51 protein-coding genes and 1 riboswitch (2 of these 52 running past the window's edge) are annotated in these 56,671 nt (G+C 62.1%); of the genes, 30 read left to right on the forward strand and 21 right to left on the reverse strand.

Annotation, left to right across the window (positions count from 1 at the left end):
• The 6 genes from hydA to QZW03_RS10540 form a co-directional block, all read right to left on the reverse strand.
• On the reverse strand, positions 1-3 hold the 5' portion of the coding sequence (gene hydA, locus QZW03_RS10515) for a dihydropyrimidinase (RefSeq protein WP_296509951.1). It extends 1,440 nt beyond the left edge of the window; only the first 3 of its 1,443 coding nucleotides appear in the window; it begins with the start codon at positions 1-3; the stop codon falls past the left edge of the window.
• A gap of 89 nt (positions 4-92) precedes the next feature.
• Positions 93-1,400 (reverse strand): NAD-dependent dihydropyrimidine dehydrogenase subunit PreA, encoded by a 1,308-nt coding sequence (gene preA / locus QZW03_RS10520; protein ID WP_296509952.1) that lies wholly within the window; start codon positions 1,398-1,400, stop codon positions 93-95.
• Between the two features lie 49 nt (positions 1,401-1,449).
• The gene (locus QZW03_RS10525; protein ID WP_296509953.1) at positions 1,450-2,802 is read right to left on the reverse strand and encodes an NAD(P)-dependent oxidoreductase; all 1,353 of its coding nucleotides are present in this window, start codon (positions 2,800-2,802) and stop codon (positions 1,450-1,452) included.
• A gap of 184 nt (positions 2,803-2,986) precedes the next feature.
• Positions 2,987-3,910 carry a LysR family transcriptional regulator gene (locus QZW03_RS10530; RefSeq protein WP_296509954.1) on the reverse strand — a complete coding sequence of 308 codons (924 nt, stop codon included), beginning with the start codon at positions 3,908-3,910 and terminating at the stop codon, positions 2,987-2,989.
• 6 nt (positions 3,911-3,916) lie between these two features.
• Positions 3,917-4,720, reverse strand: coding sequence for a carbon-nitrogen hydrolase family protein (locus QZW03_RS10535; protein ID WP_296509955.1), 804 nt, complete (start codon positions 4,718-4,720; stop codon positions 3,917-3,919).
• Positions 4,721-4,725: 5 nt separating this feature from the next.
• Positions 4,726-6,411 carry an NAD(P)/FAD-dependent oxidoreductase gene (locus QZW03_RS10540; protein WP_296509956.1) on the reverse strand — a complete coding sequence of 562 codons (1,686 nt, stop codon included), beginning with the start codon at positions 6,409-6,411 and terminating at the stop codon, positions 4,726-4,728.
• Positions 6,412-6,609: 198 nt separating this feature from the next.
• On the opposite strand from QZW03_RS10540, the gene QZW03_RS10545 reads away from it, so the two are divergent.
• Together QZW03_RS10545 and QZW03_RS10550 are read left to right on the forward strand one after the other, a co-directional pair.
• Entirely contained in the window at positions 6,610-7,806 is a 1,197-nt protein-coding gene (locus QZW03_RS10545) for an acyl-CoA dehydrogenase (RefSeq protein ID WP_296509957.1), read from the forward strand.
• A gap of 75 nt (positions 7,807-7,881) precedes the next feature.
• On the forward strand, positions 7,882-8,913 hold the full coding sequence (locus QZW03_RS10550; protein ID WP_296509958.1) for a LacI family DNA-binding transcriptional regulator: 1,032 nt from the start codon (positions 7,882-7,884) through the stop codon (positions 8,911-8,913).
• On the opposite strand, the gene QZW03_RS10555 is transcribed toward QZW03_RS10550, so the two are convergent.
• Positions 8,910-10,256, reverse strand: coding sequence for a GH1 family beta-glucosidase (locus QZW03_RS10555; RefSeq protein ID WP_296509959.1), 1,347 nt, complete (start codon positions 10,254-10,256; stop codon positions 8,910-8,912). The genes QZW03_RS10550 and QZW03_RS10555 overlap by 4 nt on opposite strands.
• Positions 10,257-10,362: 106 nt before the next feature.
• Between QZW03_RS10555 and QZW03_RS10560 the strand changes: the two genes are divergently transcribed.
• Positions 10,363-11,655 (forward strand): CaiB/BaiF CoA-transferase family protein, encoded by a 1,293-nt coding sequence (locus QZW03_RS10560; protein ID WP_296509960.1) that lies wholly within the window; start codon positions 10,363-10,365, stop codon positions 11,653-11,655.
• A gap of 12 nt (positions 11,656-11,667) precedes the next feature.
• Here the strand turns inward: QZW03_RS10560 and QZW03_RS10565 are convergent, their stop codons facing one another.
• Together QZW03_RS10565 and QZW03_RS10570 are read right to left on the reverse strand one after the other, a co-directional pair.
• A complete protein-coding gene (locus QZW03_RS10565) occupies positions 11,668-13,647 on the reverse strand; it encodes an ATP-binding cassette domain-containing protein (RefSeq protein ID WP_296509961.1) in 1,980 nt (659 codons plus the stop codon).
• A gap of 70 nt (positions 13,648-13,717) precedes the next feature.
• A complete protein-coding gene (locus tag QZW03_RS10570) occupies positions 13,718-14,893 on the reverse strand; it encodes a GGDEF domain-containing protein (protein ID WP_296509962.1) in 1,176 nt (391 codons plus the stop codon).
• Between the two features lie 80 nt (positions 14,894-14,973).
• Here QZW03_RS10570 and QZW03_RS10575 point away from each other — a divergent pair, with 80 nt between their 5' ends.
• Positions 14,974-15,840, forward strand: a complete 867-nt coding sequence (locus QZW03_RS10575; protein ID WP_296509963.1) for a pirin family protein — start codon at positions 14,974-14,976, stop codon at positions 15,838-15,840.
• On the opposite strand, the gene QZW03_RS10580 is transcribed toward QZW03_RS10575, so the two are convergent.
• Complete coding sequence (locus QZW03_RS10580; protein WP_296509964.1) at positions 15,812-16,861, reverse strand: LLM class flavin-dependent oxidoreductase; 1,050 nt, start codon at positions 16,859-16,861, stop codon at positions 15,812-15,814. The genes QZW03_RS10575 and QZW03_RS10580 overlap by 29 nt on opposite strands.
• Positions 16,862-16,976: 115 nt before the next feature.
• Between QZW03_RS10580 and QZW03_RS10585 the strand changes: the two genes are divergently transcribed.
• The 3 genes from QZW03_RS10585 to QZW03_RS10595 all read left to right on the forward strand — a co-directional run bounded on the left by QZW03_RS10585 (position 16,977) and on the right by QZW03_RS10595 (position 18,288).
• The gene (locus QZW03_RS10585; RefSeq protein WP_296509965.1) at positions 16,977-17,474 is read left to right on the forward strand and encodes an FxDxF family PEP-CTERM protein; all 498 of its coding nucleotides are present in this window, start codon (positions 16,977-16,979) and stop codon (positions 17,472-17,474) included.
• A gap of 13 nt (positions 17,475-17,487) precedes the next feature.
• Complete coding sequence (locus tag QZW03_RS10590; protein WP_296509966.1) at positions 17,488-17,985, forward strand: FxDxF family PEP-CTERM protein; 498 nt, start codon at positions 17,488-17,490, stop codon at positions 17,983-17,985.
• 132 nt (positions 17,986-18,117) lie between these two features.
• On the forward strand, positions 18,118-18,288 hold the full coding sequence (locus QZW03_RS10595) for a hypothetical protein (RefSeq protein WP_296509967.1): 171 nt from the start codon (positions 18,118-18,120) through the stop codon (positions 18,286-18,288).
• Between the two features lie 136 nt (positions 18,289-18,424).
• Here QZW03_RS10595 and QZW03_RS10600 read toward each other — a convergent pair whose 3' ends face one another.
• Both QZW03_RS10600 and QZW03_RS10605 read right to left on the reverse strand, forming a co-directional pair.
• Positions 18,425-19,930, reverse strand: coding sequence for a CoA-acylating methylmalonate-semialdehyde dehydrogenase (locus tag QZW03_RS10600; protein ID WP_296509968.1), 1,506 nt, complete (start codon positions 19,928-19,930; stop codon positions 18,425-18,427).
• 103 nt (positions 19,931-20,033) lie between these two features.
• Positions 20,034-21,344 (reverse strand): aspartate aminotransferase family protein, encoded by a 1,311-nt coding sequence (locus QZW03_RS10605; protein ID WP_296510081.1) that lies wholly within the window; start codon positions 21,342-21,344, stop codon positions 20,034-20,036.
• 174 nt (positions 21,345-21,518) lie between these two features.
• On the opposite strand from QZW03_RS10605, the gene QZW03_RS10610 reads away from it, so the two are divergent.
• Entirely contained in the window at positions 21,519-22,445 is a 927-nt protein-coding gene (locus QZW03_RS10610) for a LysR family transcriptional regulator (protein ID WP_296509969.1), read from the forward strand.
• A gap of 153 nt (positions 22,446-22,598) precedes the next feature.
• On the opposite strand, the gene QZW03_RS10615 is transcribed toward QZW03_RS10610, so the two are convergent.
• Positions 22,599-23,930, reverse strand: coding sequence for a D-amino acid dehydrogenase (locus tag QZW03_RS10615; protein WP_296509970.1), 1,332 nt, complete (start codon positions 23,928-23,930; stop codon positions 22,599-22,601).
• A gap of 85 nt (positions 23,931-24,015) precedes the next feature.
• On the opposite strand from QZW03_RS10615, the gene QZW03_RS10620 reads away from it, so the two are divergent.
• The 3 genes from QZW03_RS10620 (at position 24,016) to QZW03_RS10630 (ending at position 25,917) form a co-directional block, all read left to right on the forward strand.
• A complete protein-coding gene (locus QZW03_RS10620; protein ID WP_296509971.1) occupies positions 24,016-24,933 on the forward strand; it encodes a LysR family transcriptional regulator ArgP in 918 nt (305 codons plus the stop codon).
• A 54-nt stretch (positions 24,934-24,987) separates the two neighbouring features.
• A complete protein-coding gene (locus tag QZW03_RS10625) occupies positions 24,988-25,620 on the forward strand; it encodes a TetR/AcrR family transcriptional regulator (protein ID WP_296509972.1) in 633 nt (210 codons plus the stop codon).
• Between the two features lie 156 nt (positions 25,621-25,776).
• The gene (locus QZW03_RS10630) at positions 25,777-25,917 is read left to right on the forward strand and encodes a hypothetical protein (protein WP_296509973.1); all 141 of its coding nucleotides are present in this window, start codon (positions 25,777-25,779) and stop codon (positions 25,915-25,917) included.
• A gap of 5 nt (positions 25,918-25,922) precedes the next feature.
• Here the strand turns inward: QZW03_RS10630 and QZW03_RS10635 are convergent, their stop codons facing one another.
• A complete protein-coding gene (locus QZW03_RS10635) occupies positions 25,923-26,345 on the reverse strand; it encodes a universal stress protein (RefSeq protein WP_296509974.1) in 423 nt (140 codons plus the stop codon).
• Between the two features lie 89 nt (positions 26,346-26,434).
• Between QZW03_RS10635 and QZW03_RS10640 the strand changes: the two genes are divergently transcribed.
• The gene (locus QZW03_RS10640; RefSeq protein ID WP_296509975.1) at positions 26,435-27,328 is read left to right on the forward strand and encodes a DNA ligase; all 894 of its coding nucleotides are present in this window, start codon (positions 26,435-26,437) and stop codon (positions 27,326-27,328) included.
• 44 nt (positions 27,329-27,372) lie between these two features.
• Here QZW03_RS10640 and QZW03_RS10645 read toward each other — a convergent pair whose 3' ends face one another.
• Positions 27,373-28,179, reverse strand: a complete 807-nt coding sequence (locus QZW03_RS10645) for a metallophosphoesterase (RefSeq protein WP_296509976.1) — start codon at positions 28,177-28,179, stop codon at positions 27,373-27,375.
• Positions 28,176-29,138, reverse strand: coding sequence for a LysR family transcriptional regulator (locus QZW03_RS10650; RefSeq protein ID WP_296509977.1), 963 nt, complete (start codon positions 29,136-29,138; stop codon positions 28,176-28,178). The genes QZW03_RS10645 and QZW03_RS10650 overlap by 4 nt, the downstream gene beginning before the upstream one ends.
• Positions 29,139-29,269: 131 nt before the next feature.
• Here QZW03_RS10650 and QZW03_RS10655 point away from each other — a divergent pair, with 131 nt between their 5' ends.
• Entirely contained in the window at positions 29,270-29,677 is a 408-nt protein-coding gene (locus tag QZW03_RS10655) for a hypothetical protein (RefSeq protein WP_296509978.1), read from the forward strand.
• Positions 29,678-29,838: 161 nt separating this feature from the next.
• Here the strand turns inward: QZW03_RS10655 and QZW03_RS10660 are convergent, their stop codons facing one another.
• The 3 genes from QZW03_RS10660 to QZW03_RS10670 form a co-directional block, all read right to left on the reverse strand.
• Positions 29,839-31,725, reverse strand: a complete 1,887-nt coding sequence (locus QZW03_RS10660) for a phosphoenolpyruvate carboxykinase (GTP) (RefSeq protein WP_296509979.1) — start codon at positions 31,723-31,725, stop codon at positions 29,839-29,841.
• A gap of 262 nt (positions 31,726-31,987) precedes the next feature.
• Entirely contained in the window at positions 31,988-32,569 is a 582-nt protein-coding gene (locus tag QZW03_RS10665; RefSeq protein WP_296509980.1) for a glutathione peroxidase, read from the reverse strand.
• A 14-nt stretch (positions 32,570-32,583) separates the two neighbouring features.
• Positions 32,584-32,724 (reverse strand): hypothetical protein, encoded by a 141-nt coding sequence (locus QZW03_RS10670; RefSeq protein ID WP_296509981.1) that lies wholly within the window; start codon positions 32,722-32,724, stop codon positions 32,584-32,586.
• 157 nt (positions 32,725-32,881) lie between these two features.
• Here QZW03_RS10670 and QZW03_RS10675 point away from each other — a divergent pair, with 157 nt between their 5' ends.
• Together QZW03_RS10675 and QZW03_RS10680 are read left to right on the forward strand one after the other, a co-directional pair.
• A complete protein-coding gene (locus QZW03_RS10675; protein WP_296509982.1) occupies positions 32,882-35,209 on the forward strand; it encodes an ATP-binding protein in 2,328 nt (775 codons plus the stop codon).
• Positions 35,210-35,398: 189 nt separating this feature from the next.
• Positions 35,399-35,692: a hypothetical protein gene (locus QZW03_RS10680; RefSeq protein WP_296509983.1), complete on the forward strand. Its 294-nt coding sequence runs from the start codon at positions 35,399-35,401 to the stop codon at positions 35,690-35,692.
• An 11-nt stretch (positions 35,693-35,703) separates the two neighbouring features.
• Here the strand turns inward: QZW03_RS10680 and QZW03_RS10685 are convergent, their stop codons facing one another.
• Complete coding sequence (locus QZW03_RS10685; RefSeq protein ID WP_296509984.1) at positions 35,704-37,701, reverse strand: RecQ family ATP-dependent DNA helicase; 1,998 nt, start codon at positions 37,699-37,701, stop codon at positions 35,704-35,706.
• Positions 37,702-37,816: 115 nt separating this feature from the next.
• Positions 37,817-37,898, forward strand: a riboswitch (S-adenosyl-L-homocysteine riboswitch).
• Between the two features lie 24 nt (positions 37,899-37,922).
• On the opposite strand from QZW03_RS10685, the gene QZW03_RS10690 reads away from it, so the two are divergent.
• From QZW03_RS10690 to QZW03_RS10730, 9 genes are all read left to right on the forward strand, one after another.
• Entirely contained in the window at positions 37,923-38,999 is a 1,077-nt protein-coding gene (locus QZW03_RS10690) for a homocysteine S-methyltransferase family protein (RefSeq protein ID WP_296509985.1), read from the forward strand.
• The gene (locus QZW03_RS10695; protein ID WP_296509986.1) at positions 38,996-40,012 is read left to right on the forward strand and encodes a Gfo/Idh/MocA family oxidoreductase; all 1,017 of its coding nucleotides are present in this window, start codon (positions 38,996-38,998) and stop codon (positions 40,010-40,012) included. Before QZW03_RS10690 ends, QZW03_RS10695 begins: the two co-directional genes overlap by 4 nt.
• Positions 40,013-40,041: 29 nt before the next feature.
• Positions 40,042-42,807, forward strand: a complete 2,766-nt coding sequence (gene metH, locus QZW03_RS10700) for a methionine synthase (protein ID WP_296509987.1) — start codon at positions 40,042-40,044, stop codon at positions 42,805-42,807.
• Between the two features lie 106 nt (positions 42,808-42,913).
• Positions 42,914-43,396, forward strand: coding sequence for a glycine zipper 2TM domain-containing protein (locus QZW03_RS10705; protein WP_296509988.1), 483 nt, complete (start codon positions 42,914-42,916; stop codon positions 43,394-43,396).
• A gap of 161 nt (positions 43,397-43,557) precedes the next feature.
• Positions 43,558-44,340, forward strand: a complete 783-nt coding sequence (locus QZW03_RS10710; RefSeq protein ID WP_296509989.1) for a glycine zipper 2TM domain-containing protein — start codon at positions 43,558-43,560, stop codon at positions 44,338-44,340.
• Positions 44,341-44,386: 46 nt separating this feature from the next.
• Positions 44,387-46,153, forward strand: coding sequence for a GspE/PulE family protein (locus QZW03_RS10715; RefSeq protein ID WP_296509990.1), 1,767 nt, complete (start codon positions 44,387-44,389; stop codon positions 46,151-46,153).
• A gap of 2 nt (positions 46,154-46,155) precedes the next feature.
• Complete coding sequence (locus QZW03_RS10720) at positions 46,156-47,394, forward strand: type II secretion system F family protein (RefSeq protein WP_296509991.1); 1,239 nt, start codon at positions 46,156-46,158, stop codon at positions 47,392-47,394.
• Between the two features lie 3 nt (positions 47,395-47,397).
• Positions 47,398-47,916, forward strand: a complete 519-nt coding sequence (locus tag QZW03_RS10725; RefSeq protein ID WP_296509992.1) for a hypothetical protein — start codon at positions 47,398-47,400, stop codon at positions 47,914-47,916.
• 151 nt (positions 47,917-48,067) lie between these two features.
• A complete protein-coding gene (locus QZW03_RS10730) occupies positions 48,068-48,466 on the forward strand; it encodes a type II secretion system protein (protein WP_296509993.1) in 399 nt (132 codons plus the stop codon).
• A 64-nt stretch (positions 48,467-48,530) separates the two neighbouring features.
• On the opposite strand, the gene QZW03_RS10735 is transcribed toward QZW03_RS10730, so the two are convergent.
• Entirely contained in the window at positions 48,531-50,636 is a 2,106-nt protein-coding gene (locus QZW03_RS10735) for an O-antigen ligase family protein (RefSeq protein WP_296509994.1), read from the reverse strand.
• A gap of 129 nt (positions 50,637-50,765) precedes the next feature.
• Here QZW03_RS10735 and QZW03_RS10740 point away from each other — a divergent pair, with 129 nt between their 5' ends.
• The 6 genes from QZW03_RS10740 to QZW03_RS10765 all read left to right on the forward strand — a co-directional run.
• Positions 50,766-51,287: a Tfp pilus assembly protein FimT/FimU gene (locus QZW03_RS10740; RefSeq protein ID WP_296509995.1), complete on the forward strand. Its 522-nt coding sequence runs from the start codon at positions 50,766-50,768 to the stop codon at positions 51,285-51,287.
• Entirely contained in the window at positions 51,274-51,726 is a 453-nt protein-coding gene (locus tag QZW03_RS10745; protein ID WP_296509996.1) for a prepilin-type N-terminal cleavage/methylation domain-containing protein, read from the forward strand. The genes QZW03_RS10740 and QZW03_RS10745 overlap by 14 nt, the downstream gene beginning before the upstream one ends.
• A gap of 13 nt (positions 51,727-51,739) precedes the next feature.
• Positions 51,740-52,642 carry a prepilin-type N-terminal cleavage/methylation domain-containing protein gene (locus tag QZW03_RS10750; protein ID WP_296509997.1) on the forward strand — a complete coding sequence of 301 codons (903 nt, stop codon included), beginning with the start codon at positions 51,740-51,742 and terminating at the stop codon, positions 52,640-52,642.
• Complete coding sequence (locus tag QZW03_RS10755) at positions 52,639-53,049, forward strand: hypothetical protein (protein WP_296509998.1); 411 nt, start codon at positions 52,639-52,641, stop codon at positions 53,047-53,049. Before QZW03_RS10750 ends, QZW03_RS10755 begins: the two co-directional genes overlap by 4 nt.
• Positions 53,049-56,030, forward strand: coding sequence for a DUF6701 domain-containing protein (locus QZW03_RS10760; protein WP_296509999.1), 2,982 nt, complete (start codon positions 53,049-53,051; stop codon positions 56,028-56,030). Before QZW03_RS10755 ends, QZW03_RS10760 begins: the two co-directional genes overlap by 1 nt.
• A gap of 162 nt (positions 56,031-56,192) precedes the next feature.
• Positions 56,193-56,671 carry the beginning of a hypothetical protein gene (locus QZW03_RS10765; protein ID WP_296510000.1) on the forward strand. 568 nt of this gene lie beyond the right edge of the window, so only the first 479 of its 1,047 coding nucleotides appear in the window; the start codon lies at positions 56,193-56,195; its stop codon lies beyond the right edge, outside the window.

Here is a 56,671-nt window from a genome sequence, read left to right on the forward strand (position 1 = left end):
CATGAAATGCTCCTAAAACGATAGCTGCTTGCGCAATAAGTACGAGGGCTGGAGGCCATTTTGATGCCTAAATGGCGCTCTATCAAGTCCGTTCAGGCACCTACCCGCATGGGGTTGTTGGGGTGCGTGGTCCAGTCGGCGTGCACGCCACTCACCGGCTTGCCGGTGCGCAGGTCCATCTCACCCACCGGCACATCGCGCAGGCTGATGGTGTCGGGCACCGGGCACACGGTCACGCACAGGTTGCAGCCCACGCATTCGTCTTCCTTCACCTCGAAGTGGCGCTTGCCATCTTTCTCGAAGGTGATGGCCTGGTGGCTGGTGTCTTCGCAGGCAATGTGGCAACGGCCGCATTGGATACAGCTGTCCTGGTTGATGACGGCCTTGCTCACATGGTTCAGGTTCAGGTAGCGCCAGTCGCTCACGGTAGGCACGGCTTTGCCCACGATCTCGCCCACGCTCTTGAAGCCCATTTCGTCCATGTAGTTCGAGAGACCGCTTTCCATCTCCTGCACGATCTTGAAGCCGTACACCATGGCCGCAGTGCACACCTGCACCGTGCCGGAGCCCAGGGCGATAAAGTCCAGCGCGTCCCGCCAGGTGCCGATGCCGCCAATGCCGGAAATCGGCAGGCCCGCAGTCTCGGGGTCACGCGCAATCTCGGCCACCATGTTCAGCGCAATCGGCTTCACGGCCGGGCCGCAGTAGCCGCCGTGGCTGCCCTTGCCGCCGGTGCTAGGCGACATGGTCAGGGTGTAGGGGTCCACACCCATGATGGAGTTGATTGTGTTGATCAGGCTCACAGCGTCGGCACCACCGCGCTTGGCCGCGCGGGCGGGGTTGCGGATGTCGGTGATGTTGGGGGTGAGCTTCACGATGACGGGCAGCTTGCTGTACTGCTTGCACCACTCGGTCACCATCTGAATGTACTCAGGCACCTGGCCCACGGCGGCACCCATGCCGCGTTCGCTCATGCCGTGCGGGCAGCCGAAGTTGAGCTCAATGGCGTCGGCACCGGTGTCTTCCACGCGGGGCAAGATGGCTTTCCAGCTTTCTTCCTGGCAGGGCACCATGAGCGACACCACCATGGCGCGGTCGGCCCAGTTGCGCTTCACTTCGGTGATTTCGCGCAGGTTGAGTTCCAGGTCGCGGTCGGTGATCAGTTCGATGTTGTTAAAGCCGTTCAAGCGGCGGTCAGCGGATAGCAACGCGCCGTAGCGCGGGCCATTGACGTTGACGACCGGAGGGCCGGCTTCTCCCAATGTCTTCCAGACCACGCCGCCCCAGCCGGCTTCGAAGGCGCGGTTGACGTTGTAGGCCTTGTCGGTAGGCGGTGCAGAGGCGAGCCAGAAGGGGTTGGGGCTTTTGACGCCGGCAAAGGTGGTTTCTAAATTGGCCATGGTGTTTCTCCGGAATGCGTGGGTTCAGGTGGAAGAGCGCGCAGGCCCCTCAAGCGGACATGAAAGCGTGAATGGCGTGGGCGGCTTGTTTGCCGTGCTCCACAGCTTCCACCGTCAGGTCCAGCCCGCCGGCACGGCAGTCGCCGCCGGCCCACACGCCCTTCAGGTTGGTGGTGCCGGCTGCATCGGTGGCGATGCGGCCGTCCTTCAGGGTCAGGCCGGCCTCGGCCAGCACCGGGTTGCCCAGCTTCTGGCCGATGGCCTTGAGCACCGTGTCGGCCTCCCAGGTGATCTCGCGGCCAGTGGGGGTGAGCTTGCCGTCCACCAAGGCCTGCTCGGCAAAGCGCACTGCGCTGGCATGGCCGTCCGTGCCGAGGATCTCGACCGGCGCGAGCCAGTTGTGGAGCACCACGCCATTGGTTTGAGCCCACTCCTGCTCCGCTTTGGAGGCCCCCATGCTGTCCACGCCCCGGCGGTACACCATGTGCACCACCTTGGCACCCAGCAGCTTGCTTTGCACGGCAGCGTCTACTGCCGTCATGCCGCCACCGATCACCACCACGCGGCGGCCTACCGGCAGGGTAGAGAGGTCTTTGGTCTGGCGCAGGGTGGCGATGAAGTCCACCGCGTCTTGCACACCGCCGAGGCTGTCGCCGGGCACGCCCAGTTGCTGCGTGGTGAACAGGCCCATGCCGAGGAACACGGCTGCGTAGTCTTTGCGTAAGGCTTCGAGTTGCGCCACGGTTTCGAGCTTCCAGTTCGGGGTGATGGTGATGCCGCCGATCTCCAGCAGCCAGGCGATTTCGCGCTGGGCAAAGTCGTCCGGGGTTTTGTAGCTGGCCAGGCCGTATTCGTTCAAGCCGCCCGCTTTGGGCTTGGCGTCAAACACTTCCACGTCGTGGCCTTGGCGGGCCAGGGTGTAGGCACAGGCCAAGCCTGCAGGCCCTGCGCCCACCACCGCTACCTTTTTGCCGGTGGCGGGCGCGCGGGTAAAGACCTGGGGTTTGGCGCTCTCCATGAGTGCGTCCACCGCGTGGCGCTGCAGTCGGCCGATGGCCACGGGCCGGTCCTCTTGCGTGTTGCGCACGCAGACGGCTTCGCACAAGTTTTCGGTGGGGCACACGCGGGCGCACATGCCGCCCAAGGGGTTGCTGTCCAGAATGGTCTGGGCGGAGCCGCGCAGGTTGCCATCAGCAATGCGCTTGATGAAAGACGGTACATCAATGCTGGTGGGGCAGGCGGTAGCGCAAGGGGCGTCAAAGCAATACAAGCAGCGTTCGGCTTCCAGCAAAGCTTGCGACGCGGTAAAGCGCGGGGTGGCGTCGGCAAAGCGTTGGGCGTATTCCTCGGTGGCGAGGCGGCCTGCACGAACGTCGGCAGTAGAAGAAGAGGGGGTGGACACGCTGGCAACTCCTTAAAAAACTGACCGTTTGGTCAAGTCATGGTGTGCATGCTAGCAATCCACGTGCCATGCTGTAACTAGGGGTTTGCACCATAAAACCGCCTGCAAACAGGCAACCTGCACCGCCATGAGGTGCAGGAAAAGTGCAGGGCCCCTGTTTTGGGGCGCGGGTTTCGGGGCGTGGCTAGCGCGCTGTGTCGCTAGCGGTGTCAGGCCTGGACACTGTCTGGAGCCACGTGCTGAAAAGCTCCACCGCCGGACCTGCGTCGGTGCTTTCCGGTAGCACCAGGTAATAGCGCCGTTCACCGGCCAAGGGGGCGGGGTGGGCCAGCACCAGTTCTCCCCGTGCCAGCTCTGCTTCGATGAGCAGCCGGGGGATGAGCGCCACGCCCATGCCGCACGCCGCGGCCGATGAAGCCATGGAGAACTGCTCGTAGCGCGGCCCGGCAATGGCGTTGGGCGCTTCGAAGCCTTGCGCGGAAAACCAGTTCTGCCAACTGTCAGGGCGGGTGCTTTGCTGTAGTAGGGGCAGCTGGGCCACCTCTGCAACGCTTAAGGCCTTGCGCCCCCGCAGCAAGGCGGGGCTGCACACCGCCACCACCTGCTCTTGCAGGAGCGGGTAGCTGCGGGTCCCCGCCCAGTGCCGGATTTGCAGCTCGGTGCAAGCGAAGATGGCCGCATCGAACGGGGTGTCGTTGAACAGAAACGGGCGCGTCCGGGTATCTATGTGCACCACCGTATTCGGATACCTGGCATGAAAGTCCGGCAGACGCGGCAAGAGCCAGCGCGCCGCAAAGGTGGGCACACTCGCCAGGTGCACCGCACCGCCGTGGCCGCGGGTGGACATGAGGTCCAGGGTGTCTTGCTCCAGCCCGCGCAGCCGCGCGGCAACCTGGGTGGCGTAGCGGGTGCCGGCACCGGTGAGTGCCACGCCGTGCCGGGTGCGGCGGAACAGGGCCATGCCTACCAACTCTTCGAGCGCGGTGATCTGACGCGAAATAGCACTCTGGGTCAGCGACAGCTCTTGTGCCGCCCGGGTGAAGCTCTCATGGCGGGCCGCCGCCTCAAAGCACAGCAGGGCCTGAGTGGCAGGGATTTTTCGTCGCATCGTGGGTCAGGGCTGGGTGTTTTGGAGGGCCAGTAAATCACGCACATGCTGTGCGCGTTGCCGGGCCTGCGTGAGTTGGTCGGGGTGCAGGGTGGCAATGAGCAGGGTTTCTTCGCGCCCGGCCTGTGCGAGCGCGCTGCCGTCCGGCCCGGCCACCACGCTCAAGCCGCCGTAGTGCAGCGGTTCCTCGGTGCCGGTGAAGTTGGCGTAAGCCACCGCGAGCTGGTTTTCATACGCGCGCACCGGCACCAATGAGCGGGCTACAAAGTCATAGTCCGACATGTTGGCGGTGGGCACGGCCACCAGGTCGGCACCGGCCAACGCCAAGGCGCGGACGGCTTCCGGAAACTCCACGTCGTAGCAAATCAGCAAGCCGACTTTCCAGCCGCTCAGCTCGACCAACCGGGCGCTGGGGGGCGCGGCCGCGAACTGGCTGCGGTCCAGCTCGCCAAACAAGTGGGCTTTGCGGTAGTTCAGGCGGGGCAGGCCGGTGGCATCTATCCACTGAGCGGCGTTGTACACACGCCCCTCTGTATCCCGCTCGGGGTAGCCGTACACCACCGCGAGTTGGTGGCGCCGGGCCATAGCGGCCACCGCAGCGGCCCAAGCACCATCAGCCGCTTGGGCCAGGGTCTGCACCGCCGGGGCGCCAATAGCGTAGCCGGTGAGACACATTTCGGGGCACACCAGGAGCGTGGCTCCGGCGCGGGAGGCTTCGCGCGCCGCCGTTTCGAGGCGCGCCAGATTGCCCGGCACATCTAGCGGAGCCGGCGCACACTGCCACAGTGCGAGAGTGAGGGGCGTGCGCATGGGCGTCAGTCCGGCAGCGCCATGGGGCCCAGCGTGTCGAGCACGTCGCCGGGGCCGGGGTTGTCGGGGTGGCTGCGCCCGCCCAGGTGCTGCACGATGCCCCACACCGCATTCAGCGATGTCTGCACCGCGCCCTCCGCCCAAGCCGGGGTCCAGGACACATCGTCACCGGCAATGAAAATGCCGCGCTGCGCCACGGGCAGCTGGTCTTGTTTGAAGTGCGCATACATGCGCTGGTTGTAGCGGTAGTGGCCCGGCAGGGCCCCCTTAAAGGCGCCTAAAAAATAGGGGTCCGCTTCCCACGACACACAAATCGGGTCGCCAATGATGTGGCTCGCAATATCCACCTTGGGGTAGATTTTTTTGAGCGCCTGCAGCGCCAGCTTCACCCGCTTTTCGGGGGATTGCGGCAGCATTTTGAGGGCATCGCCCATCCAGGCGTACGACAGGCAGATCACGGCAGGCTGGTCGGGCCCGTTGTCAAACAGGTAGGTGCCGCGGGTGAGCCGGTCGGTGAGCGTCATGCTCATGAGGTCGCGGCCGGTCTCGGGGTCTTTGTCTTTCCAGAACGGGCGGTCCACCATCACAAAGGTCTTGCTGGACTGCATGTAGCGGGTGCGGTCCAGCGCCATCCACATCTTGTGTGAGAACAGGGACTCTTCGACCGCAATCTGGGTGGTCAGCAGCCAGCTCTGGCAGGTGGTCAGCACTGCGCGGTAGTGGCGCGTGTCGCCCCAGCAGTCGGTCACGGCCAGCCGTCCATCCGGGGCGCGGGCAATGGCGGCGACCCCGGCACGGGTGGCGCCTGAGTGCAGGCTTTGCAGGGTGGTGCCGGCCGGCCAGTGGACCGGCGCTGCCGGAGCGTGGCGCCACAAGCCGTGCGGAACCTGGTCGGCGCCGCCCACAATCAAGCGCTGGTTTTCGTCGCACTGGGTGAGCACGACCCGCAGGATTTCGAGCATGGAGTTGGGAAAGTCGGAGTCCCAGCCTCCGGTGCCGAAGCCGACCTGCCCGAACACCTCGCGGTGCCGGAAGGACAGCGCCGAGAAGGCTTTGGAGTTGGCAATGAAATCGTAGAAGGTGCGGTCGTCCCAAAGCGGCACCAAGGTATTCCACAGGCGCTTGAGGGCGGGAACATCCCGCCGCCGGATGGCGTCTTGCAGGTCCGAGAAGCGTGCATCGTCTTCCAGGGCCTGAGCCCAAGCGGCTGCCACTTCCTGAAAAATGGCGGGAAGGTCGCTCAGGGCGGCTGCGTAGTGGGTTTCGCCTTCGAGGTCGATCACCGTGCTGCCGGAGGCGGGGGTGAGCGGGTTGGGGAAGTCGCGGGTTTGCAGACCGAGTTGATTCACATAGTGATAGAACGCGGTGCCGGAGACCGGAAAACGCATGCCGCCCAGCTCGGCCACGGTGTTGCGGGTGCCTTCAAACACCTGCGAACGCAGGCGGCCGCCCATTTTGGAGGCTTCGTAGATCACCGGCTTGAGGCCGAGTTTCATCAACTCGTAGGCGGCCACCATGCCGGCCATGCCGGCACCCACAATGGCGACCTCTTCCCCCAGGCAGTGGGGCGGCAATTGCCCTAAGCCGGCGGGGTGCGCGATCCAGTCGTCAAAAGCGAAGGGAAAGTCGGGTCCGAAGATGGTGACCGGAGGCCGCTGCCCGGTTGCGTGGTGTGTGCTGTGCTCGCCCATGGCCAAAGCCCCTCCAAGAAAACCGGCACTATGGCATAGCTATGCGCGAATCGCAACAGTGGACGCAAATTTCGCTGATATATAGCGAAATTTAGATTAAAGTATTTCTAAAACTCATAACTGTGTGCGTAAGCCTTGATTGCGGGATGCTGTGCCCGCGGCTACCATCGGCACTCCCTATTTCGCTTTGGAGCTCCCATGTCGCACGCCGCCTTCAACTGGCAAGACCCGTTTTTGCTGGACAGCCAACTCTCGGACGATGAGCGCATGGTGCGCGACGCCGCAGCGGCTTATTGCCAGGACAAGTTGCTCCCCCGCGTGACCCAAGCCTTCCGGGACGGCAGCACCGACCCGGCCATCTTCCGGGAAATGGGAGCCTTAGGGCTGCTCGGCCCCACCATCCCCGAGCAATACGGCGGCCCCGGCTTGAACTACGTGGCCTACGGTTTGATTGCCCGCGAGGTGGAGCGGGTCGACAGCGGCTACCGCAGCATGATGAGCGTGCAGAGCAGCTTGGTGATGGTGCCTATCTTCGAGTTCGGCACCGAGGCCCAGCGCCAGAAGTACCTGCCCAAACTGGCCACCGGCGAGTGGATTGGTTGTTTCGGCCTGACCGAGCCGGACCACGGCTCCGACCCCCAGAGCATGGCCACCCGCGCCCACAAGGTAGCGGGCGGCTACAAGCTCAGTGGCAGCAAGATGTGGATCAGCAACAGCCCCATTGCCGATGTGTTTGTGGTGTGGGCCAAAGAGGTCAGCGAGTCCGGTGCCGTGGGGCCTATCCGAGGCTTCGTGCTGGAGAAGGGCATGCCGGGCCTGAGTGCGCCGGCAATTCACGGCAAGGTGGGCTTGCGCGCCAGCATCACCGGCGAGATCGTCATGGATGGTGTGTTTTGCCCCGAAGAAAACGCCTTCCCCGAGATCCGTGGCCTCAAAGGGCCGTTCACCTGCCTCAACAGCGCGCGCTATGGCATTGCCTGGGGTGCACTGGGCGCGGCCGAGGACTGCTGGCTGCGCTCCCGCCAGTACACGCTGGATCGCAAGCAGTTCGGCCGCCCGCTCGCGGCCAACCAGCTGATTCAAAAGAAGCTGGCCGACATGCAGACCGAAATCGCGCTGGGCCTGCAAGGCTGCCTGCGCCTGGGTCGCATGAAAGACGAGGGCACGGCGGCGGTAGAAATTACCTCCATCCTCAAGCGCAACTCCTGCGGCAAGGCCCTGGACATTGCCCGCCTGGCCCGCGACATGATGGGCGGCAACGGCATCAGCGACGAGTTTGGTGTGGCGCGTCACCTCGTCAATTTGGAGGTGGTCAACACCTATGAAGGCACGCACGACATTCACGCCCTGATCCTGGGGCGTGCGCAAACCGGTATTGCGGCGTTTGCCAACTGAAGCGGGTTCAACCCCATGCCCCGGCGGTGGGGCATGGCATAAACTCCGGCGCAACTTGTTCGTGTCTGAGACTGCATGCCCGCCACCCCTGATTCCGCCGCTACCTTGAGCCAAGAGCCCGTGACCCTGCTGGAGGTCGCGAAGGTGGCCGGCGTGTCGCCGAGCACGGTGTCCCGCATTTTGAACGGCACTGCCAAAGTGGCGCCTGCCAAGCGGGAAGCGGTGGAGGCCGCGATTGCACAGCTCAAATTCCGCCCCAACATTTTTGCCCGCAGCCTGAAAACCGGCATCACCATGACGGTGGGGGTGCTCACCCAGTCGATCGAGAGCCAGTTTTACTCGCGCGCACTCAAGGGCATTGAAGTGGGGCTGGAGGCCAGCGGACACTCCCCCATCATTGTGAGCGGCCACTGGAATGCGGCGACCGATGTCGCCAGCCTCAAGCTGCTCACCTCGCGGCGGGTGGACGGGGTGATTATTTTGACCAGTGACATCGCAGATTCCGATGTGCTGCAGGTGGCGACCCAGCAGCCTGTCGTCATAACCGAGCGCGACCTCGAAGGCCCGAACCTGCGCTCTATCCATGTCGACCAGAAATTCGGCGGCTATCTCGCTACCCGCCATTTGCTGTCTTTAGGGCACACCCGTATCGCCCACATCGCAGGCGTGGAGAACCGGGCTGACGCGCAGGGCCGCTACCTTGGCTATCTGGAGGCCCATGCCGAGGCAGGTGTGGAGCCGGACCCGCGCCTCCTGGTGCGTGGCAATTTCACCGACAAGGGCGGTCACTTGGCCGCGCAGCGTCTGATCGGTAGCGGCGTCCCGTTCTCTGCCATTTTTTGCGCTAACGACGACACCGCGCTCGGCGCACGCCTAGCGCTCTATCAGCGGGGCCTGCGGGTGCCGGAAGATGTGTCGCTGGTGGGGTTTGACGACATGCCCACTTCCAGCTTCATGACGCCGCCGCTGACCAGCGTGCGCCAGCCGGTGTACGAGGTGGGCCTGTATGCCGCCCGCATGCTGCTGGACATGATGGGCTACCCCGCAGAGGCCGTGCAACTGCCCCCGCTGGAGCTCATGGTGCGCGAGACCACGCGCCAGGTTTAGCGGGCGCGCTGGCTGGCAATGAATTCGCGGTAGCGCAGGGCACTGTCTTTCAGGGTGCGCGCTTGGGTGGCGTAGTCCACATGCACCAGGCCGAAGCGTTTGTCATAGCCGCTGGCCCATTCGAAGTTGTCCATCAGGCTCCAGTAGAAGAAGCCGCGCACATCCACGCCCGCGGCCATGGCCTCGTGCAGGGCTTGCAGGTGGGTTTGCATGTAGGCCTGACGGCCGGGGTCGCTCACCCGGCAATCGACCACGGTGTCGGCCTCGGCAAAGCCGTTTTCGGTGATGAAGATGGGGGGCAGGGTGTAGTCGCGGTGGATGCCTTGCAGCAAGTCGTTCAGGCCGCGGGCGTAGTTTTCCCAGCCCATGTCTGACACGCCGTCCACGTTGGGCGCGGGCACGGGCGGTGTGCTGGTGCTGGCCCAGATGCGGGTGTAGTAGTTGATGCCCAGAAAGTCGAGCGGCTGGGCAATGATGTCGAAGTCACCGGCCTCCATGTTGTCGGGCTGCGCCAGCTCCGGCCCCTGGGGGTAGGCCTTCTTGAAAATAGGGTCCATGTACCAGCGTACAAAGCGGTCGTACTCGCGCTGCGCACGCACTTGGTCGGCAGGGCTGTCGGTGGCGGCGGTGGTAGGGGACTGGTTCAGCACAATGCCCAGCGGTGCTTTGACACCCGCTGCGCGCATGGATTGCAAGGCCAGCCCGTGCGAGAGCAGCAGGTTGTGCGACACCCGCAGCATGGCGGGCACGTCTTTTTTGCCGGGAGCAAAGATGCCCATGTCGTAGCCCAGTGTGGCGGTGCACCAGGGCTCGTTGTGGGTGGCAATACTGGCCACCCGGCTGCCCAGCAGGCGGCCCATGCGCTCGGCATAGTCGGCAAAGCGGTAGGCGGTATCGCGGGCTTCCCAGCCTTGCTGCAGGTCTTGCAGGCCTTGCGGAAGGTCCCAGTGGTAGAGGGTGGCGTAGGGCGCAATGCCGCGCTTGAGCAAACCGTCGACCAGACGCTCGTAAAAGTCCAGGCCTGCGGTGTTCCAGCCACCGTAGCCGAGCGGCTGCACGCGGGACCAGGCGATGGAGAAGCGGTAGCTGTCCACGCCCAGACTCTGAATCATGTCGAGGTCGGACTCCAGCCGGTTGTAGTGGTCGCAGGCTACATCGCCGGTGTCGCCGTGCACCACTTTGCCGGGGGTGTGCGAGAAAGTGTCCCAGATGGAGGGGGCCCGCCCGTCCTGCGCGGCGGCGCCTTCGATCTGGTAGGCGCTGGTGGCAACGCCCCAACGGAAATCGGAGGGAAAAGGGGGCAGGGGGAATGTCTCGGGAGAGGTCACGGGGTGTCCTTGCATTATTCTCATTTGAAATCGTTTTCAGGTGCGGATTTTACGGGCGAAACACCGCCTGTCAAACCCACTGCAGAAGCTACTATGGAAGCCCCCCTGCACGGAAGCCGGTATGACCCTCCCCACCCCTCGCCAAGGCGCCTTGTCGCACCTCAAAGTTCTGGACTTGTCCCGCGTATTGGCCGGCCCATGGTGCACCCAGATGCTGGCCGACCTGGGGGCCGATGTGGTCAAGGTGGAGCGCCCCATAGCGGGCGATGACACCCGCCACTGGGGCCCGCCCTTCATGCCCGACACCGACGGTCAGCCCACACCGCACGCCACCTATTTCACCGCGTGCAACCGGAACAAACGCTCGGTCACTATCGATATGTCCACGCTGGAAGGGCAGGGCCTGATCCAGCAGATGGCGTTGCAAAGCGACATTCTGGTAGAGAACTTCAAGGTCGGCGGGTTGGCCCACTACGGGCTGGACTACGCCAGCCTGAAGGCCCTGAACCCGCGGCTGATCTATTGCTCCATCACCGGCTTCGGCCAGACCGGCCCGTACGCCGAGCGGGCGGGCTACGACCTGATGATCCAGGCCATGAGCGGCATGATGAGCATCACCGGCCGGGCCGACGGTGCGCCCGGCGGCGGGCCCCAACGGGCGGGAGTGGCGATTACCGATGTGTTTACCGGCATTTACGCCACCAGCGCCATCTTGGCGGCGGTGGAAATGCGGCACCGCACCGGCGAGGGACAGCACATTGATATGGCGCTGCTGGACGTGGGCATGGCCATTCTGGCCAACCAGGCCGCGGGCTTTATCAACACCGGAGCCGAGCCGCAGCGCATGGGCAACGCCCACCCCAGCCTCGTGCCCTACCAGGACTTTCCCACGCTGGACGGCGCCATGTTGCTGGCGATAGGTAACGATGGCCAGTTCGCCCGCTTTTGCGCCGCAGCCGGCCGGCCGGAGTGGGCGCAAGACGCGCGCTTCACCACCAACACGCTGCGGGTGGAGCACCGTGCCACCCTCGTGCCCCTCATGAGCGAGACCACCCGAACCCGCACCACGGCCGACTGGATCGCGCTGCTCGAAGACAAAGCCGTGCCTTGCGGCCCCATCAACACCCTGGCCAGTGCCTTTGCAGACCCGCAGGTCCAAGCCCGTGGTTTGGTGCTAAAACAGCCTTTGGCCAAGACAAATAGTGCGCCTGATGCTCCTGAAAGCATAGCAAATGACATGAAAAAGGGGGCTGCAGAAATCCGCACCGTGGCAAGCCCTATGCGCTTGTCCGCCGCACCGGTGCAGCTGCGTTATGCGCCGCCTGCGCTAGGCGAGCACACCACCGAGGTGCTGCAGGAACTGGGTCTGGACGCTGCGCGCATCCAGTCCCTGCAGCAACAGGGCGTTGTCTAAGTCAGTGGGCCTTTAGGCCGGCTTGCCCAGGGTTTCCCAGCGCTCCAGCGCTTCCATCAAGGCCTCGTCAATCGCGGCGTTGCGCTCACTCAGGGCAATCGCACGCGCGTTATCGCTGGCGTAGAGGCTGCCGTCGGCCAAAGCTTCGGTGATGTCCTTTTGCTCGGCTTCCAGCGCGGCAATCTGGTCGGGCAGGGCGTCGAGCTCGCGCTGCTCTTTGAAGCTGAGCTTTTTGGCCTTGGTGGGGGCCGGTGCCACAGGGGCAGTGGCATTCACCTTGGCGCTGGCTTGCTCCTGTTTTTGTAGCTGCTCGCGCTCGTAGTTAAAGGGCTTAGCCGTGGTTTTACCAAGAGCAGCATTGATTTCGTTGGCACGCTTGGTCTGGATCAGCCAGTCGCTCACGCCGCCTTCGTACTCGCGCCACCTCGCATCACCCTCGTAGGCAATGGTGCTGGTGACCACGTTGTCGAGGAAGGTCCGGTCGTGACTGACCAAAAACACCGTGCCGTCGTAGCTTTGCAGCAGGTCTTCTAGCAGTTCCAGGGTGTCGATGTCCAGGTCGTTGGTCGGCTCGTCCAGCACCAGCACGTTGGCGGGGCGGGCAAACAGGCGGGCCAGCAGCAAGCGGTTGCGCTCACCACCACTCAAGGAGCGCACCGGCGAGGTAGCACGCGCGGGGGAGAACAAAAAGTCGCCCAGGTAGCTTTTGCGGTGCTTCTTCTGGTTGCCGATTTCAATCCACTCTGAGCCGGGGCTGATGAAGTCTTCCAGCGTGGCGTCCATGTCCAGCGCGTTGCGCATCTGGTCGAAGTACGCCACGGTCACGTTCGAGCCCAGGCGCACCGTGCCCCAGGGGCTGTGGCCCGGCTCGGGTTTGGGCGCGTTGGCGGGCGCCGGGTCGGGCTGGTGCTCGCCCAAGATGAGCTTGAGCAGCGTGGTTTTGCCCGCGCCGTTGGGGCCCAGGAGGCCGATTTTGTCGCCGCGCAGAATGGTGGCGGTGAAGTCGCGCACGATCTGGCGCTCTTGCTCGGTGCCCACGCCAAAGGTCTTGCTCACATGCACCATCTCGGAGACCAGCTTGCCGCTCTTGTCGCCGCTGTTCACGTCCATGTTCACGCTGCCCACGACGTCGCGGCGGGCTTCACGGTTGGCGCGCAGTTCGCCAAGGCGGTTGATCCGCGCGGTGGCGCGGGTGCGGCGGGCTTCTACGCCCTTGCGGATCCACACCTCTTCTTGCGCCAGCAGCTTGTCGGCCTTGGCGTTGATGATGGCTTCTTGCGCCAACTGCTCTTCTTTTTGCAGCAGGTAGGCGGCAAAGTTTCCGGGGTAGCTCATCAGCTTGCCGCGGTCGAGTTCCACGATACGGGTCGCCACATTGTCGAGGAACGAGCGGTCGTGGGTGATGGTGATGATGGAGCCCTTGAATTCCTTGAGCAGGCCTTCGAGCCACTCAATCGAGTCCAGGTCCAGGTGGTTGGTCGGCTCGTCGAGCAGCAACACGTCGGGCTGGGCCACCAGTGCCTGGGCCAGGGCCACGCGCTTCTTGGTCCCGCCGGAGAGGGTGTTGACCACCGCATCGGGGTTCAGGTGCAGGCGCTGCAGCGTCTCATTCACGCGCTGCTCCCAGTTCCAACCGTCCAGGGTTTCGATCTCACTTTGCATGGCGTCAAGGTCGCCCTCGCCCGCGCAATACAGCTCAATCAGGCCGATCACCCTCTCCAAGCCTGCGCGTACAGCTACAAAAATTGTAGCGTCTGCGTCGAGCACGGGCTCTTGCGCCACGTAGGCGATGCGGGTGCCGCCCTGCACTTGCAGGGTGCCGTCGTCGGGCTTTTCCATGCCGCCCAGAATTTTGAGCATGGAGGATTTGCCGGCGCCGTTGCGGCCGATCAGGCCGACGCGCTCCTGCGTTTCAAGGGAAAAATCAGCGTGGTCGAGGAGGGGGACGTGCCCGAATGCCAGCTGGGCGTCAAGAAGGGTAATAAGTGCCATGTGGCGGCGATTATCCCAGCACCGGCAAAAGCCCCGCAGACCGGCGTCCGGCCGCGGTGGGCAGGGCAAGTCAAATCACCCGGTTACGCCCGCGCTGCTTGGCAAGGTAGAGGGCTTTGTCGGCTTCGTTGTACAGGTAGTCGAAGGTCCGCCCCTCTTCGGCGGTGGCGCTGGTCAAGCCGATGCTGGCGGTGACCTGAATGCGGGTGCCTTGCCATTCAATATGGCTGACTTCCAGTCGCTGCCGGATTTTTTCTGCAATCCGGCGTCCCGCGTCTGCGGAGGTGTGGGGCAAGAGCACGATGAACTCCTCTCCGCCCAGTCGACCCACCAAGTCGGTGCTCCGCACGGATTGCACCATGGTCTGGGACACGTGGCGCAACACCGCGTCGCCGGCCGGATGGCCCCAGGTGTCGTTGATGCGCTTGAAGTGGTCCAGGTCCAACAATAGGATCGTGGTGGCGCTGCCCTGGCGTTGTGCGCGCTTGAGTTCATTGGTACTCAGTTCCACAAACGTGTTGCGGTTGAAGAGGCCGGTCAAGCCGTCCTGGCGGGTCAGGCGCTCCAGCTCGCGCTGCTTGACCATGAGTTCGCTGTGGGCCTTGTCCAGTTGCTGTTTTTGGTAGGCGATGGTGCTGAACTTGCGCCACAGCAGCACCGATATGCACCAGGCAATGATGCAGACCGCCAGCGCATTGATACGGTTGTGCAGCAGCCAATCTGCGTTGTGCTGGGTGTGACGCAGTAGCAGGGCAAGGGCAATCCAAGCGCCGCCATACAGCACCGCTGCGACCTGGGGGCGCATAAACACGGCCAGCGCGGTGACCGTGCAAGTAATGAAGAAGGGGGTGATATTGGGCGTGACCGACTGGTCGATGACCACAATGGCAACCGAGAACCCGATCCCGATCGTGAGGGTGAAAATCGGCAGCCACCGTCCGGGCCACGAGCGGTAGCGATGCTCCAGAGCCCGCGCCGCTAGCCCGCAAAGAAACAACGATATCCCCATGGCGACATGCACCAGACACTGCCAAAGTTTCCAGCGGTAGGTAGAGTCCGCGTCGGGCGCAGTGAGCGCCAACCAAAGAAAAATCAGGGCAAAAACACCGTTCATGCCGGCGACGACAGGTGCGAACAGGCGGGTGTTGTGCAAATTGTTCGCGTGAACCTGATCCAGTACCAGGCTGTACTCGGAGTTCCAACGCTCTAAGGTGCGTCGCAGATCGCGGACGGGAGTGGTATTCATGCGGATTCGTCCCACTGTAGCAGAGCGCAAGCCTTGCGGTGGCACGGTGCGCAGGGGCGGTGATCGGGCAGAATGGGTCTATGCCCATCACCATCCAACCCCGTGCCCATGATCTGGGCGGTGGCTTCACCGTGCGTCGCGTGTTGCCGGCTGTGCAGCGCCAGGCCATAGGCCCGTTTGTGTTTTTTGACCACTTCGGCCCGGTGACGGCCCACCCCGGTGACAACCACGACGTGCGCCCGCATCCGCACATCGGGCTGGCCACGGTGACCTACCTCCTGGAGGGCGCCATGATGCACCGCGATTCCACCGGGGTGGTGCAGCGCATCGAGCCCGGCGCTATCAACTGGATGACGGCAGGCCGCGGCATCGTGCACTCGGAACGCACCCCTGACGACCTGCGGGATGTGAACCGCAACAGCCACGGCTTTCAGCTGTGGGCGGCCTTGCCGGCCGAGCATGAAGAGGACGCACCTTCGTTCGCCCACACCCCGGCCAGCGCGATTCCGGCGGTGGAGTTGCCCGGGGCGCGGGTGCGCGTGTTGGTGGGCCAAGCCTATGGCGCGATGTCGCCGGTGCTCACCCTGTCGCCTACTTTGTATCTCGCCATCGACCTCGAGGCCGGAGCCTCTCTGACCTTGCCTGCAGCTGCGATAGAGCGGGGTGTTTACAGCGTGGATGCGGGTGTGACGATTGACGGCAGGCTGCTGCCGGCTGGCCAGATGCAGGTGCTGGACGAAGGTGTCGAGCCGGTCGTCCACGCCGCACAAGCTACGCGCCTGATGGTGATCGGTGGCACGCCGCTGGGGCACCGCTTCATGGTGTGGAACTTTGTGTCGAGTCGCAAGGAGCGCATTGTCCAGGCGCAAAACGATTGGGAGGCTCAGCGTTTCCCTGCGGTACCCGGCGAAACAGAGTTCATCCCATTGCCGGTGCGGCGTCCTTGAGCCGGGCGCTGTCGTTCGCAGCGCGGCGCAAGGCCTTGGTGGCAATGTCGAGCGAGCGCAGGCGCAGCGCCGGATCGTAAATATCGCAAACCAGCATCAACTCGTCGGCGTGTGTGGCATCGGCCATCGCCAGCAGGCCCTGCTGCACCGTCCCGGGTCCGCCGATCACCGCCTCCCCCAGAAAATCGTGGATGGCTGCGCGGGCGTCCGGCGGGCACTGCTGCAGGAACTGCGGCACCGGTGACGACAAGGCTTTGCGTTGCCCGGTCAAGATACCCAGCACCCGTTGGTAGATGCTGCTGGCGAGCAACTCCGCCTCGTCGTCCGTTTCCGCTGCGACCAGCGGCACGCCGACCATGACATGGGGCTTGGCGAGCGTAGCCGAGGGTTTGAACAGACTGCGGTACATCGCGATCGCTTGGTGCAGGTACCGTGGGGCAAAGTGTGATGCAAAGGCGTAGGGCAAGCCCATGTGCGCCGCGAGTTGGGCCGAGTACAGGCTGGAGCCCAGCAGCCAGATGGGCACCTGCGTGCCTGCGCCGGGCATGGCAACGAGTTTTTGGCCGGGCTGGAGTGGGCCGAGCAGGGTCTGGAGTTCGGCTACATCGCGGGGAAAGTCGTCTTCGTGCTCTACCTTGTTGCGGCGCAGCGCGCGCATGGTGGCTTGGTCGGTGCCGGGAGCGCGCCCCAAACCCAGGTCAATGCGGCCTGGATACAGCTCTGCCAAAGTGCCAAAGGCTTCTGCCACCACCAGTGGCGCATGGTTGGGCAACATGATGCCGCCCGAGCCCACCCGGATACGCCGGGTCCCACCGGCTATGTGACCCACTAGGACCGCGGTGGCTGAGCTCGCGATGCCCGGCATGTTGTGATGCTCCGCCAGCCAATAGCGCTCGAACCCCAAGGCCTCCGCATGCTGTGCGGTTTGCAAGGCAATTCCCAGAGCTTGGCCCACCGTGCCGCCCTCGCGGACGGCGACCAGGTCGAGCATAGAGAGGCGGGGGAGCGTGTGAGAAGTCATGGCGGGATTGTGGCGAAAGCCTGAAGTCCTGGGTCAGAGTAGTCCAATGGAGCTATTGTTGCAGTGCAATAAATCAGAGAAACTTCGTCCCATTCATACACATAGGGGGTGATCCGTGATCCTGAACATTCTTAAAAAGACAGCTGCAGCTGTGATGTTGATGGCGTCCGCTGTCGCCGCCCAAGCTGCGACTTTCAGCGTCGGGCCTTTGAGTACCAGTTACGCTAACACTGTGGACTTCGCGGGCTCTTTCGAAGACACCTATACGTTCACCCTGCCCGGGAGTTTCTCAGGTGTAGCCGGCTCTTATATTGGTTTTGACTTCGCCGGCACAGGTCTGGCAACCAGCTTTAGTTTTGGTTCAGGCGCATCAAGCACGCCCACCGTGTCTCTTCCACTGAACGGTACTTTGAGCGGCGTGGATGTGGCTTCGTATTCCACAACGCTGCCCTTGACCCCAGGCGCAAGCTACTGGTTCAAGCTGAGCGGTACCGGCGACTTAGGCTCTTACACAGTGACTCTGGCTCCCGTGCCAGAACCTGAAACCTACGCTTTGTTGTTGGCTGGCTTGGGTTTGATGGGTGTAATTGCCCGTCGCCGCCAATCTAAATAATCGGGAGCCAGTCATGAAAAAAGTTCTTCAGTCAATCGGTATCGCAGTTATCGCAGCATCGGCAATGACTGCCCAGGCAGCCAGCACGACTGCCACCTTCAATGAAGTGAGCAGTGGTGCATTCACCGAGTCGTTCGTAGTGACTCCCGACGCTGCAAACACCATGGTGGTTCGTGTTACCGGCATGGCGAGTCAGTTCTCTGCCTTGTCCTTCTCCTTGTGGGATGGTTCTACATCGGTCGTCAGCGCTACGGCTTCCGTGGTTGGTGGAAACTACATTGCTTTGTTCAGCGACGTAAAGAACACGACCATTTCTCTGGTGGGCGGCAAGGCTTATACCTTGAAGGTGACCGGGGTCAGTACCCCTGCCCCCAACTCGCTGGGTACAGTTTCCGCTTTCAACGGTACTGTGACAGCCGTTCCTGAGCCAGAGAGCTACGCCATGCTCTTGGCCGGCTTGGGCTTGATGGGAGTCGTGGCCAAACGACGTAGCCGCTCTACTGCTGCTTGAGCGATTGACGCGTTCAAATCAAGGCCTGCGTTAGCGGGCCTTTTTTTTGCCGGTGAGTGATCCGAATGGACTATTGGTGCGCTGCAGCATAGGGTTAATACTAGTGGCGTCACACATCTTTCCGGAGGTTTTATGAAACTCAAGTCTTTGGTCCTCGTCGCCGTCACCGCCGCTCCGGCATGGGCTGTGCATGCTGCAGGCACTGAGTTGTTGACGGCCGCAGCGGCCAGTGGAAGTTCGTCTGCGCTTTGCCTGGTCGGTGTGGGTTTGATGGCCACCATTGCACGCCGCCGATCCAAATAATCCCAGCTGGCCTGAGTAGGCCGGGATGTAAAAAAAGGGCTTGTCCAATGACAAGCCCTTTTTTCTTGGCCGGTAGTTTCTGAGGAGCCTCTCACCTCAGGGCGGGCCTTAGCGGACCCGCCCGCCCCACGCAAACTCAGCGACTGCTTGGGAAGCTGAACACTGCTCCCTCGCGCACGCCAGCCGAAGGCCAGCGCTGCGTGATGGTTTTGCGCTTGGTATAGAAGCGCACGGCATCGGGGCCGTAGGCATGCAGGTCGCCAAACAGGCTGCGCTTCCAGCCGCCGAACGAGTGGTAGGCCACGGGCACGGGCAATGGCACGTTGACACCCACCATGCCGACCAGAATGTTGTCGGTGAAGTAGCGGGCCGCTTCGCCGTCGCGCGTAAAGATGCAAGTGCCGTTGCCGTACTCGTGGGCGTCGATCATGTCCATGGCCTCTTGCAAGGTCTTGACGCGCACCACGCCCAGCACGGGGCCGAAGATTTCTTCCTGGTAAATCACCATGCCGGGTTTCACGTTGTCAAACAGGCAGGGGCCGAGGTAGTAGCCGTCTTCATGGCCAGCGACTTTCAGGCCACGGCCGTCCACCACCAGCGTGGCGCCTTCTTTCACGCCCTGGTCCACATAGCCCTTCACCTTCTCAAAGTGCGGCTTGGTGACCAGCGGGCCCATGTCCATGCCCGGTGTGGTACCGGGGCCCACTTTCATTTTGGTAATTTCGGCCTTCAGGCCTTCAATCACAGCGTCCGCGGTTGCATCACCTACTGCGACCACCAGCGGGATGGCCATGCAGCGCTCGCCGCAGGAACCGTAAGCGGCACCCATCAGGGCGCTCACGGCGTTGGCTACATCCGCATCGGGCATGACCACCGCGTGATTCTTCGCGCCGCCCAAAGCTTGCACACGTTTGCCGTGGGCGCAGCCGGTGGCGTAGATGTACTCGGCAATCGGGGTAGAGCCGACAAAGCTCACGGCCTTCACGCGCGGGTCGGTTAGCAGGGTGTCCACGGCTTCCTTGTCGCCGTTGACCACGTTGAGCACGCCGGGTGGCAGGCCGGCTTCCAGCGCCAGCTCGGCAATGCGCAGGGTGGAGCTGGGGTCGCGCTCGGAAGGCTTCAGGATGAAGGTGTTGCCACAGGCCACGGCCATAGGCCACATCCACAGCGGCACCATGGCGGGGAAGTTGAAGGGGGTAATGCCGGCAGTCACGCCCAGCGCCTGGAACTCGCTCCAGCTGTCGATGGCGGGGCCCACGTTTTTGCTGTGCTCACCCTTGAGCAGCTCGGGCGCATAACTGGCGTACTCCACGTTTTCAATGCCGCGTTGCAGCTCGCCCAGCGCATCAGAGAGCACCTTGCCGTGTTCGGCGGTGATCAGGGCGCAGAGTTCGTCGGCATGCTTTTCCAGCAAGACTTTGAGGTTGCTCATGACGCGGGCGCGCTTGAGCGGCGGCGTGTTGCGCCAAGCCGGGAAGGCCGCTTGCGCGTTGGCAATGGCGTCTTCCACCGTGGCCTTGGGGGCTAGCAGCACCCGCTTCTCGGCTTTGCCGGTGGCAGGGTTGAAGACGTCCTGCGCGCGGTCGCCGGTGGAAATGATCTTGCCGCCGATAAGGTGGCCGACTGTAGGGAGTTGGGACATGGAAGGAATTAAGTATCAAAAGTGCCGTTAGCGCTTATGGAGTGTGCGCCAGCAGCTATAAAAACAATAGTGTTGAGAGTGGCTCAGTCAGACTGCTGCCGTATCACGCCGTCTCGTTAATGGCCTCACCCAAGGCGTTGACCAGGCTGTCGATTTCGGCCTCGGTGGTGATGAAGGGCGGGGCCAGCGCAATGCAGTCACCGGCATAGCGCACATAAAAGCCCTTGTCCAGGCAGCGCATGGCGACCTCGTAGGGCCGCTTGGCGGGCTCGCCGGGCACCGCTGCCAGCGTCAAGCCAGCGGCCAGACCCAGGTTGCGGATGTCGGTGATGTGCTTGGCACCGCGCAGGCTGTGCACGGCCTTCTCAAAGTAGGGGGCCAGCGCGTTCACGCGCTCGATCATGTTTTCCTTCACCAGCACGTCCAGCGCGGCAATGCCGGCGGCGCAGGCCACGGGGTGTGCCGAGTAGGTGTAGCCGTGGGGGAATTCGAGCATGTAGTCCGGGCCACCGGCCGCCATGAAGGTGTCGTAAATCTCTTTCTTGGCAACCGTCACGCCCAAGGGCTGTGCGCCGTTGGTGATTTGCTTGGCCGCGTTCAGGATGTCCGGCACCACGCCGAAATAGCCTGCGCCGGTGTAGGCACCTAGGCGCCCGAAACCGGTGATCACTTCATCAAAAATCAGCAGGATGTTGTTCTGCGTGCAGATCTCGCGAAGGCGCTGCAGGTAGCCCACGGGCGGCACCACAATGCCGGCCGAGCCGGACATGGGCTCCACGATCACAGCGGCAATATTGCTCGCGTCATGCAGCGCAATCAGGCGCAACAGCTCGTCAGCCATGTCGCCACCCTTGTCGGGCAGGCCTTTGCTGAAGGCATTGCTGGCCAGTTGGGTGTGGGCCAAGTGGTCGGCTTCAATGCTTTGGCCGAAGGTCTTGCGGTTAGCGGGCAAGCCACCCACGGCGATGCCCCCGAAGTTCACGCCGTGGTAACCCTTCTCGCGGCCGATGAAGCGGGTCTTGCTGCCCATGCCTTTGGCGCGCCAGTAAGCGCGGGCCATCTTGAGCGCAGTGTCGGCCGACTCGGAGCCGGAGCCGGTGTAGAACACGTGGTCCAGTCCTTGGGGCATGAGCTCCACAATCTTGTTGGCCAGTTCAAACGACAGCGGGTGGCCGAACTGAAAGGCGGGCGAAAAGTCTAGGGTGCCAATCTGTTTGCTCACCGCCTCGGTAATCTCGCGGCGGCCGTGGCCCAGGCCCGCGCACCACAGGCCCGAGAGGCCGTCAAAAATCTTTTTGCCGTTGGAGTCGGTGAAGTAAGCGCCTTGGGCACTCACCATCATGCGCGGGTTGGCTTTGAAATCGCGGTTGCCGGTAAAGGCCATCCAGTGCGACTCCATCCATTCTCGGGACATGGGGAAGGGCGATGTGCTGGTTACAGCTTCACCCGTGGCGGGGGCGCTGGTGTCGTTGAGCTTCATGAAGAACTCCAGTGGGTGAGGTGGGTGAGCCTTACAGGGCGATGGTGCATTGTGGGTGGCTCTGTTACTCTTATAAAGTCACAAATAGCACTATTTACTTGCCAACTTATGAAAGCAAAAGCTAAGGCCGTTCTCGGCCAGATAAGTGACATGGACCTGCGCCTGCTGCGCGTTTTCAAGGCGGTGGTGGATTGCGGGGGTATGGCCGCGGCTGAGCTGGAGCTCAACATCGGCACCTCGACCGTGAGCCGTCATGTCAAAGACTTGGAAACCCGCCTGGGCCTGACCTTGTGCCGGCGCGGGCGAGCCGGTTTTGCGCTGACCGCCGAGGGCGAAAAAATCTACGCTCAGACTACCCAACTGCTGGCCGCGACTGACGCGTTTCGCAGCAGCGTGGACGAAATCCACCAACGCATGGGCGGGCAGTTGCAGGTGGCAGTGTTCGACAAAACCGCCAGCAACCCGGCCAGCCACATTGCCGAAGCCATCGCACACTTTCACGCAGAAGCGCCTGATGTGGCTCTGAACCTGCATGTGGCGACCCTCACCGCCATAGAGCGGGGCGTGTTGGACGGGCAATTCCACGTAGGCGTTATTCCCGGGCACCGGGCCTCCGACGTGTTGGACTACACGCCGCTGTTTGACGAGCACATGCTGCTCTACTGCGGCACCCGCCATGCGCTGTGGAACGCCGATCAGAGCGCCCTGAACTGGGACACCTTGCCCCGCCACGAGTTTGCGGGGCTGGGCTACCACTCGCCCAACATGGAGCTGAGCCAGCGCATGCGCCTGCCGCGCCGGGCCACGGGGTTTGACCAGGAGTCGATTGCCACGCTGATCTTGTCTGGCCAGTTTCTGGGGTTTCTGCCCGACCACTATGCCGAGAGCTTTGTACGCCGTGGGCTGATGCAAGCCGTGAGGCCGGACTTGCTGAGCTACGCCTGCCAGTTCTTCGCCATCACCCGCAAGTCACCCCAGCCGAGCCGGGCGACGCTGGCATTTCAGGCTTGCTTGGTGCGGGCGCATTTGGCGTGAGTGCCGCTTTTGTTGTTCGCCCGCGTGAGGCGGGGGTGCACGCCTACGCTCGTGTCCCCCGGCCGCGGTGCGGCCGGGGGACACGGAGCAGAGCGCCTACCCCGCCAGCTCCCCCCAGACACGGCGATAAACCACCGCCTGAAAGACGGCAACCTAGGCGTGTGCCCCGTAAAACTTGAAGTTTATCTCCGGCTTCTTGCCGTGGATCAGCTCCGCAATCGCCTTGCCCGACCCCGCACCATGCGTCCAACCCAGGGTTCCGTGACCGGCATTGACCCACACGCCGCGCACCGGACTTTGGCCGATGTAGGGAATGTTCGTGGGGGTGGCAGGGCGCAGGCCGGTCCAATAGTTGGGCTCGCCGCCTTGCTCTTCGGTGCGGGTGTCGCACACGCCGGGCAACACCTCTTCAATGCGGCGGGACAACATATGGCAGCGGGCCTTGGCCACGGGCGAATCCAAGCTCAAGTCAAAGCCACCGACCTCAATGGTGCCGGCCACGCGCAAGCAGTCGCCCAGACGGCTGATGGCCACTTTCTTGGCATCGTCGATGGTGGAGACCAGGGGTGCTTGTTCGGGCTTCAGTATCTTGAAGGTAGCGCTGTAGCCCTTGCCGGGGTAAATCGGCAGGTCCACGCCCACGGTGCGCATCAGCGGCGCGGTGTACGAGCCGGTGGCCACGACCACATGGTCGGCTTTGAGTACTTTGTAAGACCCGGGCGCAATTTGGCCCTTAGCCCCCGTAGATAGTGCGCGAACTGCTACTGATTTGATAGCGCCGCCTTCGGTCTCCAGCCGCTCTACGCTGTACTCATACAGAAACTCGGCGCCACGCTCGGCGCAGCGTTTGGCCAGTTCCTGGGTGAAGACGAGACAGTCGCCGGACTCATCGCTGGGCGTGATGGTGCCGCCCACAATCTGGTGGGCAAACTGGCGGTAGGCCGGCTCGATTTTCAAAAATGCTTCTTTGTCGATGACCTGGCGGTTCACACCGTACTTGCGCATGAGTGCGGCGGCGTCTCCGGCGGTGTCGAACGATTGCTGGTCACAGTAATAGTGGGCAATGCCGCGTTCCAGCCGGTTGTATTCAATGCCGGTGCTGGCGACCACGTCTTTGAGTGCGGCGTGGCTGTAGGCACCCAGCGCCACGAGCTGTTGCACATTGCGCTCGAAAGCGGTGTCGTTGCAGTTGGCCAGAAACTTCAGGCCCCAGGTGTATTGGTGCATGCCGGCGCCGAACGGGTTTTGCGGGCGGAACAAGAGCGGAGCCTCTTTGCTGAGCATCCACTTCAGGGCCTTGAGCGGTGCGTCTTTGTTGGCCCAGGGCTCGCAATAGCTCACCGAGATTTGCGCGCCATTAGCGAAACTGGTTTCCAGGGCCGCACCGGCCTGCCGCTCCACCACCGTAACGTCGTGACCGAGTTCCAGCAAATGCCACGCTGTGCAAATGCCGATAGTGCCTGCGCCGAGAACAATAATTTTCATCCGCGAAGTGTCAGGGAAGTAGAAGTCTAGTAAAAGTAAAATTAACTGCTTTGCGAAAACATTAGTTGGATTAATAGAGAAAACCATGCGCACATTTGACTCAGATGCCCTGGAATGCCTGGCCGCCATCGTGGAAGAAGGCGGTTTCGAGCGCGCTGCGGTGCGCCTGTCCATTACCCAATCTGCCGTATCGCAGCGGCTGCGGGCGCTGGAGGCGCAGGTCGGCACCGTGCTGCTGGTGCGCAGCCGACCGGTGAAGGCCACCTCGGCCGGGCGTTTGCTCATCAAGCACGCGGTGCAGATGCGCCTGTTACGGGCCGACTTGGAGACCGACCTCAAAGACCTGGCGCCCAGCACCGGCGCGGTGCGGGAGGACGAGCGCATCTCCATCGCCATCAACGCCGACAGCATTGCCACCTGGGCCCTGCCCGCGCTGGACCCGCTAGTGCAAGCCGGCTTGCCGCTGGAAATCATCACCGACGACCAGGACTTCACCCACGAATGGCTGCGCGAAGGCCAGGTGCTGGGCTGCGTGACCACCCTCAAACAAGCCCTGCGCGGCTGCAAGGTGTTGCCCTTGGGGGCCATGCAATACGTCGTGGTGGCCAGCGCCGACTACGCGGCCGCGCACTGCCAGCAGGGACTCACGCCGCACAACTTCCGCAGCATTCCCTTCGTGGCCTTCAACCGCAAAGACGACTTGCCGACCGACTTTGTCAGCAAAGCACTCAACCTGCGCCGCGTGTCGCTCAGCCAACGCTTTGTGCCCAGCTCGGAGGGGCAGGTGCGCGCCGTGCTGGCCGGTTGGGGCGCGAGCATCGTGCCGGAGTTGCTGGTGCGGGGCTTGCTGGAGAGCGGCCAATTGGTGAACCTGGCGCCCAGCATGAGTTTGCCGGTCAACCTCTATTGGCACTGCTGGAACCTTGACTCGGAAGTCATCGACCGGTTGACCCAAGCCCTGTCGGGTGCGGCCACCCAGCTACTGAACGAAAAAACCAAGTAGTCACAATTTAACCTTGGCATCTACTTTTCGACGGTGTAGGAATAAAATACGGCTATGAACGATCTCTCCGCCCCTCCTGTCGCGCCCGTCAAAGTCTCGTTTAAGAAGCAGATGCTGCAAGCCCGGGAGGACGCCATCATCCGCTCGGTCAACCTGCTGCTGGCTGAAAAAGGCTTTGAAGCCATGACGGTCGACGAGGTGGCGGCCAGTGTGGGCATTGCCAAAGCGAGCCTCTACAAGCACTTTCCCAGCAAAGAAGACTTGGCCGCCGCCGCCATGGCGAACCTCATGGGGCAGGCCCAGGCGTTTCTCGATTCCTTGCCGGACGATATGCCGGCGGTGCACAAGCTGCGCGCGGTGGTGCGATGGACTATGGTGTTGAAGTTGGCCGGTGAAATGCCCTCACTCCCCAGCCAGAACTCCACCCTGCGGGCCACCCTGATGGGTCACAGGGCCTACATGGATGGGCTGATGGACGTGAGTGACCGTGTGGGCAGCTGGATCGAAGCCGCGCAAGCCCAAGGCGTGATCAACCCCGAACTGCCTGCGATTGCAGTGCTCTACACCCTTTACGCCCGCGCGTGCGACCCCGTGCTGGAGTTCTTGCGCATGGGCGGCCAGCACACCGATGCCCAAATCATTGACCTCGTGCTATCGACCTGCTTCGACGGCTTAAACAGCCGCTGAGCGGGCGCGCACATGCCGCCAAAACCAAGTCCACCCCGTATCCGTATTTCGTCCACGCGGTAAAGCCGCGAGGGTAGTCCTTTAGTTGCGACAGTTTCAGGTCGAAAGCTTGGCATAACCCCAACCAAGGACTGAACAATGCGAACGTGGATGTGTATGGCAGGACTCAGCTGGCTGTGTGCCGGCTGCTCGGTATTGGCGGTGGCCGATGCGACGGTCACCACCGCGGCCGTGGTGGTGAAAACCGGCGTGCAGGTCACCGGTGCCCTGGTAGGGGCCGTCTTGCCCAAACGCTGAGGGGTTTAGCGCACCAGCAACACCGGCGTTTTGCAGTGCGCCAGCACTTGGGTAGCTACCGAGCCCATGACCAGATTGCCCAGGGCGCTGTGGCCGTGGGAGCCCATGACCAAGAGGTCAAATTCTCCCTCGTCGGCCAGCTTGCCGATCAGGCTGCCCGCCGGGCCGACCTTCCAGGACACCGCTGCGTCAATGCCGTGGCGTTTTAAAAACTTGGCCGCTACGGACAGGACCTTGTTGGCCTCTTCGGCGTGGTAGGCCTCTACCGTGGCCTTGCCCAAAGCCGCTTTCGCGCGCGGAGGCAAGGGCGTCTGGGCATTGAACACGGTGTACTGGTGGCCGGGGGCCAGAAGCGCCTCGTGGGTGCTCAAGTAGGCGAGCATTTTTTTGCTGTAGGTGCTTCCGTCAACGGCGAGCAAAATTTTCATGGTGTTCTCCTGTAGATGGGTTCAGTGTAAAAACGGCCTGTGCTTGCAAATTTGCGCTAAGTCAAGAAACTGCGGATAGGGAGGCGTGCATGAATATCGTTTTTTCGGCCCGGCGACGGGCGGCTGTGCAGTGGCTGAGCGCAAGCGCTGTCGCGATATGCTGGCCCGCAAGCCCTGCCCGTGCGGGCAGCCGGCCTGCGCTCATGCTGGCGACGGACCATGGCCCGGCTTTTGACAGCAGCGGCGCGATGGTCAGTGAGAAATACGACGGCGTGCGCGCCTACTGGGATGGCGCGCAGCTGCTAACCCGCGGCGGCAACCCGATTGCCGCCCCGGCATGGTTCACTGCCGGTTGGCCCGCCACTCCGCTCGATGGCGAGCTCTGGGCCGGTCGCGGCCGGTTCGCCGCCGCCGTGTCCACGGTGCGCCAGGAAAACCCGGACGATGCGGGCTGGCGCGCTTTACGTTACATGGTGTTCGACCTGCCGGCGCAGGGTGGCCGGTTCGATGCGCGCTACGCTGCCCTGCAAAACACTGTGCAAGCGCTTCAACAGGCGTGGATCGTCGCCGTGCCGCAAAGTCCGGCGCCCTCCGGGGCTGCTTTGCAAACCCTGCTCACCCGGACCAGCCTCGACGGGGCCGAGGGCTTGATGCTCCACCAGAGCAGCGCGGTCTACCAACCCGGCCGCTCGGCCGGCATCGTGAAGCTCAAGCTCTCTCAGGACGCGGAGGCCCGTGTGCTGGCCCATGTGCCGGGGCAGGGCCGCTTGCAGGGTCGCACGGGGGCACTCTGGGTGGAGTGGCAAGGGGGCGAGGGCGGCACCGTTCACCGGTTCAAGCTGGGCAGCGGCTTGACGGATGCGGAGCGCGATAGTCCGCCTGCGGTGGGGAGCTGGGTGACCTTTCGCTTCCGGGGGCACACGGCGCAGGGAGTTCCCCGGTTTGCCACCTACCTGCGCCCGGCCGCCGGGATCGACCTTTAAGATTGCTATCAAATATATAGCGGACTGCGCTTGTTATACCGGGGCTAGGGGCTGATTTCAATCAAAAGTCCTGCTTGGTGCCCGATTTGCTCGTTCTTGCGCACATAGCCCAGCGGGTTGGCCACGACGCGGCAGCGGCCTACCCGGTAGTCGCTGGGGGCATGCAGGTGGCCATGCAGCCACAGGTCGGCCTGCGGCAGCAAGTCGTCCAACGCGTTACAGAACCCCGCAGTACCCGGCACCAGACCATAGCGCGGGTCGGCGCTCTTCAAGCTCGGTGCGAAGTGGGTTACCACGACGGAGGGCCCCGCATGCGGCTCCCGTAGGGCCGTGCGCAGCCACTGCTGGCAGGTGAGCGCCTGCTCCCGCAAGCCGTCGGCCAGCCAGGGCGCGTCGTGGCGCGAAATCAGGGCCTTCTTCAGGTAGTAGTTGGCGGCGCGAAAGGCTTTTTCACGGGCTTTGAACTGGCGCTCCGGCGTCTCGCTCAGGGCGAGGGCGTCGAAATCTGTCCAGAGCGTGGTGCCGATAAAGCGCACGCCATCGAGCAGCAGGGTTTCCCGCTCCAGCCACTGGATGCCTAGGCGCTCGCAGGTGGCCCGCAAGCGGTGATGGGCGGTGTCAAAGTCCAGCGTGTCGTACTCGTGGTTGCCCGGGACAAACAGCACCGGTACCGGCCAGCCACGTAATGGGGAAAAACGCTCAAGCCCGAAGTCGTCGCCCGCCAGCTGCGAGCCGGGTTGGTAGGAGCCGATGTCGCCGGCCAACACCAGCAGGTCGGCATCCGGCAGCGGGGTCGCGTGCCAGTGGGGGTGGGCCTCCAGGTGGAGGTCCGAGAGCAGTTGAATCTTCATGCAGAAAAAATAGTTTGGCCCAGTGCCGCCACTTGGGTTCGCAGCCACGCGTGGGGGCTGGCACCGTCGAGGCGCTGGTGCCACAGGGCATCGACCTGGATGGGCGGCACGCTGAACGGCAGCTCCCGGATCACCAGTTGATCCGCAAAGCCCGTAACGTTCACAAAGTGGCGGGGCAGCACGGTCAGCAGGTCCGATTGCACCACCACCTTGCCGGCCGTAAAAAACTGGTTCACCGTCAGCACCACCCGCCGGGTGCGCTTGAGACTGACCAGCGACTCGTCAATAAAGCCAAAGGCGCGGCCTGAAAAGCTCACCAGCATGTGGGAGGCAGCGCAAAACCGGTCGAGAGTGAATTCGCCCACGGTGAGCGGGTGATCTTTGCGCATGACGCACACATAGTCCCCGACAAAAAGCCGGTGGTGCAAAAACGTTTCGGCGGCACCCGCTTGGGCGCGGGCGGTCAGGTCCGCCAAAACGGCCGGAAAATGGCCGATGGCGAGGTCTGCAGCACCTTCTTCCAGAACCTTGCGCGGGTCCCGCGTGGTCAGGGGTACCACCCGCAGTGAGACACCGGGCGCGTCCCGCGCCAGCACTTTCACCAGGCCGGGCATGAGCTCGGCGGCCGTGGCGTCCGCCATGGTCAGCACAAAGGTGTTGCTGGCTTCTGCCGGTTCAAACACGCTGGGTGCGAGAGAAGCTTGGAGTTTTTGCAGCGTTTCGCGCACGGCCGGCCACAGTTCCTGGCCCCGGGGGGTGGGCTCCAGATTTCTGCCATTGCGCACCAGCAGCTCGTCATTCAGCGCCTCGCGCAAGCGACGCAGCGCATTGCTGACGGCAGGTTGGGTGAGGTTCAGTTGCGACGCAGCGCGCGTGAGGCTGCGCTCGGACATGACCACATCGAACACCTTGAGCAGGTTCAGGTCAAAGGTCCGGAGGTTGATGCGGCTGGTGGGCATGGCTCGACTATAAATCTCGTGAATACCAAACATCACCAACATAAAGTTGAACAGCACTAGGGGAAACCCTATGATTCGCTCACTTCAGAAATTTTTATCCAGTGAGCATCAACCTTTTTAAGGAGTTTGCCATGACACAAGTTACCTCTACCCCCTATTTCTCGTATTCCACTGCACAGCCCCGTACCTCCCGCGTACGCCGCGAAAAAGTGGAAGCCTCCCGCACTTTGTCCGGCATGCTGCTGGCAGCCGTGTTGTCTGCCTTGTTGGTGGTGGCCGACCAAGTGATCGACACCTGGGTGGACGGTCACATGTTGGCAGCCTGGGTTGCCCTGTGGACCGTGGCATTTGCCGCCCTGGCGCTGCTGGCACCCCCACTGCGCAAAGTGTCTTCCGGTTTGGCCAGCATCATGGCGACTGCAGTCCAGAGCTACAAAGTGCGCCGCATGGAAGAAAAAATGTGGGAATATGCCCACCACGACCCGCGCATCATGGCCGAGTTGCAGCACGCTTGGCTGCGTAGCCAAAGCCAGATCTAACAGCTTCAACCCGCGTCCCGACCTACGCTCACGGGTCGAGACGAAAAAAAAGCCACCTCGCGGTGGCTTTTTTTTGCCTTGCCGGCAGCAGCCTCTTGCGCTGCAGCCGGCGTGGTCCGGCTAAGGCGGAGTGCGCCGTGCCGGACTCTGTGTTGTAACCCTCAGGCAGCCAAGCGCTGCGCCAGTTGGGCTTTGGTCTCTTCGAGTTCCTTCGGCAAATGGTAGGCCAGTTGGGTGAACAGTTCGGTGTGCAAGGCGATCTCGGCCTTCCAGTCGTCCTTGTTCAGGCTGGTCACGGAGTCAAACTGGGCTTGGCTGAAGTCCAGCCCGGTCCAGTTGATTTCAGAATACTGAGGTGCCACGCCAAAGCCGGTCTCGGTACCGGTGGCCTTGCCCTCCAAGCGGTCAATCATCCACTTCAAGACGCGCATGTTTTCGCCGTAACCGGGCCAGACGAACTTGCCGTCGTCGCCCTTGCGGAACCAGTTGGTCGTGAAAATCTTGGGTTGCTGGGCGCCGGAGGTCGCCAGCTTGGCGCCGATGTTGAGCCAGTGCTGGAAATAGTCGCTCATGTTGTAGCCCATGAAGGGCAGCATCGCAAACGGGTCACGGCGCACGATACCGGCCTGGCCGGTTGCGGCGGCAGTGGTTTCCGAGCCCATGGTCGCAGCCATGTAGACGCCTTCGGTCCAGTTGCGGGCTTCTGTCACCAATGGCACCGTGGTCGAGCGGCGGCCACCGAAAATGAAGGCGTCAATGTCCACACCGTTGGCATCGTCCCACTGGCTGTCCAGCGCAGGGTTGTTGCCGGCCGCCACGGTGAAGCGGGCGTTGGGGTGGGCGGCCTTGGCGCCGGTTTCCTTGGCAATAGCGGGCGTCCAGTCCTTGCCTTGCCAGTCGATCAAATGATCGGGCATGCCGCCGGTGTCTTTCTCCATGCCTTCCCACCACACGTCGCCGTCATCGGTGAGCGCCACGTTCGTGAAGATCACGTTTTTGTCCAAGCTGGCCATGCAGTTGGGGTTGGTGTGGAAGTTGGTGCCAGGGGCCACGCCAAAGTAACCCGCTTCGGGGTTGATGGCGTAGAGCTTGCCGTCGGCATTGGGCTTGATCCAGGCAATATCGTCGCCAATGGTGGTGACTTTCCAGCCTTCAAAGCCGGTGGGTGGCACCAGCATGGAGAAGTTGGTTTTGCCGCAGGCGCTGGGGAAGGCGGCAGCCACGTGGTACTTTTTACCCTCGGGGTTGGTCACGCCCAGGATGAGCATGTGCTCGGCCAACCAACCCTGGTCGCGGCCCATATTGGAGGCAATGCGCAGGGCAAAGCATTTCTTGCCCAACAAGGCGTTGCCGCCGTAACCGGAGCCATACGACCAGATCTCGCGGGTCTCGGGGTAGTGCACGATGTACTTGGTTTTATTGCAAGGCCACTTCACGTCGGCCTGGCCGTCAACCAAGGGTGCGCCCACGGTGTGCACGCAAGGCACAAAAGCGCCGTCAACGCCCAGCACGTCGTACACCGCTTTGCCCATGCGGGTCATGATGCGCTGGTTGACCGCCACATAGGCACTGTCTGACAGCTCAATGCCGATGTGCGCAATGTGCGAACCCAAAGGGCCCATGGAGAACGGCACCACATACATGGTGCGGCCGGCCATGCAGCCGTCAAACAGGGCGGGCGTTCCATCGGCCTGGCCGGTTTGCAGAATCTTGCGCATCTCTGCCGGGGCCATCCAGTTGTTGGTGGGGCCGGCGTTTTCTTTTTGCTGTGCGCAGATGTAGGTGCGGTCTTCAACGCGGGCCACATCGCTCGGGTCCGAGCAGGCGAGGAAGCTGTTGGGGCGCTTGAGGGGGTTGAGTTTTTTGAAAGTTCCGGCGTCAACCAATTGCTGGCACAGGCGCTGGTACTCTTCTTCCGAGCCGTCGCACCAGTACACGTCTTTGGGTTTGCACAGGGCGACCATGTCGGCGACCCAAGCGACCAGCGCAGGGTTTTTGACATAGCTAGGGGTGTTGAGGGTCAGGCCCTGCATCACGGGTGCGTTCATGAAAAGCTCCTAAGTTTGAAAACGTCTTTTCAAAATCAGTTGCTGCCACCTGCCCAGCCACGAACTTTGAGAAACCGGCTTCGCGTCATCAATGCGACCTGTAAGTCCACCATGACCGGGAGCTGATTCTATGAACTCGTACCCAAGTTACCAAGCGATTACCGACTAACTTTATGCAAAACCTGCATTGGTTTATGCGGCAAATAAAGTGGAGCCAAAAAAAGGACGCATTGAGCGTCCGGGTTGCTGCTTCTTCAATCTGTCAGGGGGAGCGCAGTGTTTTCTCAATGCTTGCCACCAAGCGCGGGTCTTCCGGCAGCATCTCACCCGAAAAACTGGCGACGACCGAGCCTTTTCTGTCCACCAGGTATTTGTGAAAGTTCCAACGCGGCGGGGTGCCGCTCTGGGCGGCTAACTCTTTGTAGAACGGGCTGGCGGCGCTCCCCGATACGGTGCTTTTGGCAAACATCGGGAATTTCACCCCGTAGGTGTTGAAGCAAAAATCTGCGATCTGCTTGCTGTTGCCTGGCTCTTGTTGGCCAAAGTCATTGGAGGGAAAGCCCAGCACCACGAAGCCCCGGCCCTGGTAGCGGGCGTGAATTTTCTCCAAACCTTCGTACTGGTTGGTAAAGCCGCAGTAGCTGGCGGTATTCACGACCAGCGCCACCTTGCCGCTGAACTGGCACAGGTTTTGAGGTTTATCGTCCTGCAGGCGGGGCACCGTTTTCTGCCAGAGAGGTGCACACAGGGCCTTGGGTCCGTCTTTCGGGGCGTCAGCCCGCGCGGTCATGACGACCAGCAATAAAAAAGCGGCCGAAGCCGCTTGTTTCCATGGGGTGCGCATGCGCAGGGCCGGTTTCAGGCCATCGACACGGCAATAAATGCCAGCAAGAACATCAACACCGCGCCCACGATAGGCAGCACGATGGGCATCAAGGGCACAACTTCGTCCACCGGATCGGCAGCGTGGTTGTCATCGGAATGAACGGGTGCAGACATGGTCGATCCTTAGCGTGTCGTTGGTATGGCGCAGATTTTAGCCTCAGCGGCATTGAATCGGGTGCAGTCATCAGGGTGCGTGACGTGGCGGGTACTTCACATGCAGGAAAGACTGCGTTATCGTGGCCACAGCACAAGCCAGTGCCGGAGGCGTTGGATGACCAAGCGTTCGTTGTTTATGCCCCAAGGGGGGCACCTGATCCCATCACCGGGCTTGGAGCGCGCGCCCGTTCTGGATCTGATGTGCTCGCACTTTGTGTTGACACTGGCCGCGCGCCAGGGCGCGAGCTTCAATGTCCGCCGGGACTTTAACGGTGTGGTCGGGCTGGCAGGCCGCCACTTGCTGTGGCCGGTGTCTGTGCTGGCGCGTCTGCGGGAGTTTCTGGGGCGGCGTTGCGTGGGCAATGAGCTCTGGCGGGGCCACGAAGCCCTGTCGCCCGCAGAGTTTTTGGAGCGGCATGGCGTTTGGTGTGGCCCCTACGACGAGGCCACCTTGTTCTTTTTTCTGGATGAATACGCCAAAGACCAACCCAAAGACTTGATCTCCGTGCTGGCGGTGACGGGTGATTGGCTCAACCACGCACTCAAAAAGCAGTCCACCCTCGTCGAAAAAAACATCAATGCGCTGGCGGGTCTGCTGCAGCTCAACAAGGCAGAGCGGGCACTGCTGCTCTACGGCACGCTGGCCCGCTACCAACGGGACATGCGCAGTATCTTGGTGGAGTTCAAGGTCAATAACGCGGCCGAGGCTTACGCGGCCATTGCCGAAGTCGCCCATGTCAACGCCCAGGAACTCGGTGAGGCCTTGCGCGCCGGTTCGCGGCTGGAGCGCATCGGCCTGGTCGAGAACTTGATTTCTGAGCACAACATCACCGACCTCGCCGACCTCATGAAGGTCAGCGAAAAGCTGCCCCCGGTGCTTATGCGGCAGTACCGCGACCATGCCGAGCTCATGGCCGTGTTCACCCGCCTCTCCGGCAAAACGGAGCTCCGGCTGGAGGACTTCGCCTTTGTGGCCGAGGACGCCCAGGTCCTGTGCCAGGTGCTGCAGCACGCGGTCGCCCGCAAAGAGCCGGGCGTCAATATCCTGCTGTACGGCCCGCCGGGTACAGGGAAAACAGAGCTGGCCAAGGTCATGGCACAAGAGGCCGGCCTGGAGCTCTTTGAGGTTGAATACGCCGACCGCGACGGCAACTCCCTCAGCGGCCGCGACCGCTACCGCTCGCTCCAGATTGCGCAGGTTTTTCTCAAAGGGAGTGCCCAAGCCGCGCTGCTGTTTGATGAGGTGGAAGATGTGTTTCCCCCTTTGTCGACAGAAACGGCGAGCTATCTTGCCCGCGCCGATGCCCAAGCCAGCCCGGCAAGCGGCAGCGTGAGTGGCAAGGCCTGGGTGAATCAAATCCTGGAGTCCAACGCCGTGCCCACCATCTGGGTGACCAACCGGATTGAACAGATAGACCGCGCTTTTCTCCGGCGCTTTGCCTACCACTTGGAGTTGAAATCCCCGCCGCCCGGTGCTCGCGAGGGCGTGGTGCGCAAAACGCTGGAAGGCATGCCGGTCAGCGACGCCTTTGTGGCCCGTCTCTCGGCCCGAAAAGGGCTCACCCCCGCACAAATTCGCACGGCAGCGCGATTTGCCCGGCTGAGCACCGCCGAAGCCGAAACCGGCGATGCTGCCCGACTCGAAGCCCTGATCGACCGGCAGTTACACAACGCGGACCTCGCGCTGGGCAGGCCACCGGCAGCGCAGGGCCGTGCACAGGCGCTCAGCCGCTACGACCTCGAGTACCTGAACATCGAATGCCGCTTCGCACTGCCGCGGATCGTGCAGTCGCTGGCAGCCCGTGGGCACGGTACCTTGTGCTTTCACGGTCTCCCCGGAACCGGTAAAACGGCATTGGCAGAGCACATTGCCCAAGCCTTGGGGCGGCCCCTGCTGATCAAGCGGGCCAGCGACCTGATGAGCAAATACGTGGGCGAAACCGAGCAAAACATGGCCGCCATGTTCCGCGAGGCGGAAGCTGAATCCACAGTGCTGTTGCTCGATGAGGCCGACAGCTTTCTGCAGGACCGGCGCGGGGCACACCGGAGCTACGAGGTGAGCGAGGTGAATGAAATGCTGCAAGGCATGGAGCGTCACCGTGGTGTTTTCATTTGCACGACCAACCTGATGGATCGCTTGGACGAGGCCGCGCTGCGCCGGTTTACCTTCAAGATTCAGTTCCTGGCACTTACGCCGGACCAGCGGGCGCGCCTGTTTGTGCAGGAAGCTTGCGGCAATGAGGCGGCTGCCCTCACGCCGGAGCTGCGCAGCCGACTGCAGCAACTCGACCAGCTCAGCCTGGGGGACTTTGCCGCGGTGAAACAGCAACTGCTGATTCTCGACGCGGAGATCTCCGCAGAAGAATTCCTGGAACAGCTCACCGCAGAGCACCGGATCAAGCCGCTGGTGCGTGAGCGGCGCAGCATGGGCTTTGTGAGCTGACTGGCGGTGCGGCTATCCAAATCCGGTGAAACCGGCATTTTGGTAACTCCGGTGAAACTTTTTTCAAATTCTTGTCAACCGCTCCCGCGTCTGGTGCGTGATATACCCAAGCGGGTGCATTTTCTCCGGGCCGTTGGAACCAAACCGGGGCATGTATTGCACTCTAGAGCAACCTAACGTGCAGTGAATATGCAAAAAAACACGATTGAAGTGCCTGAAAAAGGAACCTACAAGTGGCAGCTGTTTGACTACTGGTCGGGTGAATACCGCCAGACGCACGCCGCGCACAACGCTTACATTGCACTCAATTTCGCCGGGGCACTGGACGCCTGCAAGTCGAAATTCCAAACCTTGGTGCAACAGCACCGCGCAAAAGCCGCTGATGCGGCCACCGGTGCCCGCCACCAGCGCGCCATTGAGCGCCTGCAAAACACCCTGTCGGGTGCTGCGGTCGCCTACGAAAGCGGCTTTCACCGCCACTAAGCCCCACGGGCTTACTGGAGCGCGACGACCTTCAACACGTCGTCGGCATACGCCTCCAGCTTCTTCGCACCAATACCGCTAATGCCTTGCAAATCATCAATGGTTTGCGGGGCACGCTGGGCAATAGCTGCCAGAGTTGCGTCGTGAAAAATCACATAGGCCGGTAAATTGTGCTCCTGCGCCACCTCGGCGCGCCAGGCCTTGAGGGCCGAGTAGCGGAGCAAGCCTTCGCTGTCCAGATTGATAGGCGCCTTGACCACCGCGCCCAACCGGGCACTCTTGCGGGGCTTGCGCTCTGCCGGTGCCGACACAGATTCCCGCAGCATGACCGCCACATCACCCTTGAGCACTGCGCGGGATTCAGCCGTGAGTTGCAGGGTGTTGAAGGCTTTCGCATCCACTGCCACCGCCCCCATGGCAATGAGTTGGCGCAACACGCCGCGTAGCTGCAACTCGCTGAAGTCTTTGCCGATGCCGAAAGTGCTCAGGGCTTCGTGGCCGTATTGGGTCACTTTTTCGGTGGTTTTGCCGCGAACAATGTCCATCAAATGCCCGGCCCCGAAGCTCACCCCGCTCATCTGCTGAATGCGGTAAACAGTGCTGAGCAGTTTGCGGGCGGCATCCGTGCCGTCCCAAACATCGGGCGGATTCAGGCAGTTATCGCAATTCCCACATTGCCCCCACGCTCCGCCGCTCTGCGGGTCGCTGCCCCCCGGGGGGGCTAATTCCCCTTGGGGCGGCCCGGCGGGGAATTGTGGCCCACGTCCGTATACCTCGCCAAAATAACCCAGCAAGCGGACGCGGCGGCAATCGGTGGCTTCGGCCAAGCCGAGCAGGGCGTCGAGCTTGCCCCGCATGACTTGCTTGAATTCTTCGCTGGCCGGGCTCTCGTCGATCATGCGGCGCTGGTTCACCACATCTTGCAGTCCATAGGCCATCCAGGCGTCTGCGGGCAGGCCGTCCCGCCCTGCCCGTCCGGTCTCCTGGTAGTAGCCCTCGATATTTTTGGGCATGTCGCGGTGCGCCACAAAGCGCACGTCCGGCTTGTCGATGCCCATGCCAAACGCAATGGTGGCCACCATGACAATGCCTTCCTCGCGCAAAAACCGGTCCTGGTTGTTCTGCCGGACCTTGGTGTCCAGCCCGGCGTGGTAGGGCAGGGCTTTGATGCCGGCGTCCACCAGCGTCTGCGCCATGTCTTCTACTTTTTTGCGGCTCTGGCAGTAGACGATACCGGCCTCGCCCTCGTGCTCCCGCTCGATAAAGCGCAGCAGTTGGGTGGTGGAGTCTTTTTTCTCGACGATGGTGTAGCGGATGTTGGGGCGGTCAAAGCTGCTCACAAACGCCCGGGCGTCTTCGAGTTGCAGGCGCTCCAGAATGTCGGCGCGGGTCAGGTCGTCGGCGGTCGCGGTGAGCGCAATGCGGGGCACACCGGGGTAGCGCTCGTGCAGCACGGTGAGGTTGCGGTAGTCGGGCCGGAAGTCGTGGCCCCATTGGCTCACGCAGTGGGCCTCGTCAATCGCAAACAGGCTCAGTTTGCCGCGCTCAAAGAGCGAGTCCAAGAGCGCCAGAAAGCGCGCATTGCTGACCCGCTCCGGGGCGGCGTAGAGCAGGGTGATCTCGCCGCGGAGCAACTGTTGCTCAATCTGGTAGGCCTCGTCGCTGCTCAGGGTGCTGTTCAAAAATGCGGCGCTCACACCGGCTTCATGCAGGGCGCCCACTTGGTCGTGCATTAGGGCAATGAGGGGCGAAATGACCAGCGTGGCGCCCAAGCCCGCTTGCTGACGGGCGATGGCGGGCACCTGGTAGCACAGGCTTTTACCGCCGCCGGTGGGCATGAGCACCAGCGCGTCGCCTCCGGCAATCACATGTTCCACGATGGATTCCTGCGGCCCCCGGAAGGCGGGGTAGCCGAAAACATCACGAAGAATGGACAAGTGAGGCACTAAATTGCTATCAAAACAGGAGCTATCTGCGCAGTATCTGCGAGGGCTAAAGGCCAAAAACATGCCAAACCAGCCGGTCGGGCAGCGTAGCGGCACTCGGGGGTGCAGCGGGGGCTATTGTCGGGCATGGGCGCAACCGGGCTGGCGGGGCGGCGGCAGATGTCGTTTAAAATCGCTGCTACCCAAGGGGCGCTGCAGCCGGGGTCTGCCAAACGGCGGAACCGGTCAGGCTTGGGGACTCTCAACCGCGCTCACTTGTTTGTAACCACACAGTGAGCCGCACCATGAAGCCCATCACCTACACCCGCGCCCAAGCACTCCCCGGCATTCTGGCCAGCCGCATCGCCATTCTGGACGGCGCTATGGGCACCATGATCCAGCGCTTCAAGCTCGGCGAAGCCCAGTACCGGGGCGATGGCTACACCGGCCCCGGCAGCCAGGGCGACCGGTTCAAAGACTTCCCCAAAGACGTGAAAGGCAACAACGAGTTGCTCAGCCTCACGCGCCCGGACGTGATCACCGACATCCACGAGGCCTACCTCGCCGCCGGTGCCGACATGATCGAAACCAACACCTTCGGCGCCACCACCGTGGCCCAGGCCGACTACGACATGGCCGATCTGGCGGTCGAGATGAACCTGGTGTCCGCCCAACTGGCGCGCGCTGCCTGCGACAAGTACAGCACGCCCGACAAACCCCGCTTTGTGTGCGGCGCGCTAGGCCCCACACCCAAAACCGCCAGCATCAGCCCCGATGTGAACGACCCCGGTGCCCGCAACGTGACCTTTGAAGAGCTGCGCGCCGCCTACTACGACCAGACCAAGGCGCTGGTCGAGGGTGGGGCCGATGTGATTCTGGTGGAAACGATCTTTGACACCCTTAACGCCAAAGCTGCGCTGTTTGCGGTGGACGAGTACTTTGAAGCCAGCGGCGAGCGCCTGCCGATTTTGATCAGCGGCACGGTCACCGATGCGTCGGGCCGCATTCTGAGCGGGCAGACGGTCACCGCCTTCTGGCACAGCGTGCGCCACGCGCAGCCCCTGGCCATCGGCCTGAACTGCGCGCTGGGCGCGGCGCTCATGCGCCCCTACATCCAGGAGCTGAACAAGGTCGCTACCGACACCTTCATCAGCTGCTACCCCAACGCCGGCCTGCCCAACCCTATGAGCGACACCGGGTTTGATGAAACGCCGGATGTGACCAGCCGATTGGTGCGCGAGTTTGCCGCCGAAGGCCTGGTCAACATCGTGGGCGGCTGCTGCGGCACTACGCCTGATCACATCGGTGCGATTGCCCAGGCGGTATCGCCGCTGGCGACGCGCAGAGTGCAGCGCGGGTATTTTTATAAAGAGGCGGCTTGAGCCGCGACATTGCCATGAAAAAAGTCGCCTGGGGCGTGCTCAGCACCGCCAAGATCGGCATGGAGAAGGTCACGCCCGCGCTCATGCGCAGCCAGTGGTGTGATGTGCAGGCTATCGCCTCGCGTTCCTTGGAGGGCGCGCAGGCGGCGGCTGGCAAGTTGGGTATTCCCAAGGCCTACGGTTCGTATGAAGAACTGCTGGCCGACCCGAGCATTGAGGCCATTTACAACCCTCTGCCGAATGACCAGCATGTGCCTCTGACGCTGGCAGCAGCCCGCGCCGGCAAGCATGTGTTGTGCGAAAAGCCGATCGCCCTCACGGCTGATGAGGCCGCGCAGCTGCGCGAGGTGGCGGGCAAGGTGCACATCATGGAAGCCTTCATGGTGCGCTTTCACCCGCAGTGGCTGCGCACCCGCGAGCTGGTGGAAAGCGGCGCCTTGGGCGAAGTGCGGGCGGTCCAGGTGTGGTTCTCGTACTTCAACCGCAATGCGACCAATATCCGCAACGATGCCAGCAAGGGCGGCGGCGCGCTCATGGACATTGGCTGCTACCCCATCGTAGCGGGTCGGTTTTTGTTTGGCACCGAGCCGGTGCGGGTGATGGCGCTGGCCGACATGGACCCCGACTTTGGCGTGGACCGCACCTTCAGCGCGCTGCTGGACTTTGGCCACGGCCGCCGCTTGGACTTCACGGTGTCCATGCAGACCACGCCCTACCAGCGGGTGCAGGTCATCGGCACCGACAAACGGGTGGAGATCGAGATTCCGTTCAATGCGCCCCAGGGCCATGAAACCCGCATCTTGGTGGACGACGGCAAAGTGTTGGGCGGGCGCGAAGCCGTAGTCGAAACCTTTGCCGCCTGCGACCAGTACAGACTGGAGGGCGATGCCTTCTCGCTCGCCATCCGGGGCGTGCAGCCTTTGCAGTACGGCGTGGAAGACGCCATCCAGAACATGCGCATCATCGATGCCCTGTTTGCCTCCCAGTGCACCGGCGCCTGGGTTGCGGTGTAAGCCGCTGAATTCTGATTTTTAGGTCAAATATGCCTCAAGCCCCCGTATCCATTGCGCCAGTAGCTCCTGAAAACGTAGCGCCCATGTTGCTCTCCGGTCTGGAGCCTATCGCCATTGACGCCAGCAGCCTATTTGTGAACGTGGGCGAGCGCACCAACGTGACCGGCTCCAAGGCATTCGCCCGCATGATTCTGAACGGGCAGTTTGAAGAGGCTTTGGCTGTGGCCCGCCAACAGGTGGAGAACGGTGCGCAGATCATCGATATCAATATGGACGAGGCCATGCTGGACAGCCAGGCGGCCATGGTGCGCTTCCTGAACTTGATCGCCTCCGAGCCCGATATTTCGCGCGTGCCGATCATGATCGACAGCTCCAAGTGGAGCGTGATCGAGGCCGGTCTGCGCTGCGTGCAGGGCAAGGCGGTGGTGAACTCCATCAGCATGAAAGAGGGCTTGGACGAGTTCAAGCGCCAGGCCAAGCTGCTGCGCCGCTACGGTGCCGCCGCCGTGGTCATGGCCTTTGATGAGAAGGGCCAGGCCGACACCTACCAGCGCAAGGTCGAGATTTGCGAGCGCGCCTACCGCGTGCTGGTGGACGAGGTGGACTTTCCGCCTGAAGACATCATCTTCGACCCCAACATCTTCGCCATTGCCACCGGCATTGAAGAGCACAACAACTACGCGGTGGACTTTATTGAGGCCACCCGCTGGATCAAGCAAAACCTGCCCGGCGCCAAGGTGAGCGGTGGGGTGAGTAACGTGTCTTTCAGCTTCCGGGGCAACGACCCGGTGCGCGAGGCCATCCACACCGTGTTCCTGTACCACGCCATCAAGGCAGGCATGGACATGGGCATCGTGAACGCCGGTATGGTGGGCGTTTACGACGACTTGGAGCCCACCTTGCGTGAACGCGTGGAAGATGTGGTGCTGAATCGCCGTGAAGACGCGGGCGAACGCCTGGTGGAAATTGCCGAAACCGCCAAGAGCGGCGCCAAAGACGAGAGCAAAAAACTCGAATGGCGCGGCACGCCCGAAGCCCCGGTGGCCGTGGCGCAGCGCCTGAGCCACGCGCTGGTGCACGGCATTACCGACTTCATTACCGTGGATACCGAAGAGGCCTACCAAGACGTGCTGGCCAAGGGCGGCCGCCCGCTGCACGTGATCGAAGGCCCGCTCATGGACGGCATGAACGTGGTGGGCGACTTGTTCGGCCAAGGCAAGATGTTTTTACCGCAAGTGGTGAAAAGCGCCCGCGTGATGAAGAGTGCCGTGGCGCACTTGCTGCCCTACATCGAGGCGGAAAAGCTCGCCATGGTGGAAGCCGGTGGTGAAGCCAAAGCCAAGGGCAAGATCGTGATTGCGACCGTGAAAGGCGATGTGCACGACATCGGCAAAAACATCGTCACCGTGGTCTTGCAGTGCAACAACTTTGACGTGGTCAACATGGGCGTGATGGTGCCCTGCCACGAGATTCTGGCAAAGGCCAAAGAAGAGGGCGCGGACATCATCGGCCTCTCCGGCCTGATCACCCCCAGCCTGGAAGAGATGCAGTACGTGGCCGGCGAGATGCAGAAGGACGAGTACTTCCGCAGCCGCAACATTCCGCTGCTGATCGGCGGCGCAACCTGCAGCCGGGTGCACACCGCTGTGAAGATTGCGCCCAACTACGAAGGCCCAGTGATCTACGTGCCCGATGCCTCGCGCAGCGTGAGCGTGGCGCAAAGTCTGCTGAGTGAGCAAGCGTCCAAATACATTGCCGAGCTCAACACCGACTACGACAAAGTGCGCCAGCAGCACGCCAACAAAAAGCAAATGCCTATGTGGCCGCTGTCGAAGGCGCGGGCCAACAAAACGCCGATCGACTGGGCGGCGCATTTGCCCACCGTGCCCAAGTTCATCGGCCGCCGCGTGTTCAAAAACTTCGACCTGACCGAGCTGGCCAAGTTCATTGACTGGGCGCCGTTCTTCCAGACCTGGGATTTGGCAGGCCCGTTCCCCGCCATCCTCAAAGACGAGGTGGTGGGCACCGAGGCAGTGCGCGTCTACGCCGATGGGCAACGCATGCTCAAGCGCCTGATTGAAGGCCGCTGGCTCACTGCCAACGCGGTCGTGGCCCTGTACCCGGCCAACACGGTGAACGATGACGACATCGAGTTCTATACCGACGAGAGCCGCACCGAGGTTGCCATGACCTGGTACGGCCTGCGCCAGCAAACCGAGAAGCAGGAGATTGACGGCGTGATGCGCCCCAGCCGCTGCCTGGCCGACTTTGTGGCCCCCAAGGGTGTCAAGGCCGACTACGCGGGCCTGTTTGCGGTAACCGCCGGCATCGGCGTGGATAAGAAGGAAAAATATTTCCTCGACGACCATGATGACTACTCCGCCATCATGCTCAAGTCGATTGCCGACCGCCTGGCTGAAGCCTTTGCCGAGGCGCTGCACCACCGCGTGCGCACCGACCTCTGGGGCTATGCTGCCGGCGAGTCGCTGAGCAATGAAGACCTGATCGGCGAAAAATACCAGGGCATCCGCCCCGCGCCCGGCTACCCCGCCTGCCCGGACCACAGCGTCAAGAAAGACATGTTTGCTCTGCTGCAGTGCGACGAGGTGGGCATGACCGTGACCGAGAGCTTGGCCATGACCCCGGCGGCCAGCGTGAGCGGCTTCTATATCGGCCACCCCGACGCCACCTACTTCAACGTCGGCAAGATCGGCGACGACCAGGTGCACGACCTGGCCGAGCGCCGCCAGCTGGACCGCGCAGCGCTGGAGCGCTTGCTGGCGCCCAACCTGTAAAGCGGGCAAGTGTGACCAAGTAGGCACATCGCCGGAAAGTTGTCTCCGGCTGTGTACCTTTGGGTGGCGAGGCGCGTTGAATCGGGGTCACTCCAAGGTTCACACCATGCGCACCAAGCACTTTTCCGGTCGATTTCTGGGCACCAGCCTTGTCTGGGTGTTGGCGGCCTGCCTCACCCTCACCGCCTCGTGGGCGCAATCGCAGCCCTTGGCGGCTGTGGCGCGCAGCGCAGCGTGTAGTGATTGCGGAACCGTCGAATCAGTCACCGAAGTCCCCGGCGACCCCTCCCGTAGCGGGGTGGGCGCGGCCATCGGGGCTGCGGTCGGGGGCCTGATTGCCAACAAAATCGGTGGCGAGGAGGGCAAAACCATGGCCACCATCATCGGGCTCCTCGGTGGCATGTGGGCCGGCAATGCCATTGAAAAGCAACTCAAGCAAAAGCCCGGCTACCGCATCGTGGTGCGCATGCAGGACAACACGCAGCGCACGTTTGAGCAGGATGCCGCCTTGCCGGTGGGCGCGCAGGTGCGCGTGCAGGGCAGCACGCTGGTGCTGCTAGAGAGTGAAGTCACCTCCGAGTCCACCTGAGTTCCGGCCGGACTGCGTGCTGTCGGCCGGAGCAGCTTTACCCAGCGTTACAAAACAGATACCTCCCAGCCGGCTGGGCTGTGTACCTTCAGGCCCTGTCGGGCGTTAGCTCACATGCAGGCACTCTTTTGGTGGCCTGCGGGTCTGATTGAAGGAGATGTATGTCGACTGTTGTGTCAACTCCCGGTGCCGTAGCGGCCACGGGTAACAAATGGATGTGGGCTGCCATGGGGGCGCTGGGAGCCAGTACCTTGGCGTTGGGCGCGGTGGTGCTGCACCAGCAGAGCGCGGCCACACCCGCCGAAGTTCCTTTGGAAGTGCTGGCTATCAGCACCCCTGCTCCAGCGCCGGCTGCGCCACTGCCGGCGCCCGAGCTTGAGAAAAACATGCCAAAACAAGCAGTAGCGCCCGTAAAGAATGCGCCTGTAGCTCCTAAAAAAGTAGCAACCAATCTGCCGGCAAAAACTCCCGCGCCGGTGGCTGAGGTGGCCGTGGCGCAAGCGGCAGTCAGCCCGGTGGCGACGCCCTCGACCCAGCCAGCCCCGGTGCGTCTACCGGCCAAAGTGGTTTGTGCGCAGTGCGGCACCGTGGAGGCGGTGACTCCGGTCCAGCGGGAGAGTGCCAACCCCAGCGGTGCGGGCGCGGTGGCTGGAGCCGTGCTGGGCGGGCTGGTGGGCAACCAGTTCGGCGGTGGCGACGGCAAAGCGCTGGCCACCATCGCCGGTGTGCTGGGCGGCGGCTGGGCGGGTAACACCGTAGAAAAGCGCCTCAAAAAGGAAACTGTTTATTTAGTGGATGTGCGCATGGAAGACGGTAGCTTGCGCTCTATAGAGCAGTCTGCACCGGCGTCTGTCGGCCAGGCGGTACGGGTCGAGGGTGGGCGCATCAGCCCGGACCCGGCGGTGAATGAGCGCAATCCCGCCTCTTTTTCAAGCGCTACTTGAGGAGCCCCCGTGCTATTATTTTTGCAAACCGCAAAAGGAATAGCGCATGAACATGGCAACGGCTACGCCCGGTGCGCCGGACGCTCCGCGTCCCCCCCCGGGCCGCCCTGAAAAGCTGCGTTTGGGCGATGTGCTGGTTCAGCAAAAGCTGATCTCGCAAGAGCAACTGCAGCAAACCCTCGATTTGCAGCGCACCACCGGCAAAAAGGTCGGGCGCCTGCTGATCGAAACCGGGGTCATCACCGAGGAGCTGTTGGCCAACGGCTTGGCGCGGCAGCTGCGTATTCCTTTCGTCAACCTCAAGACATTCCCTTTCCGCGCTGACGTTGTCAAAATTTTGCCCGAGGCGGCAGCCCGCCGCTTCAAGGCGCTGGTGCTGGAAGACAAGGGCGATGTGCTGCTGGTGGCGCTGGCCGACCCGCTGGATTTGTTTGCCTACGACGAACTCACCCGCCTGCTCAAGCGCAATATCGGCATAGCTGCCGTGCCCGAGAGCCAGTTGGCGCTGGCCTTTGACCGCCTGTACCGCCGTACCGAAGAAATCAGCGGCTTGGCCCGCGCCCTGGAAAAAGACCTGGGCGATGCCGTCGATTTCGGCGAGCTCACCGCCAGCGTGGGCCTGGAGGGCGCGCCGGTGGTGCGTTTGCTGCAGTCCTTGTTTGAGGATGCGACCCAGGTCGGCGCGTCGGACGTGCACATTGAGCCGCAAGAGGGCTTCTTGCAAATCCGCGTGCGGGTGGACGGTGTGTTGCAAACCCAAACCCAGGCGGACAAGCGCATTGGCGGGGCTTTGGCCCAGCGCTTGAAACTCATGGCCGGGCTGGATATTTCAGAAAAGCGCTTGCCGCAGGATGGGCGCTTCAGCGTGCGCCTGAAGGACAACACGATTGACGTGCGCCTGTCCACACTGCCCACCACCTATGGCGAGTCGGCCGTGATGCGCCTCTTGAACCAAGGGGCCGGTATGCGCCGCTTGGACACCATCGGCATGCCCGAGGACATGCTCAAGCGTTTTCGTGATGTGCTGTCCCGCTCGTCGGGCATGGTGCTGGTGACTGGCCCCACAGGCTCCGGAAAAACGACCACCTTGTATGCCGCCTTAGCCGAAATCAATGCCGCTGAGCTGAAGGTCATTACCGTCGAAGATCCGGTGGAATACCGCCTGCCTGCCATCACCCAGGTGCAGGTCAATGACAAGATTGAGCTCACCTTTGCCCGCGTGCTGCGCGCTTGCCTGCGCCAGGACCCCGACGTGATTCTGGTCGGTGAAATGCGCGATGCCGAGACTGCGGAGATCGGGCTGCGCGCCGCCATTACCGGCCACTTGGTGCTCTCGACCCTGCACACGCGCGATGCCATCAGCACCCCGTTCCGCCTGCTGGACATGGGAGTTCCCCCTTTTATGGTGGCTACCTCTCTGCAAGCGGTGATTGCGCAGCGCTTGTTGCGCCTGAACTGCCAGGAGTGTCTGGCGCCGCACACGCCCACTCCTCAGGAGCAATCCTGGATGGAGGCCATGCTGGAGCCCGGCGAAACCCTGAAGCCCAAGCGGGGTCTGGGTTGCTCCCAGTGCAACGGCACCGGTTATTCGGGCCGTCAGGGGGTGTATGAGCTTCTGGAAATGGACGCCGCGCTGACCCACGCTGCCAGTCAGAGCGACCCCGCCGGCTTTTTGCGCACTGCGCGGGAGCGCATGAAGGGCCAGACCATGGCCTTTCATGCCCTGCAATTGGTGCGCGCCGGCAAAACGTCTCTGTCCGAAGCCTTGCGCATCGGGTTTGATGCAGACGGCGATGAGGCCATGTTGGGCTGACCATGGCAATCTACGACTGGCGCGGGCGCAACAACCGGGGTGAGGCCGTAAGCGGGCAGCTGGAGGCCATGACGGAGGGCGGCGTGGCCGACCAGCTCATGTCTATGGGTGTTGCACCGGTGCACATTGCACTGTCCAAGTCGATAGAAACCAAAGAAAAAAAAGACCCCTTGGCGTTCTTAACCGCCCGCCCTGTGGACGTGGACGATGTACTGATTTTTTCGCGGCAGATGTACACGCTGAACAAGGCGGGTGTGCCGATATTGCGTGCCTTTGCGGGGCTGGAGGCCTCGGCCACCAAGCCCGCCATGGTGGAGTTACTCAAAGATGTGCGCTCCAGCCTGGACCAGGGGCGTGAGCTCTCTGTCGCCTTGGGTCGCCATGTGGCCTTGTTCGGGAATTTCTATATTTCCATGATCCGGGTGGGCGAGATGACCGGCCGGCTTACCGAGGTGTTTTTGCGCCTTAACGAACACATGGAGTTCGAGCGGGACGTGCGCGAGCGGATCAAGCAAGCCACCCGCTACCCCAGTTTTGTGATGATGGCCATGGCCGCGGCCGTGGTGATTTTGAATATTTTCGTGATTCCGGTGTTCGCCAAAGTCTTTGCGGGCTTCAACAGCGAGTTACCGCTCATCACGCGGGGGCTGCTCGGTTTTTCCAACTGGATGATCAACTGGTGGCCCCTCTTGATTGCACTCGCTGTCGGGGTTGCGGTGGCCTTGCGTGCGTATTTGCGCACCCCCGCTGGCCGCTACAAATGGGATGCGCGCAAGCTCAAGCTCCCCATCATCGGGGACATTATTCTCAAAGCCACGTTGGCCAGGTTTGCCCGCAGTTTTGCCCTGTCCAGCCAAAGCGGAGTGCCTTTGGTGCAAGCACTCACGGTGGTGGCTCAGACGGTAGACAACGCGTTTATCGGCGCCCGCATCGAGCAAATGCGCGACGGCATCGAGCGGGGCGAAAGCATTTCGCGCTGCGCGGCTGCCTCGGGCGTGTTCACACCGGTGGTGCTGCAGATGATCAATGTGGGAGAAGAGACTGGCGAACTCGACAACTTGTTGTTTGAAATTGCCGGCATGTATGAGCGGGAAACCGACTACAGCATCAAAGGCCTGTCTGCAGCGATAGAGCCGGTGCTGTTGGGCGTGATCGGCGTGTTGGTATTGTTGCTGGCCTTGGGCGTGTTCCTGCCTTTGTGGAACATGGGGCAGGCTGCCATGGGCCGGGGCGGCGGTTAAGCCATGGCGACAGCCCGCGCTCCCTTGGCCCGTGTGCGTTGGAATAGCCGCTGGGTGGAGTGGGGCGTCCTGGCGCTTTGCATTGCTATTGCTACCGCCGTCTTGTGGCGCTACGGACAGCAGGTTCGCGCGCAAACGGAACGGGCCGCGGTGCAAAGCACGCTGGGTGCTTTGCGGACGGCCTTGGTGCTGGACTACGTGAATTCCATGCTGCCACAGCGCAAGCGTGCTGCGGAACCGGTGCGAGGCGTACCCATTACCCCCAATCCCTTTGCAATGCTCCAACAGCCCGCAGCCAACTATGCCGGAGAGGTACCTGCAGCGCTGCTCCAGGAGGTGGCGCCCGGCCGTTGGGTCTTTGACAAAGGCTGCGGTTGTATCGGCTACAAACCGTTGGAGCCGGATGGTTTAGACGCTCCCGCGGGCGCCCAAGCGGTATGGTTTATGGTGGAAGGCACAGCCGCCGCCTACCAGTTGCGCCCTATTCAGGCGTATGTGTGGGGCGGTCTGCCCTTGGAGTGAGGGCTGGGGATACGTAGCAAACCGGTGCAAAACCGGATGAATCTTGAGAAAAGTCACGGACTATGGGCCTAATCTCCGGGCACAAAGGCCAGCGACTCCCCTAGAATGATCTCGTATTGGCATTCACATTTTTCTTTTGAAGGTGGACAACATGAAACAAGTACAGCGCGGCTTCACATTGATTGAGTTGGTCATGGTGATCGTGATCTTGGGCATTTTGGCTGCAGTAGCGATTCCTAAGTTTGTCGATTTGTCCGCAGATGCCCGTCAGGCATCGGTTCAGGGCGTTGCCGGGGCGCTGTCTTCCGGTTCTGCCATTAACTACGCGGCCTACTCAGCCCGTGGCACGGGTACAGCGGTGGGAAGCTGCGACGCGGCAAAAGGTACCTTGCAGGGCGGAACTTACCCTTCAAACGGCGGAACCTATGGTGCAGCTGTTGTCGGAACATTCTCCACAACTTCCGGCGCGACGAATACTTGCACTTTGACGTTCACACCCACCAGCGGCAGTGCAGTGACGGCGTCGTTCACGGCCATCGCAACGCCCTAAATACGCAGTCCGCAATCAGACAGCGGTTGATCGAAGCCAGTGTGGCCCGCCACACTGGCTTTCTTTATGGCTGCGTAGCGTTGCTGTCGGGTGTACCCATGGCAGCACGCCAGTCTGCCGGGGCAGCTTCCAGTCGTGCCCACTGCGCCTGGCGGTCTTGCGGCCAATGGTGTACCCATAGGCGGTAGGCAGTGGCTGCCAACTCCATGTCTCGGTTTTCCAGACCGATGGCGAGCGCAAACTGCAGTAAATCGTACTGAATCACGCCTTTGGCGAAGTAGTTCCGCAGTTTGGCGGCTGCTGCTGTGCTTTGCCCCGTATGCCGCATCAGCAGTATGTCCAACGCTCGCGTACGCGGACTATCTGCTTGCAGCGCAGAGAGCGCGGCAAGTGCCTCGGCGGCAGCTGCAGGACGATGGAGTGCTACGTTGAGCAGGACCTGGTTAGCCCGGACATCAGGTACGTAGGGGCGCGATGCCGCAATAGAGTCCTGAGCCCACAGCGCAGCTTCCAGGTTGCCCGTGGCGGCAAACCGGTCTGCCGCCTGCGCGGTTAGTTTCCGGTAATGGGGATGAATCCCGACACCCTTTTGGAGCCACTCCCAAGCCTCGGTTTGCAGTCGCTGCTGCTCTGCGGGTGGCATGCCAGGGGTTTTCATGATCAGGTTGAGTGTTTGAACGCTGCGCACGATGCTGGACTCCGCCACGAATGCCAGTGCGCTCACCACCACAACGACCAAACCCGCCAAGCCGGTAACAAGGAGCCCTACCCGCAAAACGGCAGTGTCTGCCAAGTAAGCCCGTGGGTTGGCACAGGCCAGCATGGCAAGTGCCACCATCAACAGCGCCCCTGTGCTGGCAAGGCGCCAGGGGAAACCGGCGTTGCTCACCAACAAAAGCCCCAATAGGCTGCACAAGGCAATGGCACACAAAGCTTCGGATGCCGAGCCTGCACCCTGGGCCAGGCGCTGCCAACGGGTCTGCGCGCTGTAGAGCAGATAGGCGAGCAAAAATGCCAAGAGCCCACCACCCACGGGAAGCCCGTACTCGGCCAATAGTTGCAGGGGCTCGTTGTGGGCATAGAAGTCTGTTTCAACCGAGTTATTGACGCCTTGGTAGCGGGGAATGTGCACCTCCCAAGCACCCGCACCGACGCCAGTCCACGGTTGGTCCATCAGCATGCGGATACTGGCGCGCCACATCAGTGCGCGAATGGAAAATGAGCCCTCGGTGTATTCCTCTGAACGAGTCACTGAGCTTGCCCGCAAAATGCCACGCTCCAGGGGGGTGACCCCGAACCCCTCTGCCACGATGGCCGGACTGGAGCTGGGTAGGGTGGCCAGGGAGCCCAAGCCCAGCAGCAATATGGCGACCGTGAGCCCCAGTCCGCCCCGACTCCAGGGCTGACCTCCTGCAGACTGCCGGTAGCGCCATAAGACAACCAAGGTCACGGGCAGCATGATGACTGCAGATATCAAGGCCGACCGGGTGCCGGTCATCAGTAGCGCGACCAGGTTCCAAGCCACTGAGAGCGCCACGAGGCTCCTCCAGCCCGAAGACCGCAACTGGGCCAGCGCGTAAGCGGAGAACGGCAGTGTACAGACCAGGTATTCCGCAAAAAAGTTGCGATTTACAAACACCGAGGCGGGGGCAGCAGCTTGCGGGAACCAAGACAGATCTCCCCAAAACTGCGCGGCACCCCACGTTGCCGCTCCGACCGCTCCTGCATGCAGGCCCCCTAGCAGCACCATGGCATGGCCACCGCGCAGGACCTGCAGACATGTCCACAGCAACACACCCAGCACGCACCAGCGCGCGGCCTCTGCTCCGGAGAGGTAGCTGTGTGACCACACCATGCTGCCGAGGGCATAGAGACACAAGATCGCAGGAAACGCCAGCAGCCCGTGAAAGTACCAGGGCGAAGCTTCCCCGCAGCGCGCCCGGAGTGCTGAGGTCAGCAGCAAGGCCAGCGTAGACACGACGCCCATAGCCAGCAGGGCGGATTTCAGGGTGTCCTGCAAAACCCACTCGCCGGGAATTCCCAGGGAGGGCACGAGTGCCAAGGTGATGGCTAATGCCCAAGCAGCGCTTCTGGTCTCTGGGTGCGAAGGCACCGGAGCCGCAGAAATAGCGGTAATTTCCGGTGCATTGGAGGCTGGTGCAGCTGGCATGTTGAGGGTAAGCTTTGCGGGGCCGCCGTTGCCCTGCTTCAGGGGCAAAGATTGATGATTAAAGTGCGCAGTAGCGCTTATTATCTGTGCGCGAGTAGCTCCTAAAAGCATAGCAAATGTAAACGATCTATGTCGTCCCACGTACTCCCTGACTTTGCGTTGGAACCGAGGCCCTTTTCATGGGGCAGGCGGACACGCGGCTTCACTTTGGTGGAACTGGTCATGGTGATCGTGTTGCTCGGGGTGCTGTCGGTATATGCGGTACCGCGCATGATCAACACGGGTGACTTTTATGCCCGTGGGTTCTTCGATCAGTCTCTGGCCTATTTGCGTTACGCCCAGAAAGTAGCCATTGCTCAGCGCCGCACGGTTTGTGTGAGCCTGTCGGCGAGTGCGATCAGTCTGCGTTTGGCCAATGCAGCGGGTAGTAATACCTGCACGATTGACCTGCCCGGGCCGGGCGGGGAGTCCGGCCTCACTGCCCGCAGCGGAGTGGCATTCAGCAGCAGCTTGACCTCCTTCAACTTTGACGGGCTGGGGCAACCGGTCAACGCAAGCACCGGCGCCCCCGCTCCGACCCAAGTGCTACAGGTGACCAATGTGACGCCGTCGATCACCATCGAGGCAGGTACCGGTTATGTCCATGACTAAGCCGGCTGCAGCGCGCCGCCAGACCGGCTTTACGCTCGTAGAGCTGATAGTCTTTATCGTGGTGGTCGGTGTGGGGCTGGCGGGCATTTTGTCGGTGATGGACACGTCGGTGAAGTCCAGCGCGGACCCTATGATCCGCAAGCAGGCGATTGCCATTGCAGAGTCCGTATTGGAAGAGGTGCTCCAAAAAGCCTATGTCGATCCCGACGATTCACCCGCCGTGGTGGAGGCCAGTCGCGACCTCTGGGACGATGTGGACGACTATAACGGTCAGACACAAGCTGCATTTGCGTTTCCATCCAGTTTGTCCGCCTACACGCTGGCCATCTCCGTCACGGCTGACAGCGCAACATTGGGCATTGCTGCCAAGCGGGTGCGCATCACCGTGACGCGCGGCGCAGAGGCCATTGTGTTGACAGGCTACCGCACCAACTATTGAGGAAGCCGCAGCAATGAAGACGCCTCTGCAAGCCCCTCGCCTTCAAAAAGGTTTCACGTTGGTGGAGCTGGTGATCGTGATTGTGATCATGGGGGTAATAGGTGGGGTGGTCGCTGTGTTCATGCGGGCCCCCATTCAAGCCTATTTCGATAGCGGGCGTCGGGCTGCCCTGACCGATGTGGCGGACACTGCGGTCCGGCGTATTTCGCGGGACATCCGCAAAGCATTGCCCAACAGCGTGCGGGTGAGCACAAGCGGCTCGGACTCCTGCCTTGAATTTATTCCCACCCGTAACGGTGGGCGTTACCGGGAGAGCAATCGCCCCACGGGCGACACCGTGGGCAAAGGGCTGGACTTCACGATTGCAGACTCCGACTTCAATATGCTGGGGAGGAATGCAGATTGGCCGGTGGATCAGCAGATTGCCTCGAACGACCTCATTGTGGTTTACAACCTCGGCATCACCAGCGCAACCGCCTACAACGGCGACAACGTAGGGCGGGTTGCCAGTATCAGCGCCGACAACTCCAGTGGTGCAGAAGAAACCACCATCAAACTGGCTGCGCCCAAGCAATTTCCCTTAGATTCAGGCACCAAGCGTTTTCATATCGTGCCGGTGGAGGAGAACGTCGTTGCCTATGTGTGTAACGGCAGCACCTTGCGCAGGTTAGTGACACCCGGTCTCACCACCGGTACGGGGGTCTTGTTTACCAACAGTGCCACACGCTATTGCGGCAGCGCAGGCAATCCATTGAGCGCTGCACCCGTGTTGGTTTCTGATTTGACGTCTTGCAGTTTCACCTACAACGACACTGATTCACAGCGCAACGGGCTGGTGCAAATGTCGCTCTCAATCACCCGAGGTGCGGAAACGGTGAACCTTTATCACCAGATTCAGGTCAACAACACACCATGACGTATCGTTCACTTCCAGAGCGCGGCTTTGCCGCCATCGCCGCCATTTTTCTGGTGCTGATATTGGCCGCCTTGGGTGGGTTCATGGTTTCTTTTTCCAACACGCAGCAGCTCACTTCCGCACGGGACTTACAAGGCAGCCGAGCCTATTGGGCCGCACGTGGTGGCCTTGCATGGGGGGTCGCAAGTTTGGTTGCAAGCAACGCCGCTTGTCCTGCAAGTGACCTCACCAGCGCTGCCGGCCGGAGTGTGGATGGCTACACCGTGCGGGTCACCTGCAGCCGCACCGTCTATGCGGATGGCGGCGGGAGTGTCGTCGTGTACCGCTTGGACTCCCGGGCGAGCTTGGGTGTTGCCGGTGGAAGCAATTACGTAGAGCGCAGTGTGAGCGCGACCATGGAGATGTGATGATCCGAGTGAATGCGTGTATCCGTGCTCTGCAGGCGAAGGCGCTGCAGTGGGGCACTTGTCTGCTGGTGGGGCTGGTACCCGCTGTCGCCATGGCCATCGAGTTCAACAGTACAGGGGGCACCAACGCTACCAACGGCTTGCGAATTGTGATTGACCCCAATACACAGATTCAAGTGCGCCGGCTTAACAACACGGGCCAGGTATACCGACCGACCGACCTTCCCCCGAATAGCCAACTAGACAATGGGGTGTACCTGCGGGCCAACGGGCAGCTCTTTGGGCCCTCTCATTTCAGGCTGACCGCAAGGTCAGACTACAACACGCAAACGATCAGCGCCACCACGCCCGACAATCCAGCGGCGTCCGGTGTGCAGCAGACGGCAAGCTCTACGCTCGCAGTGACCAATGGGCCCCAAGTGTCTATCCTGTGGAAATACACGACCCCCTTAGACTTCTTGACTGCGGAGGTGACGGTCACCATTCCGTCGGGCTACGCAGTCAGCGCGGCTAACCCTGTGCGCTACACCCACTCCTTTGACACCTTTTTGGGCGGGAGTGACCAGGGCTGCGGCGTGTCGTTTGTCGACTCCAACGGGAAGCGGGTGATCGGCACCTACCCGCCTACCTCCGGAGTGTGTACTTCTGTGACCACCATTCCGGCGGGCGTGTCTGTGGTGGAGTCCTTTCGTGAGCGCTCAGGGCTCGCCTTTTCGGCTTATTGTGCGAACGATTGGAACTCTTTTTGGGACCTGAACGCTAGCTGCTCAGTAAACAAAACCACCGCCATGATCAATACCGTGAGCAATACCTTGCGAGACACGGGGATCGGCATCCAGTACCAGTTCATAGCGCCCGGGACCTACACCTTCAGCTATGACTTTGTGGTCGGCTCGCCCACCGTGCCGCCCTACGACCACCTTGAAATACGCCACGATGGCATGGGCACCTTGTGCCCCGAGCCCGTCCAGGTGTTGGCCTGCCTGGTGTCTACCGTGCCTTGCCCTGCCGCCAGTATTGTGGCTACGGGTAGCCTGACAGGGCAGGTGACCACCACCCCGGCCGTGCCCACGGTGTCCAAGACGCCCAGCACCTTTACGGTGGGGTCCGGCAACAGCACTCAGACGGTCACGCTGCAGGCCAATGCAAGTGGCACTGTCGTGTTGGGCGCCGCCGGTTTGAGCACGATCCCCCTGAATGGCACGCGCTGCTTCAACACGATGACCGGCACCCAAAGCTGCGCCATGACCTTCGTGGGCACGCCCTGTGTTGGCGGCTATGACTGCCTGGAGGCGGGTGCCGTCTATAACAATGTGATTGCCACGGGCACGGGGCGCAACCCGCTCAACACCAAGCTCAGTGGGACGGCATTCAGTCTTGATGTGATGGCGGTGCTGGCCGACGGCACCCCTGCGCTGACCTACACGGCCACTAGCGGCGTGACTGTGGAGTTGTTCAATGAACCAACCACCCCGCCTGCGAGTTGCTCGGCCTACACCGGCGCGATTGCGAGCCGGAGCCTCACTTTCGCGACCACAGATCTGGGCCGCAAGGCCCTGCCCACCCCGATTACCCTGCCCACCGCCCACCGCAACGTCATTTGCCGGGTGACGGACACCAACGTGTCGCCCACGCTTTACGCATGTTCTTCGGACCGGTTCGCTGTTCGCCCCCAAAGCCTAAACGTGACCACCGCTTCGCAAACCAACACGGGCTTGACTGGTACGCCTAAGGCTATTGCGGGTGCTAACTTTGACCTGTCGGCCTCGTCCGGTGTGACGGGCGGCTATACCGGTACACCGGCAATCGACGCGACCAAAGTGGTTGACCACAACAGTGCCGCCATCCAGAGCGGCACCCTGACCGGGGCCTTTGCGGCTGCCACCGGTGTTGCTGCCACTGGTAGCAGCTTTCGCTACATCGATGTAGGCAATATTCAGTTTCAAGCCGATGCGGTGGTGGATACGGCATTCGCGGCGATCGACGAGGCGGCCGGAGACTGTGTGGCCGGCAGCAGCTCCAACACGTTGACGGGTGGGCGATACGGCTGCACCATCGGTAGCAATGCCTCCGTCAGAATGGGGCGGTGGTACCCGAGCCACTACTCGTTTAGCGGCAGTGTCGTGCCCGCCTGCACAGCAGGGGCGTTCACTTACATGGACCAGGATGCCATGGCGGTGAATCTGGTACTCAAGGCCCACGCAAGCACGGGCGGGGCGGCGTCTGCCACAGACCCGGTGGTGAGTCGCTTGGTGTCTGGCTTCACCGGGCGGGCATCCGTCACTTTTAGCGGGGATAACGCGTCAACGCCGGTAGCCATTACCCGCCTGACCAGTCCTGCTTTTCCTGCTATGCCCAGCAACACGCTTTGGAACCAGGGGCAAGTCACTATTGCGGACACGTTTGCCTTCAGCAAGTTGACCAGTCCCGACGGGCCTTATGACAGCTTCCGCATCCAGGCGGCAGTGGCGGATGCCGATGGCAGCACACTCATCGGCCCTACAACCGCCACAGGCACCAGCAGCATTCGCTATGGTCAACTGCGTGTGGGGAACGCCTATGGCTCTGAGCTGCTGCCGCTGCCGATACCCGTCGAGGCGCGCTACTGGAACGGCAGCGCCTATGTGCTCAACACCTTGGATAGCTGTACCTCGTTCGCGCCTTCGGCGCTCCAGATGGGCAGCTACACCGAGAACCTGAATAACTGTGAAACCCAGCTCAGCCCCACCAGCACACAGACGCTGGCGTCTGGCCGGCTCAACAGCCTGCAACTCTCTAAGCCGGGCAAGGGCAACAGCGGTAGCGTGCTGTTGACCTTGAACGTCGCCGCGACGCCAGTCGCAGGTGCCACCACCTGTGTATCGGCGACAGCGACACCGGCTACAGCCGCCAACCGGCCGTGGTTTGGTAGTAACCCGGCAGCCAGGGCGACCTTTGGCAAATACCGTAGTCCTTTGATCTACTTGCGGGAAAATTACTGAGTACGGCGGGTTGCCAAACTACCGGAAAAACCTGTTAAATCCGTGTCATGATTGAGCGTCAAGCTACTAAACTGAGAGCAAGTTTCTGAAAAAATCAAACATTTTCATGATTGAAGTCGCGACTGAGTCTTTTCACCCTCGACCGGCAGGAGCTTGCTGACCATGCGTTGGCCCTGGCAGCGGACTGCATCCGGAGCGCAGTTGATCGTGTCTTGGTCAGGACAGACCTTGGCCTATGTGCTGGCCCATGGCACTGGCCGCACGTTCACCGTGAAACGCGCCGGTGTGGAGGCGCAGAGCAATGACAGCTTGGAAGAGTTTGTCCGCCGACTAACGGCGCTGGGGCTCAAAGGGTGTGCAGCGCATGTCATGCTGAGGCCTGAGCAGTACCAAATGCTGCAGATTGAGGCGCCTTCCGTGCCCCCCGAGGAGCTTCGCTCTGCGGCCCGCTACCAGGTTAAAGAAATGGTGGACGCGCATTTAGATGACCTCACGATGGATGTACTGCGGGTCGGCGACGGGGAGGGGCGGGCAGCATCGCAAATGTTTGTGGTGGCCGCTAACAACAGTTTTGTGCGCGATGTCATGAGCCTGGGGGAGGCCATGCACTGGGACATCCGCGTGATCGATGTCCAAGATAT

It is taken from the genome of Rhodoferax sp., assembly GCF_013297935.1.
Lineage (GTDB): Bacteria > Pseudomonadota > Gammaproteobacteria > Burkholderiales > Burkholderiaceae_C > Allorhodoferax.

Bases quoted from the DNA above. Each gene is read 5' to 3' on its own strand.
- QZW03_RS10565 (WP_296509961.1), bottom strand. From the start codon at position 13,647: ATGGCACTTATTACCCTTCTTGACGCCCAGCTGGCATTCGGGCACGTC.
- QZW03_RS10550 (WP_296509958.1), top strand. From the start codon at position 7,882: ATGCCCGCCACCCCTGATTCCGCCGCTACCTTGAGCCAAGAGCCCGTG.
- QZW03_RS10535 (WP_296509955.1), bottom strand. From the start codon at position 4,720: ATGCGCACGCCCCTCACTCTCGCACTGTGGCAGTGTGCGCCGGCTCCG.
- QZW03_RS10630 (WP_296509973.1), top strand. From the start codon at position 25,777: ATGGCAGGACTCAGCTGGCTGTGTGCCGGCTGCTCGGTATTGGCGGTG.
- QZW03_RS10560 (WP_296509960.1), top strand. From the start codon at position 10,363: ATGACCCTCCCCACCCCTCGCCAAGGCGCCTTGTCGCACCTCAAAGTT.
- QZW03_RS10650 (WP_296509977.1), bottom strand. From the start codon at position 29,138: ATGCCCACCAGCCGCATCAACCTCCGGACCTTTGACCTGAACCTGCTC.
- QZW03_RS10555 (WP_296509959.1), bottom strand. From the start codon at position 10,256: ATGCAAGGACACCCCGTGACCTCTCCCGAGACATTCCCCCTGCCCCCT.
- QZW03_RS10615 (WP_296509970.1), bottom strand. From the start codon at position 23,930: ATGAAAATTATTGTTCTCGGCGCAGGCACTATCGGCATTTGCACAGCG.
- QZW03_RS10730 (WP_296509993.1), top strand. From the start codon at position 48,068: ATGAAACAAGTACAGCGCGGCTTCACATTGATTGAGTTGGTCATGGTG.
- QZW03_RS10750 (WP_296509997.1), top strand. From the start codon at position 51,740: ATGAAGACGCCTCTGCAAGCCCCTCGCCTTCAAAAAGGTTTCACGTTG.
- QZW03_RS10620 (WP_296509971.1), top strand. From the start codon at position 24,016: ATGCGCACATTTGACTCAGATGCCCTGGAATGCCTGGCCGCCATCGTG.
- QZW03_RS10685 (WP_296509984.1), bottom strand. From the start codon at position 37,701: ATGTTTTTGGCCTTTAGCCCTCGCAGATACTGCGCAGATAGCTCCTGT.
- QZW03_RS10755 (WP_296509998.1), top strand. From the start codon at position 52,639: ATGACGTATCGTTCACTTCCAGAGCGCGGCTTTGCCGCCATCGCCGCC.
- QZW03_RS10600 (WP_296509968.1), bottom strand. From the start codon at position 19,930: ATGTCCCAACTCCCTACAGTCGGCCACCTTATCGGCGGCAAGATCATT.
- QZW03_RS10655 (WP_296509978.1), top strand. From the start codon at position 29,270: ATGACACAAGTTACCTCTACCCCCTATTTCTCGTATTCCACTGCACAG.
- QZW03_RS10735 (WP_296509994.1), bottom strand. From the start codon at position 50,636: ATGCCAGCTGCACCAGCCTCCAATGCACCGGAAATTACCGCTATTTCT.
- metH (WP_296509987.1), top strand. From the start codon at position 40,042: ATGCCTCAAGCCCCCGTATCCATTGCGCCAGTAGCTCCTGAAAACGTA.
- QZW03_RS10580 (WP_296509964.1), bottom strand. From the start codon at position 16,861: ATGACTTCTCACACGCTCCCCCGCCTCTCTATGCTCGACCTGGTCGCC.
- QZW03_RS10635 (WP_296509974.1), bottom strand. From the start codon at position 26,345: ATGAAAATTTTGCTCGCCGTTGACGGAAGCACCTACAGCAAAAAAATG.
- QZW03_RS10745 (WP_296509996.1), top strand. From the start codon at position 51,274: ATGTCCATGACTAAGCCGGCTGCAGCGCGCCGCCAGACCGGCTTTACG.
- QZW03_RS10595 (WP_296509967.1), top strand. From the start codon at position 18,118: ATGAAACTCAAGTCTTTGGTCCTCGTCGCCGTCACCGCCGCTCCGGCA.
- QZW03_RS10680 (WP_296509983.1), top strand. From the start codon at position 35,399: ATGCAAAAAAACACGATTGAAGTGCCTGAAAAAGGAACCTACAAGTGG.
- QZW03_RS10570 (WP_296509962.1), bottom strand. From the start codon at position 14,893: ATGAATACCACTCCCGTCCGCGATCTGCGACGCACCTTAGAGCGTTGG.
- QZW03_RS10665 (WP_296509980.1), bottom strand. From the start codon at position 32,569: ATGCGCACCCCATGGAAACAAGCGGCTTCGGCCGCTTTTTTATTGCTG.
- QZW03_RS10740 (WP_296509995.1), top strand. From the start codon at position 50,766: ATGTCGTCCCACGTACTCCCTGACTTTGCGTTGGAACCGAGGCCCTTT.
- QZW03_RS10690 (WP_296509985.1), top strand. From the start codon at position 37,923: ATGAAGCCCATCACCTACACCCGCGCCCAAGCACTCCCCGGCATTCTG.
- QZW03_RS10575 (WP_296509963.1), top strand. From the start codon at position 14,974: ATGCCCATCACCATCCAACCCCGTGCCCATGATCTGGGCGGTGGCTTC.
- preA (WP_296509952.1), bottom strand. From the start codon at position 1,400: ATGGCCAATTTAGAAACCACCTTTGCCGGCGTCAAAAGCCCCAACCCC.
- QZW03_RS10715 (WP_296509990.1), top strand. From the start codon at position 44,387: ATGAACATGGCAACGGCTACGCCCGGTGCGCCGGACGCTCCGCGTCCC.
- QZW03_RS10710 (WP_296509989.1), top strand. From the start codon at position 43,558: ATGTCGACTGTTGTGTCAACTCCCGGTGCCGTAGCGGCCACGGGTAAC.
- QZW03_RS10610 (WP_296509969.1), top strand. From the start codon at position 21,519: ATGAAAGCAAAAGCTAAGGCCGTTCTCGGCCAGATAAGTGACATGGAC.
- QZW03_RS10720 (WP_296509991.1), top strand. From the start codon at position 46,156: ATGGCAATCTACGACTGGCGCGGGCGCAACAACCGGGGTGAGGCCGTA.
- QZW03_RS10640 (WP_296509975.1), top strand. From the start codon at position 26,435: ATGAATATCGTTTTTTCGGCCCGGCGACGGGCGGCTGTGCAGTGGCTG.
- QZW03_RS10540 (WP_296509956.1), bottom strand. From the start codon at position 6,411: ATGGGCGAGCACAGCACACACCACGCAACCGGGCAGCGGCCTCCGGTC.
- QZW03_RS10660 (WP_296509979.1), bottom strand. From the start codon at position 31,725: ATGAACGCACCCGTGATGCAGGGCCTGACCCTCAACACCCCTAGCTAT.
- QZW03_RS10545 (WP_296509957.1), top strand. From the start codon at position 6,610: ATGTCGCACGCCGCCTTCAACTGGCAAGACCCGTTTTTGCTGGACAGC.
- QZW03_RS10590 (WP_296509966.1), top strand. From the start codon at position 17,488: ATGAAAAAAGTTCTTCAGTCAATCGGTATCGCAGTTATCGCAGCATCG.
- QZW03_RS10625 (WP_296509972.1), top strand. From the start codon at position 24,988: ATGAACGATCTCTCCGCCCCTCCTGTCGCGCCCGTCAAAGTCTCGTTT.
- QZW03_RS10705 (WP_296509988.1), top strand. From the start codon at position 42,914: ATGCGCACCAAGCACTTTTCCGGTCGATTTCTGGGCACCAGCCTTGTC.
- QZW03_RS10670 (WP_296509981.1), bottom strand. From the start codon at position 32,724: ATGTCTGCACCCGTTCATTCCGATGACAACCACGCTGCCGATCCGGTG.
- QZW03_RS10725 (WP_296509992.1), top strand. From the start codon at position 47,398: ATGGCGACAGCCCGCGCTCCCTTGGCCCGTGTGCGTTGGAATAGCCGC.
- QZW03_RS10675 (WP_296509982.1), top strand. From the start codon at position 32,882: ATGACCAAGCGTTCGTTGTTTATGCCCCAAGGGGGGCACCTGATCCCA.
- QZW03_RS10605 (WP_296510081.1), bottom strand. From the start codon at position 21,344: ATGTCCCGAGAATGGATGGAGTCGCACTGGATGGCCTTTACCGGCAAC.
- QZW03_RS10530 (WP_296509954.1), bottom strand. From the start codon at position 3,910: ATGCGACGAAAAATCCCTGCCACTCAGGCCCTGCTGTGCTTTGAGGCG.
- QZW03_RS10760 (WP_296509999.1), top strand. From the start codon at position 53,049: ATGATCCGAGTGAATGCGTGTATCCGTGCTCTGCAGGCGAAGGCGCTG.
- QZW03_RS10645 (WP_296509976.1), bottom strand. From the start codon at position 28,179: ATGAAGATTCAACTGCTCTCGGACCTCCACCTGGAGGCCCACCCCCAC.